General features: G+C 61.7%; 50 protein-coding genes and 1 pseudogene (1 of these 51 running past the window's edge). 31 read left to right on the top strand and 20 right to left on the bottom strand.

Translation table 11 applies throughout. The features are described from left to right. The 4 genes from mdcE to QRN22_RS19085 form a co-directional block, all read left to right on the top strand. A protein-coding gene (gene mdcE, locus QRN22_RS19100; RefSeq protein WP_042552018.1) for a biotin-independent malonate decarboxylase subunit gamma crosses the window boundary here: on the top strand, positions 1-705 show its 3' portion. It extends 102 nt beyond the left edge of the window; the window shows 705 of its 807 coding nt (coding positions 103-807); its start codon lies off the left edge, out of view; it ends in the stop codon at positions 703-705. Positions 706-743: 38 nt separating this feature from the next. After that, positions 744-1,391 (top strand): malonate decarboxylase holo-ACP synthase, encoded by a 648-nt coding sequence (locus tag QRN22_RS19095; RefSeq protein WP_042552017.1) that lies wholly within the window; start codon positions 744-746, stop codon positions 1,389-1,391. Then, on the top strand, positions 1,388-2,323 hold the full coding sequence (gene mdcH, locus QRN22_RS19090) for a malonate decarboxylase subunit epsilon (RefSeq protein WP_042552016.1): 936 nt from the start codon (positions 1,388-1,390) through the stop codon (positions 2,321-2,323). The genes QRN22_RS19095 and mdcH overlap by 4 nt, the downstream gene beginning before the upstream one ends. A gap of 253 nt (positions 2,324-2,576) precedes the next feature. After that, on the top strand, positions 2,577-3,923 hold the full coding sequence (locus tag QRN22_RS19085) for an SLC13 family permease (RefSeq protein WP_042552015.1): 1,347 nt from the start codon (positions 2,577-2,579) through the stop codon (positions 3,921-3,923). A gap of 15 nt (positions 3,924-3,938) precedes the next feature. On the opposite strand, the gene QRN22_RS19080 is transcribed toward QRN22_RS19085, so the two are convergent. After that, complete coding sequence (locus QRN22_RS19080) at positions 3,939-4,856, bottom strand: LysR family transcriptional regulator (protein WP_042552014.1); 918 nt, start codon at positions 4,854-4,856, stop codon at positions 3,939-3,941. Positions 4,857-4,922: 66 nt separating this feature from the next. Further along, positions 4,923-5,234, bottom strand: coding sequence for an I78 family peptidase inhibitor (locus QRN22_RS19075; protein ID WP_042552013.1), 312 nt, complete (start codon positions 5,232-5,234; stop codon positions 4,923-4,925). 224 nt (positions 5,235-5,458) lie between these two features. Between QRN22_RS19075 and QRN22_RS19070 the strand changes: the two genes are divergently transcribed. The 5 genes from QRN22_RS19070 (at position 5,459) to QRN22_RS19050 (ending at position 8,678) form a co-directional block, all read left to right on the top strand. Continuing rightward, the gene (locus tag QRN22_RS19070; protein WP_042552072.1) at positions 5,459-6,385 is read left to right on the top strand and encodes an ABC transporter ATP-binding protein; all 927 of its coding nucleotides are present in this window, start codon (positions 5,459-5,461) and stop codon (positions 6,383-6,385) included. After that, the gene (locus QRN22_RS19065; protein ID WP_042552012.1) at positions 6,382-7,143 is read left to right on the top strand and encodes an ABC transporter permease; all 762 of its coding nucleotides are present in this window, start codon (positions 6,382-6,384) and stop codon (positions 7,141-7,143) included. Before QRN22_RS19070 ends, QRN22_RS19065 begins: the two co-directional genes overlap by 4 nt. A 194-nt stretch (positions 7,144-7,337) precedes the next feature. Beyond that, positions 7,338-7,940 (top strand): CoA pyrophosphatase, encoded by a 603-nt coding sequence (locus tag QRN22_RS19060; protein WP_042552071.1) that lies wholly within the window; start codon positions 7,338-7,340, stop codon positions 7,938-7,940. Positions 7,941-7,962: 22 nt separating this feature from the next. Beyond that, positions 7,963-8,487, top strand: coding sequence for a gamma carbonic anhydrase family protein (locus tag QRN22_RS19055; RefSeq protein WP_042552011.1), 525 nt, complete (start codon positions 7,963-7,965; stop codon positions 8,485-8,487). Beyond that, positions 8,487-8,678, top strand: a complete 192-nt coding sequence (locus QRN22_RS19050) for a DUF1289 domain-containing protein (RefSeq protein ID WP_042552010.1) — start codon at positions 8,487-8,489, stop codon at positions 8,676-8,678. Before QRN22_RS19055 ends, QRN22_RS19050 begins: the two co-directional genes overlap by 1 nt. Positions 8,679-8,728: 50 nt before the next feature. On the opposite strand, the gene QRN22_RS19045 is transcribed toward QRN22_RS19050, so the two are convergent. Beyond that, positions 8,729-9,400, bottom strand: coding sequence for a COG3650 family protein (locus QRN22_RS19045; RefSeq protein ID WP_042552009.1), 672 nt, complete (start codon positions 9,398-9,400; stop codon positions 8,729-8,731). A 65-nt stretch (positions 9,401-9,465) separates the two neighbouring features. Here QRN22_RS19045 and QRN22_RS19040 point away from each other — a divergent pair. Further along, a pseudogene (locus QRN22_RS19040) lies at positions 9,466-9,859 on the top strand (DUF488 domain-containing protein). A 222-nt stretch (positions 9,860-10,081) separates the two neighbouring features. On the opposite strand, the gene QRN22_RS19035 reads toward QRN22_RS19040, so the two are convergent. From QRN22_RS19035 to QRN22_RS19025, 3 genes are read right to left on the bottom strand one after another with little or no spacing between them, the layout of a single operon-like run. Then, entirely contained in the window at positions 10,082-10,396 is a 315-nt protein-coding gene (locus QRN22_RS19035) for an NIPSNAP family protein (RefSeq protein ID WP_042552070.1), read from the bottom strand. A 52-nt stretch (positions 10,397-10,448) separates the two neighbouring features. Continuing rightward, complete coding sequence (locus QRN22_RS19030) at positions 10,449-10,700, bottom strand: hypothetical protein (RefSeq protein ID WP_042552008.1); 252 nt, start codon at positions 10,698-10,700, stop codon at positions 10,449-10,451. Positions 10,701-10,713: 13 nt separating this feature from the next. Beyond that, positions 10,714-11,589 (bottom strand): LysR family transcriptional regulator, encoded by an 876-nt coding sequence (locus tag QRN22_RS19025; RefSeq protein WP_042552007.1) that lies wholly within the window; start codon positions 11,587-11,589, stop codon positions 10,714-10,716. A gap of 88 nt (positions 11,590-11,677) precedes the next feature. Here QRN22_RS19025 and QRN22_RS19020 point away from each other — a divergent pair, with 88 nt between their 5' ends. The 5 genes from QRN22_RS19020 to QRN22_RS19000 all read left to right on the top strand — a co-directional run bounded on the left by QRN22_RS19020 (position 11,678) and on the right by QRN22_RS19000 (position 17,561). Then, positions 11,678-12,142: a multidrug/biocide efflux PACE transporter gene (locus QRN22_RS19020; RefSeq protein ID WP_042552006.1), complete on the top strand. Its 465-nt coding sequence runs from the start codon at positions 11,678-11,680 to the stop codon at positions 12,140-12,142. Between the two features lie 121 nt (positions 12,143-12,263). Continuing rightward, entirely contained in the window at positions 12,264-12,800 is a 537-nt protein-coding gene (locus tag QRN22_RS19015) for a hypothetical protein (RefSeq protein WP_042552005.1), read from the top strand. A 246-nt stretch (positions 12,801-13,046) separates the two neighbouring features. Next, positions 13,047-14,516, top strand: coding sequence for an IMP dehydrogenase (guaB, locus tag QRN22_RS19010; protein ID WP_042552004.1), 1,470 nt, complete (start codon positions 13,047-13,049; stop codon positions 14,514-14,516). Between the two features lie 78 nt (positions 14,517-14,594). Further along, the gene (gene guaA, locus QRN22_RS19005; RefSeq protein WP_042552003.1) at positions 14,595-16,172 is read left to right on the top strand and encodes a glutamine-hydrolyzing GMP synthase; all 1,578 of its coding nucleotides are present in this window, start codon (positions 14,595-14,597) and stop codon (positions 16,170-16,172) included. An 816-nt stretch (positions 16,173-16,988) separates the two neighbouring features. Further along, complete coding sequence (locus tag QRN22_RS19000; protein ID WP_051424572.1) at positions 16,989-17,561, top strand: hypothetical protein; 573 nt, start codon at positions 16,989-16,991, stop codon at positions 17,559-17,561. Positions 17,562-17,613: 52 nt separating this feature from the next. On the opposite strand, the gene QRN22_RS18995 is transcribed toward QRN22_RS19000, so the two are convergent. Continuing rightward, positions 17,614-18,798 carry a hypothetical protein gene (locus tag QRN22_RS18995; RefSeq protein ID WP_156152633.1) on the bottom strand — a complete coding sequence of 395 codons (1,185 nt, stop codon included), beginning with the start codon at positions 18,796-18,798 and terminating at the stop codon, positions 17,614-17,616. Between the two features lie 475 nt (positions 18,799-19,273). Here QRN22_RS18995 and QRN22_RS18990 point away from each other — a divergent pair, with 475 nt between their 5' ends. The 3 genes from QRN22_RS18990 to QRN22_RS18980 are packed head-to-tail and all read left to right on the top strand — an operon-like array spanning position 19,274 to position 21,014. Then, positions 19,274-19,447 carry a hypothetical protein gene (locus tag QRN22_RS18990; RefSeq protein WP_156152632.1) on the top strand — a complete coding sequence of 58 codons (174 nt, stop codon included), beginning with the start codon at positions 19,274-19,276 and terminating at the stop codon, positions 19,445-19,447. 1 nt (position 19,448) lies between these two features. Continuing rightward, a complete protein-coding gene (locus tag QRN22_RS18985; RefSeq protein ID WP_042552001.1) occupies positions 19,449-20,567 on the top strand; it encodes a hypothetical protein in 1,119 nt (372 codons plus the stop codon). 3 nt (positions 20,568-20,570) lie between these two features. Continuing rightward, positions 20,571-21,014 (top strand): hypothetical protein, encoded by a 444-nt coding sequence (locus QRN22_RS18980; protein ID WP_042552000.1) that lies wholly within the window; start codon positions 20,571-20,573, stop codon positions 21,012-21,014. Positions 21,015-21,690: 676 nt separating this feature from the next. Here the strand turns inward: QRN22_RS18980 and QRN22_RS18975 are convergent. Beyond that, positions 21,691-23,637, bottom strand: coding sequence for a putative bifunctional diguanylate cyclase/phosphodiesterase (locus QRN22_RS18975; RefSeq protein ID WP_042552069.1), 1,947 nt, complete (start codon positions 23,635-23,637; stop codon positions 21,691-21,693). A gap of 681 nt (positions 23,638-24,318) precedes the next feature. On the opposite strand from QRN22_RS18975, the gene QRN22_RS18970 reads away from it, so the two are divergent. Together QRN22_RS18970 and QRN22_RS18965 are read left to right on the top strand one after the other, a co-directional pair. Beyond that, positions 24,319-27,351, top strand: a complete 3,033-nt coding sequence (locus QRN22_RS18970; protein ID WP_082045685.1) for an autotransporter outer membrane beta-barrel domain-containing protein — start codon at positions 24,319-24,321, stop codon at positions 27,349-27,351. 647 nt (positions 27,352-27,998) lie between these two features. Beyond that, complete coding sequence (locus QRN22_RS18965) at positions 27,999-30,125, top strand: TonB-dependent siderophore receptor (RefSeq protein ID WP_042551999.1); 2,127 nt, start codon at positions 27,999-28,001, stop codon at positions 30,123-30,125. A gap of 180 nt (positions 30,126-30,305) precedes the next feature. On the opposite strand, the gene QRN22_RS18960 is transcribed toward QRN22_RS18965, so the two are convergent. The 3 genes from QRN22_RS18960 to QRN22_RS18950 all read right to left on the bottom strand — a co-directional run bounded on the left by QRN22_RS18960 (position 30,306) and on the right by QRN22_RS18950 (position 32,027). Beyond that, entirely contained in the window at positions 30,306-30,677 is a 372-nt protein-coding gene (locus tag QRN22_RS18960; protein ID WP_042551998.1) for a PH domain-containing protein, read from the bottom strand. Between the two features lie 136 nt (positions 30,678-30,813). Then, positions 30,814-31,413 carry a TetR/AcrR family transcriptional regulator gene (locus QRN22_RS18955; RefSeq protein ID WP_042551997.1) on the bottom strand — a complete coding sequence of 200 codons (600 nt, stop codon included), beginning with the start codon at positions 31,411-31,413 and terminating at the stop codon, positions 30,814-30,816. Between the two features lie 17 nt (positions 31,414-31,430). Continuing rightward, positions 31,431-32,027, bottom strand: coding sequence for an NAD(P)H-dependent oxidoreductase (locus tag QRN22_RS18950; RefSeq protein ID WP_042551996.1), 597 nt, complete (start codon positions 32,025-32,027; stop codon positions 31,431-31,433). Positions 32,028-32,194: 167 nt separating this feature from the next. Between QRN22_RS18950 and QRN22_RS18945 the strand changes: the two genes are divergently transcribed. From QRN22_RS18945 to QRN22_RS18925, 5 genes are all read left to right on the top strand, one after another. Beyond that, positions 32,195-33,211: an extracellular solute-binding protein gene (locus QRN22_RS18945; RefSeq protein ID WP_042551995.1), complete on the top strand. Its 1,017-nt coding sequence runs from the start codon at positions 32,195-32,197 to the stop codon at positions 33,209-33,211. Positions 33,212-33,213: 2 nt separating this feature from the next. Continuing rightward, on the top strand, positions 33,214-34,788 hold the full coding sequence (locus QRN22_RS18940; protein WP_042551994.1) for an ABC transporter permease: 1,575 nt from the start codon (positions 33,214-33,216) through the stop codon (positions 34,786-34,788). A 160-nt stretch (positions 34,789-34,948) separates the two neighbouring features. Continuing rightward, positions 34,949-36,325, top strand: a complete 1,377-nt coding sequence (locus tag QRN22_RS18935; protein ID WP_042551993.1) for a multicopper oxidase family protein — start codon at positions 34,949-34,951, stop codon at positions 36,323-36,325. Positions 36,326-36,340: 15 nt separating this feature from the next. After that, positions 36,341-36,817 (top strand): tRNA adenosine(34) deaminase TadA, encoded by a 477-nt coding sequence (tadA, locus tag QRN22_RS18930; protein ID WP_042551992.1) that lies wholly within the window; start codon positions 36,341-36,343, stop codon positions 36,815-36,817. 88 nt (positions 36,818-36,905) lie between these two features. Next, positions 36,906-37,367 (top strand): hypothetical protein, encoded by a 462-nt coding sequence (locus QRN22_RS18925; RefSeq protein ID WP_042551991.1) that lies wholly within the window; start codon positions 36,906-36,908, stop codon positions 37,365-37,367. Between the two features lie 63 nt (positions 37,368-37,430). Here QRN22_RS18925 and QRN22_RS18920 read toward each other — a convergent pair whose 3' ends face one another. The 3 genes from QRN22_RS18920 to QRN22_RS18910 all read right to left on the bottom strand — a co-directional run bounded on the left by QRN22_RS18920 (position 37,431) and on the right by QRN22_RS18910 (position 40,540). Continuing rightward, positions 37,431-38,216 (bottom strand): HAD hydrolase-like protein, encoded by a 786-nt coding sequence (locus tag QRN22_RS18920; protein WP_042551990.1) that lies wholly within the window; start codon positions 38,214-38,216, stop codon positions 37,431-37,433. 134 nt (positions 38,217-38,350) lie between these two features. Continuing rightward, complete coding sequence (locus tag QRN22_RS18915; RefSeq protein WP_042551989.1) at positions 38,351-39,934, bottom strand: rhodanese-related sulfurtransferase; 1,584 nt, start codon at positions 39,932-39,934, stop codon at positions 38,351-38,353. A 3-nt stretch (positions 39,935-39,937) separates the two neighbouring features. Continuing rightward, positions 39,938-40,540, bottom strand: coding sequence for a cysteine dioxygenase family protein (locus QRN22_RS18910; protein WP_042551988.1), 603 nt, complete (start codon positions 40,538-40,540; stop codon positions 39,938-39,940). 375 nt (positions 40,541-40,915) lie between these two features. On the opposite strand from QRN22_RS18910, the gene QRN22_RS18905 reads away from it, so the two are divergent. From QRN22_RS18905 to QRN22_RS18895, 3 genes are all read left to right on the top strand, one after another. Next, the gene (locus tag QRN22_RS18905) at positions 40,916-42,010 is read left to right on the top strand and encodes an LLM class flavin-dependent oxidoreductase (RefSeq protein ID WP_042551987.1); all 1,095 of its coding nucleotides are present in this window, start codon (positions 40,916-40,918) and stop codon (positions 42,008-42,010) included. Further along, positions 42,007-42,951, top strand: coding sequence for an ABC transporter substrate-binding protein (locus tag QRN22_RS18900; RefSeq protein WP_042551986.1), 945 nt, complete (start codon positions 42,007-42,009; stop codon positions 42,949-42,951). Before QRN22_RS18905 ends, QRN22_RS18900 begins: the two co-directional genes overlap by 4 nt. A 98-nt stretch (positions 42,952-43,049) precedes the next feature. Next, complete coding sequence (locus tag QRN22_RS18895) at positions 43,050-44,033, top strand: ABC transporter substrate-binding protein (protein WP_042551985.1); 984 nt, start codon at positions 43,050-43,052, stop codon at positions 44,031-44,033. 406 nt (positions 44,034-44,439) lie between these two features. Here QRN22_RS18895 and QRN22_RS18890 read toward each other — a convergent pair whose 3' ends face one another. Together QRN22_RS18890 and mltF are read right to left on the bottom strand one after the other, a co-directional pair. Continuing rightward, a complete protein-coding gene (locus tag QRN22_RS18890) occupies positions 44,440-44,919 on the bottom strand; it encodes an REP-associated tyrosine transposase (protein WP_042551984.1) in 480 nt (159 codons plus the stop codon). A gap of 604 nt (positions 44,920-45,523) precedes the next feature. Further along, positions 45,524-46,987, bottom strand: a complete 1,464-nt coding sequence (gene mltF, locus QRN22_RS18885; RefSeq protein WP_042551983.1) for a membrane-bound lytic murein transglycosylase MltF — start codon at positions 46,985-46,987, stop codon at positions 45,524-45,526. A gap of 199 nt (positions 46,988-47,186) precedes the next feature. On the opposite strand from mltF, the gene purL reads away from it, so the two are divergent. Together purL and QRN22_RS18875 are read left to right on the top strand one after the other, a co-directional pair. Beyond that, the gene (gene purL / locus QRN22_RS18880) at positions 47,187-51,083 is read left to right on the top strand and encodes a phosphoribosylformylglycinamidine synthase (protein WP_042551982.1); all 3,897 of its coding nucleotides are present in this window, start codon (positions 47,187-47,189) and stop codon (positions 51,081-51,083) included. Between the two features lie 349 nt (positions 51,084-51,432). Beyond that, positions 51,433-51,750, top strand: a complete 318-nt coding sequence (locus QRN22_RS18875) for a YqfO family protein (RefSeq protein WP_042551981.1) — start codon at positions 51,433-51,435, stop codon at positions 51,748-51,750. 56 nt (positions 51,751-51,806) lie between these two features. Here the strand turns inward: QRN22_RS18875 and QRN22_RS18870 are convergent, their stop codons facing one another. The 4 genes from QRN22_RS18870 to tatA form a co-directional block, all read right to left on the bottom strand. Then, positions 51,807-52,817, bottom strand: a complete 1,011-nt coding sequence (locus tag QRN22_RS18870) for an alpha/beta hydrolase (protein WP_042551980.1) — start codon at positions 52,815-52,817, stop codon at positions 51,807-51,809. Positions 52,818-53,232: 415 nt separating this feature from the next. Then, on the bottom strand, positions 53,233-53,982 hold the full coding sequence (gene tatC / locus QRN22_RS18865) for a twin-arginine translocase subunit TatC (protein WP_042551979.1): 750 nt from the start codon (positions 53,980-53,982) through the stop codon (positions 53,233-53,235). After that, positions 53,979-54,266, bottom strand: a complete 288-nt coding sequence (gene tatB, locus QRN22_RS18860; RefSeq protein WP_042551978.1) for a Sec-independent protein translocase protein TatB — start codon at positions 54,264-54,266, stop codon at positions 53,979-53,981. Before tatB ends, tatC begins: the two co-directional genes overlap by 4 nt. Then, positions 54,266-54,499, bottom strand: a complete 234-nt coding sequence (gene tatA / locus QRN22_RS18855) for a twin-arginine translocase TatA/TatE family subunit (protein ID WP_042551977.1) — start codon at positions 54,497-54,499, stop codon at positions 54,266-54,268. Before tatA ends, tatB begins: the two co-directional genes overlap by 1 nt. A 149-nt stretch (positions 54,500-54,648) precedes the next feature. On the opposite strand from tatA, the gene gspK reads away from it, so the two are divergent. Further along, entirely contained in the window at positions 54,649-55,620 is a 972-nt protein-coding gene (gene gspK, locus QRN22_RS18850) for a type II secretion system minor pseudopilin GspK (protein WP_042551976.1), read from the top strand. Positions 55,621-56,230: the final 610 nt, after the last annotated feature.

Here is a 56,230-nt window from a genome sequence, read left to right as displayed (position 1 = left end):
GGCATGCTTGGCGAGCAGCCGGTGCGCTACCTGGCGGTGGTAGCCGATGGCAACAATCCGTTTCCCCGTGCCCGCGATGGTGAAGTAGGACTGCTCGAGGGTTGGGGGCTGGCCAAGGCGGTGGATGACGCCATTCAGGCCGATGCCGAGGGGCCGCAAAAGCGGGCGCTGATCGCCATCGTCGACGTGCCGAGCCAGGCTTACGGTCGTCGGGAAGAGGCTTACGGCATTCACCAGGCTCTGGCCGCGGCGGTCGACGGTTATGCCCGTGCCCGTTTGGCCGGGCATGCGGTGATCGGCCTGTTGGTCGGCAAGGCGATGTCCGGTGCCTTTCTGGCTCACGGTTACCAGGCACAGCGGCTGATCGCCCTGCGCGATCCTGGCGTCATGGTGCATGCGATGGGCAAGTCTGCTGCCGCACGGATCACGCTACGCAGCGTCGAGGAACTGGAAAGCCTGGCAGCCAGCATCCCGCCCATGGCGTACGACCTGGACAGTTACGCTTCCCTCGGCCTGCTCTGGGAAACCCTGTCGGTCGAGAACATTGCAGAGCCTACCGGCGGCGATCGCACGCGGGTGCAGGGCTGCCTGGTCCAGGCATTGGCTGATATCGCCGGTGGCAGCAAGGATCTGCGCAGCCGCCTGGGGGCGCCCAATCGGGCGGCGTCTTCCCGCGTACGCGAGCGATTGCGCGCCCAGTGGTAGGGGGGGCGGTCGTCGTTGCCTGGATCGAGGACTCGTTGATGGTCAATGAAAGGTCGCCGGTGCCCATCCCCCATGATCTGCTGTGGGGCTTGGCTGCCGCACAACTGCCGCTGGACGCTCCGGCCTGGGTGCATGGCGCCCTGAGCCGTCACGCCCCGGTGGTGGTGCGCCGTGCCCTGGCCGAGCCAGGTTGGATTGCCGTGGGCGTTCGCGGCCGAGTGCGGGAGGAGCGTTTCGCTACCTGGATGCGCCTTGACCAGGTGCGCCGACGCGTCAGCCCGGAGGGGGTCGCGCGTACCGGGCGCTGGCTGCGCCATGCCAACGGCGCCTGGCCGGCACTGCGTGCGCTGGCCTGGCTCGCGCCACAGCTCGACCGTGCCGGCCTGCGCTGGGGCGTGACGGGAAGCCTTGGTTTCGAGCTGGCCAGCGGGCTGTGCGCCGCACACCCGGCCAGCGACCTGGATCTGCTGATACGCGTCGCCCAGCCAGTACCACGGGCCTGGGCCGGAGAATTGTGCACGTTGATCGATTCGGCACCGGGCAGCATCGACGTGCAGCTGGAAACTCCGCACGGCGCGCTGGCCCTGCGTGAGTGGGCAAGTGGCGCAGCACGGGTTCTGCTCAAGAGCAACGCCGGGCCACTGCTGGTCAGCGACCCCTGGGCTGCAGAGCGATCGGTGGCATGAGCACGCTCTGGGCGTTCCCCGGCCAGGGCGCGCAGCAGCCCGGCATGTTGCATGACTTGCCGGCTGAGCCCGCCGTTGGGGCGTGCCTGGACGAAGCCGCAGCGGTGCTCGGTGAGGCGCTCTGCGATCTGGATTCCGCCGAGGCCTTGCGGGGCACCCGCGCCGTACAACTGTGCTTGCTGATCGCCGGCGTGGCGGGTGCCCGATTGTTGACGGCGCGAGGACTGAAGCCCGACTACGTCGCCGGGCTGTCTATCGGAGCCTACGCCGCTGCGGTAGTCGCCGATGCGCTGAGTTTTGCCGATGCGCTGCGTCTGGTCGCTCTGCGTGGCCAGTTGATGCAGCAAGCCTATCCCCAGGGCTACGGCATGACGGCGATTCTCGGCCTTGATCTGAACCGTATCGAGCGCTTGCTGGCTGAGGTGAACGGCCCGCAATCGCCGGTGTTCCTGGCCAATATCAATGCCGAAAACCAGTTGGTGATCGCCGGCAGCCGCGCCGCCATGCAGGCCGTGGGCGAGCGTGCCCGGGCTGCCGGTGCAGGGGCGGTCAAGCCGCTGGCGGTCAGCGTTCCCTCGCACTGCGCGCTGCTCACCGAACCCGCCGCCAGGTTGAACGAAGCGTTCGCCACGGTCACCCTGCGGCGTCCGGCCGTCCGTTACCTGAGTGGTAGCAGCGCGCGACTGTTGAGCGAACCTGATGCGCTACGCGATGACCTGGCCAACAACATGTGCCGAATCGTGGATTGGTACGGCACCTTGCAGACGGCGTTCGAGCGGGGCGTGCGGCTGCACCTCGAGCTGCCGCCTGGCAGCGTGCTGAGCGGGCTGGCCCGGCGCGTCTTCGAGCCGGGCATGGCCGTCGCCTTTCAGGGCGCGCGTCTGGATACGCTGGACGCCCTGCTGCGTCAGGAGGTGAGCCAGAGCCGATAACAACGCCCGATTGCCGAAGCACAAGAACAATAACTTCGATGCGTCACGAGGATAAAAACAATGATCACCTACCGACGAACTCCACTCGCCATCCTTACTCTGGCCGGCTTCATCACGCCGCAGGCCGTCGTGCAAAGGGCGGTAGCCGCTTGGGTGTGCGCATGAGCAGACGCGCAGCACCGCACGGCCAGGCAGCACCCATGGATGGCGTGTCGCCATCGGATGAAACCAACCAGGTGTCTCGGGAGGGCGTATGAGTCCGGAAATCGCAACGATCATCGGTCTGGTGATCATGTTCATCGTGGCCACGGCCCTGCCCATCAACATGGGCGCCGTCGGCTTCGCATTGGCGTTCATCGTCGGCGGTATCTGGGTCGGCATGGGGGGCAAGGAGGTTCTTGCGGGGTTCCCCGCCGATCTGTTCCTGACCCTGGTCGGCATTACCTATCTGTTCGCCATCGCCCAGAAGAACGGCACCATCGACCTGCTGGTGCATTGGGCGGTGAAGGGCGTGCGCGGCCATATCGTGGCCATTCCGTGGGTGATGTTCATCGTCACCGCTGTGCTCACCGCCTTCGGCGCGCTGGGACCAGCGGCGGTCGCGATCATCGGTCCGGTCGCGCTGCGTTTCGCCAAGCAGTATGAGATCAACCCGTTGATGATGGGCCTGCTGGTGATCCACGGGGCGCAGGCGGGCGGGTTCTCGCCCATCAGCGTGTACGGTGGCATCACCAACCAGGTGGTGCAGAAGGCCGGGCTGGACGTCACGGAAATGGCCGTGTTCCTCACCAGCCTCGGCTTCAACCTGCTGATGGCGTTCATCTGCTTCTTCGCTTTTGGTGGTATCGCACTGCTGCGCCGTGGACGTGCCGTGGCCGATGAGCCGTTGATCGCCGGTGTGCAGGCGTCGTCGCGTCAGTTCGCCATCGAGGGCCATGGCGCGGTGGTCAGTGCCGGTGGCGGCACCTTGTCCAATAACCCGCAGGCGCTGGATGAGGTGCGCATCAACCGCGATCACCTGATCACTCTGGTTGGTCTGCTGGGCCTGGGCATCGCTGCGCTGGTGTATGACCTCAACGTCGGTCTGGTGGCGATCACCGTGGCCGTCGCTATTGCGGTGATCTCGCCGTCCGCGCAGAAGGGCGCCGTGGACGGCATCAGCTGGTCCACGGTGCTGCTGATCAGTGGTGTGGTGACCTACGTCGCCGTGCTGCAGAAGGCCGGTGCAGTCGACTTCGTCGGCCATGGCGTCAGCGCCATCGGTATTCCGCTGCTGGGAGCACTGCTGGTCTGCTATGTCGGTGGCATCGTCTCCGCCTTCGCGTCTTCGGCGGCCGTGCTGGGCGCCACGATTCCGCTGGCGGTACCGTTCCTGATGCAGGGCCAGCTCAGCGCGGCAGGCGTGATCTGTGCGCTGGCGGTGTCCTCCACGGTGGTGGACGTCAGCCCGTTCTCCACCAATGGCGCGTTGGTGGTGGCTTCGGCGGCGAAGGAAGAGCGCGAGGCGTTGTTCCGTCGTTTCCTCGTCTACAGCGGGCTGGTGGTGGCCTTCGGCCCGCTGCTGGCCTGGTTGCTGTTCGTGGTGCCGGGCTGGATGTAACCCACCGGGCTGGCCTCAGGCATTCAGCCCGAGGCTGTACATGCGGCATTCGGCAAGGAGCGCGAGCAGGTTGGGGTCGCGCTCCTTGGCTTTGAGAAACACCACGCCGATGTGCTGCTGCAGGTGGTACTTGGTCTGCAGTGCAATCAGCTTCACGCGGTTCTCGTACACCGCCGCGATGCGCCCCGGCAGCAGGGCGTAACCCACGCCGGAACTGACCATGCTGAGCAGGGTGAAGATGTCGTTCACCTGCATGGCCACATTGGGCTCGAACCCCGCCTGCTGAAATACCCGCACACCGTCCTGGTGGGTGGCGAAGCCCTGGGTCAGGGTGATGAAGGTGGATTCGCGCAGGTCGGCCAGGTCCACTTCGGCCTGCTCGGCGAAGGGCGAGTCCACCGGTACGGCGAGGAAGATGTCATCGGAAAACAGCGGCAGTTGCTCGCAATCGGGATGGGGATCGCAGTCGCTCAGGGCGACCAGAATCGCGTCCAGCTCCATGTTCTTCAGCTTGTACATCAGGTCGATGTTGGAGCCGAGAATCAGGTCGATATTCAACTCGCTGCGCCGTATCTTCAGGCCCATGATCAACTGCGGTACGGTTTTCACCGTCAGTGAATACAGCGAGCCGAGCTTGAAGCGCTCGGCCGAGAATCCGGCTGCTTCGCGGGTCAGGCGTACCGTGTCGACCACGTCCTTCACCAGCTGGCGAGCCTTTTCCTCCAGCACGTAGGCGCTTTCGAGGGGAATCAGATTGCGCCCTTCGTGCTTGAACAGCGGGCAGCGCAGGGCGCTTTCCAGCGAATGAATGGCGCGGTGCACGCTGACGTTGCTGGTGTCCAGCTCGCTCGCGGCTTTGGTCAGGTTGCCGCAGCGCATGAAGGCCAGAAAGATTTCCAGCTTCTTGAGCGTCAGTTCTTCATCTATCTGCATGGGCCAGATCCACTCCTTGGCAGGGGGCTGGCCCGATTGTGACGCAGATCGGCAGGGGCTACCAAATCAACCGCAGGCGATGCGCTCGATCACTTCCGCTTCGCTGATGTCGATGTTCAGGCGTTGGGAGTCGTAATCCAGGGTGACCATGTCGCCAGGCGAGAGTACCCGTGCGGTGCGTGCGCCGGACTGCTGGCGTGCCTGTTCGACGATTTCCGCGGTGGCGACCTGACCGAGCAGGCCCTGGGCGGCTTCGGCACTGCATTTGCCGTTGTTATTGGCGGGTTTCGAGGCCTGGGTGGGCGCTGTGTCGGTCGAACTGCAGCCGGCGAGCACGGCGAGCAGGGCGGCGCCGCCAATCAGGTGTTTGAAAGCCATTGCATGATCCTTGTGTCTGAAGGGTTCACTGTGAAGTACCAGAGTGTGCCGTGTATCGGACTGTCTTGTCGTGCCCGTGTTCCGAATTCGGCCTATCCACAGGCTGTCGAGGTGCGCCTGGTCGCCATCGAACCCCGTGATGGCGCGCGCTCCGCCGAGCGGGGCAGCGTGGCGTGTAGCATTTCTTTACAATGGCCGACTGTTTCCAGGATCAAGGCAATGCCGTGCAATCGGTCATTTCTATTCAGCAGTTGAACAAAACCTATGCGTCCGGGCATCCGGCGCTGAAATCCATCGATCTGGACATCCACAAGGGCGAGATCTTCGCGCTGCTGGGTCCCAACGGCGCCGGCAAGACCACGCTGATCAGCATCATCTGCGGCATCGTCAATCCCGGCAGCGGTTCGGTGACGGTTGGCGGCCACGACATCCTGCGTGATTACCGGGCGGCCCGGTCGAAGATCGGCTTGGTGCCCCAGGAGCTGTTCAACGAAGGTTTCGAAAGCGTGTGGGCAGCGGTGCGCTTCAGCCGTGGCCTGTTCGGCAAGGCGCCGGACAACGCGTATCTGGAGCAATTGCTGCGCGACCTGTCGCTGTGGGACAAGAAGGACGCGCGCATCTTCGAACTGTCCGGCGGCATGAAACGCCGGGTGATGATCGCCAAGGCGCTGTCCCACGAACCGGAGATCCTCTTTCTCGACGAGCCGACCGCCGGAGTCGACGTCGAACTGCGCCGCAACATGTGGGAAATGGTGCGCAAGCTGCGCGAACGCGGCGTGACCATCATCCTGACCACCCACTACATCGAGGAGGCCGAGGAAATGGCCGACCGCATCGGCGTGATCCGCAAGGGCGAGATCATTCTGGTGCAGGACAAGGACACCCTGATGCGTCAGCTCGGCAAGAAACAGCTGACCTTGCACCTGCAGCAGCCGTTGAGCGAACTGCCGCCGGCGCTGCAGCGTGATGACCTGCAATTGCGCGACGACGGCCACGAGCTGGTCTACAGCTTCGACGGCCAGCAGGAGGACACCGGCATCGCCGCATTGCTGCAGGTGCTGGCGCAGCAGGGCATCGCCTTCAAGGATCTGCAGTCGAGCGAGAGTTCGCTGGAGGACATCTTCGTCAGTCTGGTGAGGGATCGGACATGAATTTCTACGCGATCCGCGCCATCTACCTGTTCGAACTGGCCCGCACCTGGCGCACCCTGCTGCAGAGCATCGCCACGCCGGTGATCACCACCTCGCTGTACTTCGTGGTGTTCGGCTCGGCCATCGGTTCGAGCATGACCCAGGTGCATGGCGTCAGCTATGGTGCCTTCATCATCCCCGGCCTGATCATGCTGGCGCTGCTGACCGAGAGCATCTCCAACGCCTCGTTCGGCATCTACATGCCCAAATACTCGGGCACCATCTACGAGGTGCTGTCGGCGCCGATTTCCTACCTGGAAATTCTCCTCGGCTACGTGGGCGCGGCGGCCACCAAGTCCATCGTGCTCGGCCTGATCATCCTCGCCACGGCGCGGCTGTTCGTCGATTTCGAGATTCTCCATCCGTTCTGGATGCTGGCCTTCCTGGTGCTCACGGCGCTGACCTTCAGCCTGTTCGGCTTCATCATCGGCGTGTGGGCCGACGGCTGGGAGAAGCTGCAGATCGTCCCTGCGCTGATCGTTACGCCACTGACCTTTCTCGGCGGCAGCTTCTACTCGATCAGCATGCTGCCACCGGTATGGCAGACGGTGACCCTGTTCAACCCGGTGGTCTACCTGATCAGTGCGTTCCGCTGGAGCTTCTACGGCGTATCCGACGTCAACGTGCTGGTCAGCCTGGGGATGATTCTCGGCTTCCTGCTGGCGTGCATCCTTACCGTTGGCTGGATCTTTAAAACCGGCTATCGCCTGAAAAGCTGAAAAAAACTGCTGCGCGTCGGCCCTGCTGCGTTAAAAACGGGCTCGAAATGCTCATGTACAAAAGTACATTGCGCTTTCTCGCCTGTTTTTGCCTTGCATGATCCTAGCTCGCGAGTTTTTCGCAGGGTGTGAAAGGGTGGGTTCCAGGCTTTTTTCATGCCATTATCCGGCGCAGAAGAATTCCGAGAATGGTCATGCTGGACGAGTTACTCCAACGCGTTCGAGGCTACAGCCCGCACTTCATGGAGGCCCAGGAGGGTTTTCCCGAGGCTGCGGTGCTGGTGCCCATCACCCGCAGCGATGAGCCCGAAGTGGTGCTCACCCTGCGCGCCAGTGGTCTGTCCACCCACGGCGGCGAAGTCGCCTTTCCCGGTGGCCGCCGCGACCCGGAAGACCGCGACCTGATCGACACCGCCCTGCGCGAGGCCGAAGAGGAAATCGGCCTGCCGCCCGGCCTCGTGGAGATCGTCGGGCCGCTCAGCACGCTGGTTTCCAGGCACGGCATTCAGGTAACGCCCTATGTCGGGGTGGTGCCTGACTTCGTCGACTACCAGGCCAACGATGGCGAGATCGCCGCGGTGTTTTCCGTGCCCCTGGCGTTCTTCCGTGATGACCCCCGTGAAGTCACCCACCGCATCGATTACCTCGGCCATAGCTGGTACGTGCCGAGCTACCGCTATGGTGAGTACAAGATCTGGGGGCTGACGGCGATCATGCTGGTGGAGCTGGTCAATCTGGTCTTTGATGCCGGTATCGACATGCAGCGCCCACCCGAGTACTACATTCACCTCACGTGAGCCTGGCTCCGAGACTTTCGCCATGAAATACCGCCTGGGCAATGCCCGTGTCGAACAGCATCCGCAAAGCTGGGTCGCTCCCAGCGCCACCCTGATCGGCAAGGTACGCCTCGAGGCGGGGGCCAGTGTCTGGTTCGGCGCGGTGCTGCGTGGCGACAACGAACTCATCCATATCGGCGAGGACAGCAACGTCCAGGACGGTGCGGTCATGCACACCGACATGGGCTCACCGCTGACCCTGGGCAAGGGCGTCACCGTGGGCCACAACGCCATGTTGCATGGTTGTTCGGTCGGTGATTACAGCCTGGTCGGCATCAACGCCGTGGTGCTCAATGGCGCGCGTATCGGCAAGCACTGCATCATCGGCGCCAACGCGCTGATCGCCGAGGGTAAGGAAATTCCCGATGGTTCGCTGGTGGTGGGCTCGCCGGGCAAGGTGGTGCGTGAGCTCACCGAGCAGCAGAAGAAGCTGCTCGAAGCCAGTGCCGCTCACTATGTACAGAACGCCAGGCGTTATGCCACCGATCTCGCCGAGCAGGAAGACTGATGCAAACCGCCGAACGTCCCGTCGCCTCACCCTGCGTGCACGTCTGTGCACTGGACGAGGAGGACATCTGCATCGGTTGCCAGCGCAACGTCGACGAGATCACTCGCTGGAGCCGCATGGAAAACGCCGAGCGCCGCCAGGTGCTGCAGCTGTGCCATGAACGTGCCCGGGACAAAGGCATCCTGCTCTAGCGGGGCGCGCCGGCCCATTGCGACGCATCCCACGCAGGCAGCGGCTCCGATCAGTCGTTACGCGCTCCGCCGAACGCCGCGCAGCCACGCATCAGCTTGCCATTGAGGCGTAGCTCGGCGCTCAGGTGCTGTACCGCGCCGCTCATGGTGTCGACGCAACGCTGCGGCGCTATCCACAGCTCCACGCGCTGGCCATTGGCTTCGCTGGTCAGGTTGATGCGGCCATCGGGCAGTTGCTCTTCCATGTAGGGCAGCGCCAGGGGCTCGTGCTCCGGACCGCTGAGCACCATGCCCTGATTGCTCACGGTCACGCTCCAGAACGGCTCCTGGCCGCTGGCGCGCACCAGTGTGCGCTTGAAGTTGGGGTCGTCGCAGCCATGGCCTTCACCCTGCAGCCGATACACGCGGCTCAGCTCGAAGCCGCCGTCTGCACCGCTGATCTTGGTCGACCCCATCTGCCCGCGCAGGTCGGCGAACAGAACGGAATGACCATCGCCCAACAGCTCGCTGCTGTCCTGGGTGATACCGGTGCTGCCCTCGCCGATGGCGAAGCGGCGTGGATCGCTACAGGGGGAAAACCATAGCTGGCCGGCTTCGCGAGTCAGCTGGCCCTGCAGGCGTGTCTGCGATTTTTCCGGGTCCACGGGCTTGCCCGTATACACCGCGCAACTGGCGAACAGTGGCAACAGGGTGAACACTAGGAATTTGCGGCTGATAGGCATGTGGCTCTCCGTTTGCGAGCGGCCACGTTACCGAGGCCGCTGGGCAATCTCAAGGGACGCCAACGATGATCCGCTGCAAGCGTGTTTACCAGGCGCAGGAGGAGGGCGACGGCTACCGGGTGCTGGTCGACCGCCTGTGGCCATGAGGTTGTCGCAACGATGCGCTGCACCACGATGAGTGGCTGCCAGCTGCAGCACCTTCCGCCGAACTGCGCCGCCAGTTCTTACCGCGTCGAGGTGTTCGACGCCTTTCGTGAGGGCTGTCGCCGCGAGTTAGCGGCACACCCCGAGTATTGGCAAAGCCTGCTGACGCGCGCCGCAGCAGGCAAGCTGACGCTGTTGTACGCCGCCTGCAACAGGGAGCACAACAACGCCCGGGTACTGCAGGATTTTCTGGAAGATGAGCTGGAGCGGCGTGGCGCGAGTAGCTCGCTGGTGCGTTATGCGGGCGAGCTGTAGGACTTACAAGCTGTTTACGATCATTCGCCGTAACTCCGCACGTAGAGACTGTAACGTGGCGGAAACGGCCGGCTGACCGCCACTTGTGGGAACGGGCCATGCCCGTGATTTCGCGGGCATGGACCAGGTGTCCCCGCCCGTTCCCACAGGTACTGCATCAATGGCTGCTCCTGCCTTATTGCAGTCGATTCCGGATACAAACTCCCAAAAAATCAAAGGTCTTTAACGGGGCTCGACACCTACCGGGCGCATGAAGCTGCGCTCGTAACTGATGATGCAGCGGTTCTGCTGTGCATAGGCGAAGGCCTCCAGGCACTCGGCATCTTGCATCGAGCGCTCACGGTACTCCTCGTAGGTGGCCAGGCTGGGGAAGCTGAACAGTGCCAGGGCCACGTTGTTGGCACCTTCCGATGGCAGGAAGTAGCCGTGATGCTGGCCGCCGAATTTCTCCACCAGGGGTATCCATAATTTTGCGTAGTGCTCGAACTCGGCCAATTGGTACGGGTCGATGATGTAGCGCAGGTAGCAGGTGATCATGAGGGGCTCCTTGACGGCGGGCAGCATAGCTCAGCTCAACAGCGCTTGGCACTTAGCCGAATGTCTGTCCCAACTGCCGCAGTGTCTCGCTGGTCTTTCGTAGCGTTGCATCCTTCGCGAAGACGGCAAGGTAGATCAACAGGCCATTGGGCAGCAGCAGAAAGCCGGCGAGCCAGAGGTTGAAAGCAATGCCGAACAGCGCGTAAAGCGACAGCCCCAGCACCACCGCCAGCAGCAGAAAAAAGCCGAGACGTGTGCCGGTGAAGCTTCTGCGTTCTATATCGAGTGGGGTAAAGCTTTTCATTCATGACACTCCTTCATACAGCCAGCAGCCGCTCCAGCAACCAGGCGGCAGCCGGGCCCAGCGGCCGTTCCCGCGACCAGACCACATCCACCGCAACCTGCTTGGGCCAGCCGTTGATGGCCAGTTCCTGCAGGCGATCCCCGCCATGGCCCATGACCAACTGGCGAGGCAGGGCAGCCCAGCCAAAGCCCAGCGTGGCCATCTCCAGCAGCAGCAGGTAGTCCGGCGCCGACCAGCAGCGCCCGCCACTGCCCGGCAGATCGTCCAGTTCTTCTTCCTGCTTCGCCACAGTGCTCAGGCGCAGTACGCGCCAGTGGGCCAGATCATCCGCAGTGACTCGCGGTAACTGGCTGAGCGGATGCCCTCTGGCGACGAATAGACCGAAATCTGCACAGTCGGCCAGGCTGGCGTGGGCCAGTTCCGGCGGATAACTGGGTTGGGCAGCGAGCAGGCCAAGATTGACCCGGCCCTGGCCGACCAAGTCGAGAACATCAGCGTGTTCGGCGAAAAAACACTCGAATTCCAGATCCGGGTAGCGCTGGTCGAGCTCCACCAGACGAGCCTGATACTGGCTCGCCTGGTAGGCGTCCGACAGCACCAGGGTCAGCTTGGGCTCCAGGCCCGCAGCCAATTGTCCGGCCTGGCGCAGCAGGCGATCGGATGCGGCCAGCACATCCTGTACCCGGCTCAAGAGGCTGCAGCCGGCCTCGGTCAGCGTGAGCTGGCGCGCGCCGCGTACGAACAGGCTGACGTTGAGGTCGATTTCCAGCCGCGCAATGGATTCGCTGACCGTCGACTGGCTTTTGCCCAGGCGCCGGGCCGCGGCACTGAACGAGCCGGTGGCGGCCGCCTGGGCAAACGCCTGGAGAGATTCGGGAGAAAGGTTCATATCGGTTTTTCCGATGGCTGGCAACTTTGCTCTGGCTGTTTTTCCGATGAGGATAGCCCCATCGACGTTACCTTGCGAGTCATCAAAAATGAGTCAGTCCAATCAGATCGCCCGTCGCTCCTTCAAGGAGCGCGTGCTGCATGCAACCCTGTTCGAAGTGATCGCCGTGGTGGTGTGCGCGCCGTTGCTGGCCTGGGCCATGGGTAAATCCCTGGCGCACATGGGCGCCCTGACGCTGATGTTCTCGGCCATCGCCATGTTCTGGAACATGATCTTCAACGTCATGTTCGACGCCGCGCAGCGCCGCATGGGTTTCGAGCGCGGCCTGTGGGCGCGGATCAGCCATGCCCTGCTGTTCGAGGCTGGCCTGATTCTGGTGCTGGTACCGCTGGCGGCCTGGTGGCTGTCGATCAGCCTGGTGGCGGCATTCTTCCTGGATATCGGCCTGATCCTGTTCTTCCTGCCCTACACCCTGGGCTACAACCTGGCTTACGACAGCCTGCGCGAGCGTTACTTCCAGCGCCGCCAGGCCAGCGAACTGGCCTGCCGCTAATCGCCTGGCTTTGGCCACGGCCTGCCACGCTGCAGGCCGTCGGCCGAGCGTCATGCGGCTTGTGATCCGCTGCCGGCAACCCCTAAGCTTCGCGGTTTACGGTTCCCCCGAAGGCAAGGGCATGGCTACTCAGAGTATCGTCGTTCCGCGGATTTCCAGCTTCCCCGGCCACGAGCGCAAGGCGCAGCAGATTCTTCGCTGGTTGGCCAAGCGCGATATCGTCGAGGCGCTGCCGACCACCTGTGGGCGCAATGGCATGGCCTACGCCATCGCGCCTGGAGCGAGCAGGGTGGTCGAGTTCGCCGAGCGGCTGCCGTTCGGCCAGGCTGTCAATGGGCTGGAGGTCATCTACCGGCGCTGCATCTACACGCCCGTCGACGGTTTCCTCGAAGAGGCGGGTTGCCCCGAGTGCCGCAAGGAGATCGGCGAGGCGTTGTTCGAAAGCCTGGACGAGTGGACGCCAGGAGAAACCGACAACTTCACCTGCCCCGAATGCAGGCACGAAGACGACATCAACGGTTTCCTGTTCCTGCAGCCTTGCGGCTTTTCCAACCTGGGCTTCATCTTCAATGGCTGGGCCGATGCGCGGTTCACGCCTGCCTTTCTCGAAGAGTTCGCCGAACGGCTGGGGTATCCCGTCGCGCTGGTAAGCGCCTAGGTTTATTACGCAAGCAACGCCCTGCCTGGTATGGCGATCCGCCAGTGGTGCGGGGTTGCAAGGGGAGGGGGAGCTCTTCCCTGAGCCTGAATAGATCAGGCTGCATGAATGCTCATCGGTTCCCCGCCACCTGAGAATCATTGATATTAATTGCCGAACGGTCGATATCCATTCTTTACATTGAGTGACAGGGGCTGACTCGGTATAATGGCGCGCTTCCAATTTTCCCGTCTGGGAGCCCCCGCCATGCTGCGTATCAGTCAAGAAGCTCTTACCTTCGACGACGTTTTACTTATCCCCGGTTTCTCCGATGTTCTGCCGAAGGACGTCAGCCTCAAGACTCGCCTCACCCGTGGCATCGAGTTGAATATTCCGCTGCTATCCGCAGCCATGGATACCGTGACCGAAGCCCGCCTGGCCATCGCCATGGCGCAGGAAGGCGGCATCGGCATCATCCACAAGAACATGACCATCGAGCAGCAGGCTGCCGAAGTGCGCAAGGTCAAGAAGTTCGAAGCCGGTGTGGTCAAGGACCCGATCACCATCGAGGCCGACGCGACCGTGCGCGACCTGTTCGAACTGACTCGCCAGAACAACATCTCCGGCGTTCCCGTGCTGAGCAATGGTGATCTGGTCGGTATCGTCACCTCCCGTGACGTGCGCTTCGAGAACCGCCTGGACGCTACCGTCCGTGAAGTGATGACCCCCAAAGAGCGTCTCGTCACGGTCAAGGAAGGCGCTGCCAAGGACGTCGTTCGCGATCTGCTGCACAAGCACCGTATCGAGAAAGTCCTGATCGTCGACGATGCCTTCACCCTCAAGGGCATGATGACCGTCAAGGACATCGAGAAGGCCAAGGCCTACCCGCTGGCCAGCAAGGACGATCAGGGTCGTCTGCGCGTGGGTGCTGCTGTCGGTACTGGCGCCGACACCGGTGACCGCGTTGCCGCGTTGGCCAATGCCGGTGTTGACGTGATCATCGTCGACACCGCCCATGGCCACTCCAAGGGCGTGATCGAGCGCGTGCGCTGGGTCAAGCAGAACTTCCCGGACATCCAGGTGATCGGCGGCAACATCGCCACCGGCGCTGCCGCATTGGCCCTGGCCGAAGCGGGCGCCGATGCGGTCAAGGTCGGCATCGGCCCTGGCTCGATCTGCACCACCCGTATCGTCGCCGGTGTCGGCGTGCCGCAGATCTCCGCAGTGGCCAATGTCGCCGCCGCGCTGGAAGGCAGCGGTATTCCGTTGATCGCCGATGGTGGCATCCGTTTCTCCGGTGACCTGTCCAAGGCCATCGTTGCCGGTGCTTCCTGCGTGATGATCGGCTCCATGCTGGCCGGTACCGAAGAAGCTCCAGGCGAGATCGAGCTGTTCCAGGGCCGCTCCTACAAAGCCTACCGTGGCATGGGCTCGCTGGGCGCCATGTCCCAGGCTCAGGGTTCCTCGGATCGCTACTTCCAGGACTCCGCTGCCGGTGCCGAGAAGCTGGTGCCTGAAGGCATCGAAGGCCGTGTGGCCTACAAGGGCGCCATGGGTTCCATCGTCCATCAACTGATGGGCGGTCTGCGGGCCTCCATGGGTTACACCGGCTGCGGGACCATCGAAGAGATGCGCACCAAGCCCGAGTTCGTCCGCATCACCGGTGCCGGCATGGCCGAATCTCACGTCCACGACGTGCAGATCACCAAAGAAGCGCCGAACTACCGGGTAGGTTGATGCTTCGGTAATACCTGTAAGCGGGGCTGTTATCGACAGCCCCGCGTTGTTTCTGCTTACCACTGACGAGAACTAGTCATGGCCCTCGACATTCACGCTCACCGCATCCTGATCCTCGATTTCGGTTCCCAGTACACCCAGCTGATCGCCCGCCGCGTGCGCGAGATCGGCGTGTATTGCGAACTGCACCCGTTCGACATGGACGATGACGCGATTCGCGAATTCGCACCGCGCGGCGTCATCCTCGCCGGTGGCCCGGAGTCGGTACACGAAGCCAACAGCCCGCGTTGCCCGCAAGCGGTATTCGACCTCGGCGTGCCGGTATTCGGCATCTGCTACGGCATGCAGACCATGGCCGAGCAGCTCGGTGGCCGAGTGGCCGGTTCCGACCTGCGCGAATTCGGTTACGCCCGCGTCGATGTGGTCGGCAAGAGCCGTATCCTCGATGGCATCGAAGACCATGTCGATGCCGACGGCGTATTCGGCCTGGACGTCTGGATGAGCCACGGCGACAAGGTTACCGAGATCCCGGCTGGCTTCCATGTGCTGGCCAGCACGCCAAGCTGCCCGATTGCCGGCATGTTCGACGACGACCGTAACTATTACGGCGTGCAGTTCCACCCGGAAGTGACCCACACCAAGCAGGGCGAACGCATCCTGTCGCGCTTCATTCTCGACATCTGCGGCTGTGAAGCCCTGTGGACGCCGTCGAAAATCGCCGAAGATGCCATCGCCCAGGTGCGCGCCCAGGTCGGCGATGCCAACGTACTGCTCGGCCTGTCCGGCGGTGTAGACTCCTCGGTGGTCGCGGCGCTGCTGCACAAGGCCATCGGCGATCAGCTGACCTGCGTATTCGTCGACAACGGCCTGCTGCGCCTGCACGAAGGCGAGCAGGTGATGGCCATGTTCGCCGAGAACATGGGCGTCAAGGTGATCCGCGCCAACGCCGAGGCGCAGTTCCTCGACAACCTGGCCGGCGAAGCCGACCCGGAGAAGAAGCGCAAGATCATCGGCCGCACCTTCATCGACGTGTTCGATGCCCAGGCCAGCCAACTCGACAACATCCAGTTCCTGGCCCAAGGCACCATCTACCCGGACGTGATCGAGTCCGCTGGCGCCAAGAGCGGCAAGGCGCACGTGATCAAGTCGCACCACAACGTCGGCGGCCTGCCCGAGGAAATGAACCTCAAGCTGGTCGAGCCATTGCGCGAGCTGTTCAAGGACGAAGTGCGTCGCCTCGGCCTCGAGCTGGGCCTGCCCTACGACATGGTCTACCGCCACCCATTCCCGGGCCCGGGCCTGGGCGTGCGCATCCTCGGTGAAGTGAAGAAGGAATACGCCGACCTGCTGCGTCGTGCCGACCACATCTTCATCGAAGAACTGCGCAAGGCCGACTGGTACCACAAGGTCAGCCAGGCGTTCGTGGTGTTCCAGCCGGTGAAATCGGTTGGCGTGGTCGGTGACGGCCGCCGTTACGCCTGGGTCGTGGCCCTGCGTGCCGTGGAAACCATCGACTTCATGACCGCCCGCTGGGCACACCTGCCGTACGAACTGCTGGAAACCGTCAGCGGCCGCATCATCAACGAAATCGACGGCATCTCCCGCGTCACCTACGACGTATCGAGCAAGCCGCCAGCGACCATTGAGTGGGAGTAGGATTTTTTCTTAATATTTTGATTTTTAAAGATAAAATCTGATTCTAGACTGATGTGCTCTGTATTGTTAATGGTCTTTCGCATGGCTCGAAAAGGCTAAGTCATAAGATTTATCTCGGTACCATGCTTGGTGGAGCGTCTAGGCATGGTATCCGAGCCAGCTAAGTTCCAGGCAGGAGCTTGTGCCGGGGGTAGTGGCCGACTGCTGTCTTTGGTATCCGGCAGCTAACAGGGCTAAGCCAACGCGCGGGCGATGCACCCATTTCCAGCTTGGGCGGTTCTCGTCCATATCAATTAAAAAGACCTGAAAAAACAAAGGCCCTCGTTAGCAGGCCTTGTTCGGTGTTGCTTGTAAACATCGTTTTGGAACTGCGCTGGAGGCTTTACGAATGCGCCCCTCTACCAACTGAGCTATTCCGGCGGAGCCGCGAGTAGGGCGGGTCAATGCGCGGGTGTTCGGGATGGGGTGGTAAGCCGCTGGGAAGCCGGGGTGCTCCCTACTCTGGCCCCTGCTTTGGAGAGCCAGTGATCGCAGCACACCAGTAGTAGCGAACAGCAACCCTCGTTGGTCACGTCAAGCGGGGACATATCCATCACATCCCCAGTCCATTACTTCAGCCACGTTACGGGTACTCCCATGGGGCACCGCCGCGCGCACAAGCTCGGCTGTGTGCACTGCCCACTACACTGGCTACGCTGCTGATCGCCGGCCACCCGTGCTTGCCGCTAATAGGGCATTCCAGCAGAATGTACCGAAGCCACACGACGGCCAGCAGGTCGTTCCCAGATGTGCAGACCGCCCCGAGAGAACGCCGACATGAAACTCCGCCCCCGCATCGCCGCATGCATGCTTGCACTGCTTCCTACGGCCTTGATGGCGCAGGTACCAACGGAACTGTTGGGTGGTGGCAACTCGGCGAATGACGGGAAAATGGCAAACACGCCGTTCTACAAAGGCAAGGAAGGCATTTGGGTGCTGTCGCACAAGGCGGTGAACGATGGCTACCAGTGCTCCGTAGGTTTCATCACCGAGACGGCCTCGCTGAAAATTGCAGGTCCATGGGATGCCGACATGGCCAAAAAAGGCGACGGGATGCTTTGGTTCAACAGCAAGGACATTCCCCAGGTAAATGCCCCTAAGACCGTAAGAGTCACATTCGGCAATGGGCTGGGCAATGCTGATGTCGGGGCCTACCAGATACCCGGCAGTGACGGCCAGGGAGGGGGGTTCATCCTGTCGCTCAAGTTTGACTCGGTTCTGAAGGATAAAAGCGACACTGCCCACTACACCATCGGCATGGATGGCAAGTCCATGGTCGATATAAAACCCATTGCCGTGCAGGCCGCCTATAGGCGTTTGAAGGAATGCATGGCGGTGCGGGTAAAGTAAGCCCCCGGACGACAGCTCCGGGGCAGTACGTTACACCGCCTTACCGTGCCGTCTATTGGCCGGGCGCGTTCATGATGTCGGCGCAGGCATGCATGCCGCGGGTATCCCCTGCAGAGTCAGCCGTCACCCGGACATCGGCAACCTTGTATACGTTGTCCGACTCGTCCGGCATCAGGACATAGCGCACGTTGCAATACTGCCAACCGCCCGCCGTGCCCATTGGGGCGCCATTGAAAGCATTCACCCACTGCACCTGGTTGTCGTACGAACTGCCGTAGGAAAGAAAGCGCATCCCACCGGCATCATTGATTGCCGGCGGCCCGTTCGCCACGACCACATCGTGTTCTGTCTTCCCCACCCACAGCTGGACCAGCGTTGACTCGGCCCGCGACAGCTTGCGCTTGCCGCGCAATTGCGCAGCCTTGGTGGTAAAGGAAAGTTCTCCGCCAAGCTTCTTGAGCGTTGCATTGGTCTCATCTGCTTCACGGTCAACTCTCGACTTGAGCTCGGCCATGTTTCGTTTGAGTCCGGCGATTTCATCCGGCGTCATTTCCCGCGCGGCTACCGAGGGTGGACGTACCGCGTCCTTCCAGATGTGCTTCCAGGTGAAATCCGCCGCATCCTCACCAGCACCTATCGGAACCGCGCCCAAAACATGGATGCCCAGCCCTTCCATATTTTTTGCAAGCAGTTCGTTATTGATGGAGCGGTCCGGGTTACCCGACGCCTGCAGTGCGCTCGAGAAAGCATCCGGCTGACAGGCAATGCGATAGGCCTGCAGCAAGGTGTAGCTCGAGGTCGTCTGCCAATCCGTGGGTTGTGTTGCATCGTACCTGTCCTTCTTCCGGGACCAGGTTCCACCTCCATTGGAACGGAACCTGATGGTGTCTACCTCCGGCAAGGATGCAAGTTTGATCTCGACATCTTTCGGAACCCGCACATTGCTTCCGTTCAAGTCCGGCATGATCATGCGATTCATGTTGGGGCATTCGAATTGCGCCGCCATGACCGTCCAATGAGGCTTGTCCGCCGCCTCGTAGACCAGTTCCAGCTCCATCCCTCGGATCAGCGTTTGGGAGAATGCACTGCCACCCAGTCTGGCGATATCCTCCGCATTGGCATACACGATCACGCGGTTGGGCGATTCACCCTGCATGTCGATGATGTACTTGTTCGCCAGTACCGGGCTGGCCATCGCCAATATGGCCAGCCCGCAAAACATTTCTCGAATTTTCACTGAAGGATCCTTTGTTGCCATCCACAGCGCAGCGCATGGCCGGCTATGACCTTGAGATGGTTCGATCTTAGAGCCGCTCGGTTCGGCTAACAAGCCGAGGTATAACCGGACCCAACGTGGTGCAGAGCGTGCGCTGCGACGGATGTTCGTTTTGGGTCGATAGCAGTCGCCGGTGACGAGGGGCAACTACCGGCCAAGAGCAGATGTAGATGACAGGCCGCTATCGGCCAAAAGCTGCCGGTCGCCAATAGGCCGGTTTCCGCCTGTGGCCAGCGGGTCGGGGTTGGTCTATAGCGGTCAATGCTAGCCGCAGCCCCCATTTTGCTCGCAGTATGCTCTGTACCTTGTAAGGGCGGTCAATTCCATTTGTTGTCGGACGGATCCGCTGCCCTTTTTCAGCTAGATTCACGAAGCTAATAACTGCCTGCCACATCAGCTTGCCCTAGATGACGAATGTCTATCTACAGCTGAGTGGATGAAGGATGCGTTCGACACACCGGCTAAGGTTAACCAGCGCAAGACGTGGGTTATTGAGGCTTGCCTGCAGGCGATCAAGCCGTTCCCGAGCGCGGGTTTTGATTGCAAGAAAGATATTTCCTTTAAAGTGCTTTCCGAGGTCATTGACCCGTTGACGACTAAGGGCAAATAAAATGGCAGTAGGTATCCCCGCGAAAAAAGCGACCTTTCGCTTTGCGCAGAAATTCAACGGTGTGGTATCCACCGCTATTGGTGGTGATCAACTGTATGTGCTGTACAGCAGTAAAGACGCCGAGGGTGAGCGTTACTTCAAGGCTTTTGACCTGCCTCGGTACAACGGCCTAGAGGACGATGTGCCGGCACGTCTGAGCCGCAAGTCGGAGCCACGCTGGCGCCCGATGTTTCTGAAGAGTGGCTTGTTGTATGTCTATGGGGAATCCCCCGAACTGATCGATGTGACTGACTGGCAGCCGCGTTACAGCGAGCATGAAGCGGTCGCCAACCCTGAATGGGCAATCGACGGCCGCTTTGTCTACGACGGCAAACGGATTTACCGCGCTTTTGGCTGGAATGACTACAGCCGTGGCCTGGATATCGTCGAGAACGGCAAGGTGGTCGATCATGTTGACATCGATATCCAGTATTTCATGCCGGCCGCTGACGGCCTGATTTACGGAGTACGACTGTCTGCTCCGGTTTTCTGTGTGTACTCACTCACTGAAAAAACCGTGAAGCTCGAAATTCCTCTGGACCGTTTCGAGTTTGCGCCTGGCGTTACCCTGGCTCCGACTTCGCGTGACGGCGACACGCTCTACGTGCTGGCAGGTGATCATGTACTGGTCATTGATTTGACCTCTTTCACCCTCGTCGGCGAGTTTGCTTACTTCAATACCGCGTTCATGCAAACGCTACTGGCTGGCATGAAGTACAAAAATCAGGCATTTCCGCGCTACATCAGCGCCCGTGGCGGCACCGTCCTCTTGAGTAACGTCAACAGCAGCGGCTTCGTACTCTGCTTATCCACGGTTGATGGAGTCCAGCTTTGGGCACGCAAAAGCAACGATGAAATGCTCGCCGCGAATACCGATGGCGACCTTGTGTTCGGTCTGGAGGAGCGCCGACCCCGCGCCTGGGACAAGTACACCGGCGCGGAGGTTTGGCAGGCATCGGCCGGGACCATTGCCAATACCATCGAGGTGAGTGGCGACTGGGTGGTCTACCACCAGCCTGCCGGCGATATTCAGTGCTTCACCTGGAAAAAGCCCTATTCGTCACCTCATCGTCGGGGTTGAGGGATGTCCAACGTCGTCACGCCGTTGTTGAAAGCCGCCACCTGGCAAGAGCAGGCCAATGAGCATGGTCTGCTTCTTTCGCCGTTGTCTGTGTCGGTATCGCCCGCCCAGGCGCCGTTGCTGGCGTATGCCATCGATCAGGGCGAAACCGTGGCGTATGTGTCGGCCAGTGAGGTGGATGTCGCGCAGCGGGCAGACTTTCATCAGTCTGCGCTGGCGGCTTTACGCCAGCGCCTGAGCCAGCTGGATTGGGTGCCTGTCGCCGAGCATGAGCACACGCTGATACTGGCGGGCGATTTCAATGCCGCCGAAGGCCTGCTGCTGCCAGAGCGCCTGCAGGAAGCACAAGCCTTGCTTGGCGCCACGGCGTTGCTGGCGTGTACGCCCAAGCGCGGTGTGTTGCTGGTGGGCGCTTATGAGACCGACAATAAAGCGGGTGTCGTGTAGAGGCTAAAAGGATTATGTCGCTGGGTTTGAAAGTTGCAGCGACTGGCCAGCCGTTTATATCCATTGGAATTGACCAGCACGCTTTGCTCCCTCGACAGGCAGGAGTCGGCCAGAAGCGGCCCTTCGCTGTGGCTTGAAACTGGCGAAAAGAGGACGGTCTCACCGCCGTTGGGGGACCATCTTGAGGCTTGAGGATCTCTGGAAATGGGGGGCGATTCATTCAGATGATATGCCAGAGATAAGAACGTGAGAGATCTTGGTCACGATGAGGCAGTGGCAGAGGCTTTTCAGGCTGGTCCGTCGATGCCATCGTATTGCTTGCCGAAGTCTGCGCTGAGGGAGCAGCTTTTGAGCTTGGCGTGCTGATGCGTCTCCTTTCTGCTGCATGTATCTTGGCGACGTTAGCCCTCAGAAGTGATTTTTATCCTTCAGGGTATTTTTCATGGTTTTGAAAAAATTAGTTCCTTGAAAGCCACTAAATACATGCTTTCATGGCGTCTGTTGATAATAGAGTGGGAATGATCCAGCGTCCGGCACTGCCCGGCACGATCTAGCAAAAAATGCCCTGAAGCCCGCGTAATTGCGGGCTTCTTGCATTTTGAGCCTGGCATTTTCTGGCAGAGTTTGTGTAGCTCTCAGGGCATGAGCGCGAGCGGCGCCTTGCCCTATCGGCGGATCAAACCGCCTGCACCTTGGCCAACTGCTCGCCGCCAAGCCAGGCGCTGATGTCGCTGGCTTGCATGGGTTTTGAGAACAGGTAGCCCTGGGCCCAGACGCAGCCGAGGTTTTTCAGGGCGCCGAGTTCGGCGGCGGTTTCCACGCCTTCCACGATGCATTCCAGTTGCATGTCCTGGCACAGGGCAATCAGCGATTTGACGATCTTGAAGCTGGCCGGGTCGAGGTGGATGTTGGTGACGAAGGTGCGGTCCACCTTTAGTTTGGTCAGCGACAGCGCGTGGATCTGGCTCAGGCTGGAATAGCCGGCGCCGAAGTCGTCGAGGGATATGCCGCAGCCCAACTCGCGAAACCGGCTGATCGCTCGCTGGGTCTGCGGCAGGTCCTGGATGGCCGCGGTTTCGGTGATTTCCAGATCGAGGCAGGCCGGGTCGAAACGGCTGCTCTTGATCAGCTCGACGATCTGCTGGGCCGCGTCCTGCGAACCACAGTCGTGGACGGACAGGTTGAATGACAGGCGGATACCCGCAGGCCAACTCGCGGCCGCGTCCAGCGCCGCTCTGAGCAACGGCACCGTGAGGCGATTGACCATGCCGACACGCTCGGCAATCGGAATGAAATCACAGGGCGGCACGCTGCCCAACTCTGGACTTTCCCAGCGAGCCAGTGCTTCGAACGCGACGGTTTGCTCACTGTGAATATCCACGATGGGCTGGAACACCACGTGAAACTCACGCTCCAGATCGGCCCGGCGCAGGGCCTGCTCGGTCAGCCCTTCGCGGTTGAGCTGCTGGCGGTGGGCTGCGCTGAACAGGCAGACCGTGCCGGGGCGGTGGCGCTTGCTCTGATACAGGGCGTAGTCGGCATATTCATACACGTGCGTGGCGCAGGATGCCTGATCCGGGAAGGTCGCGATGCCCAGCGATGCACTGATCTGGATAGGAATGTCCACCAGCAGAAACGGCTCGCGCATGCTGGCGCAGATTTTCTCGCCAAACGCCCGCAGTTGGTCGTCGCTCATGGCCTGAGTGATGATCAGGGCGAACTCGTCGCCGCCCAGCCGGGCCAGGTGCACGTTTTCGTCGAGCAGCCCGGTCAGGCGCTGGCCAACTTGATAGAGCAGCTTGTCACCAATGCTATGGCCATACAGATCGTTGACCGGCTTGAAGCCATCCAGGTCGATCAGCCCTACGGCCAGGCGAATATCCTGCTCGCGGGCGCGGGACAGTTGCGTATCGAGGCGGGAAAAGAACTGCCGTCGGTTGGCCAGCCCGGTCAGGCTGTCCTGATTGGCCAGGTGGAGGTTTTCCTCACTGAGTTTTGCCGTGTGCGCCTGCATGTTCACCAACCGGGTGAAGTCGGCGTACTGCGCCTTGAGAATGATCAGCATGGCGATGGACACCAGCAGCACGTCAATTGCAGTGGCAACGAAGGTAATGATATTGGTGGATGCGAAGAACACCACGAACGCCGTGTTGACCACTGCTGTGGTAGCCAGGGCGGCTGGTAGCAGGTGCATCATGCAGAAAATGCAGCCGATGACGGTGATCGCCATATAAAAGGCGACATGCGCCTGGGCATAGCCGTCGCCATAGGGAAACAACGCCAGCGACCAAGCGGTGAACGCCACGGCCACAAACGGCGCGAGCATATTGGTGCGCTTCAGCGCCGTCAGCATCTGCGCCGGGCTGCGTGTCTGCCCTCGCGTGCGCATCCATTCCACCGCACGAATCACGCCGAACACCGTCATGATCAAGGGGCAGTACACCACCAGCCAGCGCGGCGCGACCGCGAAGTGGGTGCCCGCCAGCATCAGGGTGTTGATCAGCAGGATGAAATACATCATCGGCAATTGGCGAGACAGCGCGAGGTATTGCGCCTTGACCAGACCAGGATTGTCCTCAGGAACGGACATCAACGCTCGTACGCCCAGCAGTATTTTTTTCATCAGGCGACGCTCTGAAAATAAGACCAGATAAATAACCGAGCGGATCATCCTTTCCAGCCTGGAGAGAGCAGGGCTAAACGCTGCGCTCATGGGATCGTGTCGGCCGATCTTCAGGTTTCTGCAATCTTTACGACTAGTGGCACTTTGATTTCGTTCCGTCAGCCGGTCGTGACGGTGCTAAGCGGAGGCGAGCGCCGATGGCGAATTGAAAGACGAATTGGGCGTTGTATTCGGGTCTGTCTGCGGGATCCGCGTCTGCCGCTTATGGGCAGCGAACGAGCGTGAGCTCAGGTTCATGCCGCAGTCCGCTAATCAGAAACGAGTGGAATCAAGCATGAGGGTTCGTGAAGGTTGACCGATGCGGCCTCGGAGCGAGTAGCGCCGGCAGTGGTCGGCGTTCTCGCAAGAGTGTGACGGTGATGTTCCATTGGCCGATCGAGCATGCTCAGCGCATGCCTTTGGCTGAAGCGCTCCGGCAGGTCGCTCCCCGGCTGCACTCCAACCTGTCACGGCGCCACACAACTGTTCGAGCTTATGCACGGAAGCTAGTGCATGCGTGCTATATCCATTGCAACTGCGCCTCCTGATACTCCCCCCCGTTAGCAACCTGCCTAACGGAACGCTTGGCCCACGCGGCTGGGCAGCCACCTTCGTGGCCTTTATGGAGTATCTGGAGTCGCTATGAACCCCTTGTTCAGAATATCCCCTCTTGCTTTTGCGATTACTCTTGCACTGCTCTCGGAGGCTCAGGCAGCGGACTACACCCTCACCGATGGTCAGGAAACCTTCAGCAGCGACCGCGTAATCGATGGCTCGATCAACGTTCGGTCAACTGACGGCAACACCTCCAGTCTGACTATCAACAGCGGCGCAACCGTGACCAGCGAAGGCGGCAGCATTATTGGCCAAGCCAGCAGTACGGGCGTCAATCAGGCTCAGGCCAGCGTGCTGGTCGAAGGAACGGGGTCGCGCTGGGTGGTGCCCCGCACTTCATTTGTGTTGGGTAACACGATCGTTGTCGGTGGTGTCGGTCAAGGCGACCTGACCGTGCGCAACGGCGGCCAGGTGTCGGTGCGGGATCTGGATCTGGGGGAGGTCAACGGTTCGCGCTCCAACGCATTTTCGAACGCCCAGCTGCTCGTGAGTGGCCAGAACTCCCTGGTCGACGCGGTCAACATCGAGGCCGGTGGGGTATTTGTCTACAGGTCGGGCATCACGGCCAATGATGGCGGGAAAATCAACAGCCAGCAGGTCGATATCGATTCCGTCGTCAGGCTTTCCGATGCCGGAACCCGCTGGGACAACAGCGGTGTGTTCAGAAACAGAAACGATCTTACGCTCGAGAATGGCGCCGTACTGGCGACCGACTCACTGTTGCTGGGCTCGGCCATTAGCAGCCGCAGTAATCAGGTGAGTGTTTCCGGACAAGGCACACGCCTGGAAACGCAGAGCATGACACTCGGCACCGGCGACACCCGCACTTACCTGACGCTGTCCAACGGTGCCGAACTGAGGGCTACCAACGGGATCCTCATCAGCACGATCAGCAGCATCAACAATCCGACCCGGGGCACGCTTGCTGTGGGCGGTTCGGTCGTGACCGATCCTAACCGTACCGATATCGATTCGGTAACTGCCGGAGCCGCTCAGGCGGCCGGCCGGTTGGACCCGCAAACCGCCATTCGCTTTGGCACGGGCAACGGGCACCTGGCGTTCAACCACACGGACACCGATCTGCAAGTCGCCAACACGTTGAGCGGAACGGGCCGAGTGTATGCGTTCAACGGGAATACCACCCTGAGCGGCGACCTTAGCGGACTGGCCGGTAGCGTCGTAGTACGCGGCGGGCGACTCGTGCTGTCGGGTGATGTCGACCAGGTCAATCAGCGCGGCAATACGGCCACCACCCAAAGCCTTTCGCGGTTGAACGTCGGCAACGGTACCCTCGTAGTCAACGGCACTGTGGGGCGCAATGAATTCGGGGTCTACACCAACAGTACCCAAGTATTGGATGGCGGCGTTCTGGCCGGCGTCGGTCAAGTGGGCACTACCGACGTAGCCGCCGGAGGTACGTTATCGCCCGGTGAAAGTGCCATAGGTGCGCTGGCCATACAAGGCAACCTCGACATGGCCGCTGGCTCACGTTACGCAGCGGATATTGCCGGCGACGGCGGCGCAGATCGGGTCAACGTGAGCGGCACGGCCACCCTGCGCGGTACGCAGGTCAACGTGACGGCACTGGATCCAGCGCAGAGTTATCAGAGCGGCAGAACCTACACCTTGCTCTCTGCCCAAGGCGGCTTGATTGACGGCGCCGCTGCAGGAACCGCCTATGCCCAGGCGTTTACCAACTCGGCATTCCTCAATGTCGGCCTGCAGCGCACTGCCAATGATTTGAACCTTACCATCGAGCAAAAAAACACAGCACCGACGCCGACTCCAACGCCGACGCCGACGCCGACGCCAACACCGACACCGACACCGACACCGACGCCAACGCCGACACCGACGCCGACTCCAACGCCGACGCCAACTCCGACGCCGACGCCAACCCCAACCCCAACCCCAACCCCAGAACCTACCCTGGGCATCTTCCAGACGGTCATGTTGACCGAGAACCAGTTCAATACAGCTGGCGCGCTGAGCGTACTGGAGCAAAGCGGCGATTCCCTGAGTCTCTACAACAACCTGCTGATTCTGGATGCCGAAAGTGCTCGTGACGCTGTTGATCAGCTAGCCGGTGACTATCACGGCAGTACCTCAACCGCGCTGATCGCCAATAGCCAAGTGGTGTCCGGAGTGGTGGGGACTCGTGTGCGCAGTCTTCTGGATAGCGGGACATTGCGCATGCCAGCCATGGCAATGAGCCTGATGCCCAGCACGCCACCCACCGAAAATGGCGCCTGGGTGCAGCCATTCGGCAACTGGACCAAGGTAGGCGGCGGCAACGGCGCCGGTGGCCTGCACCAAAGCACGGGCGGCCTGCTGTTCGGTGCCGATGGTAGTTTCACCCCGGATTGGCGCGGTGGCGTCTATGGCGGCTACAGCCGTTCGAAGTTCGATGCCGATGACAGTGATGCTGAGGGTCACAGCGACAACTATCATCTCGGTCTCTATACCGGTGGCGAGATCGATGCTCTGCGCCTCAGCGCAGACGTTGGTTACACCTGGCACCGTCTGGAGAGCGAGCGCAACGTTGCTTTTGCCGGGTTCAGTGATCGCCTGACCGGCAAGCGCGATGCCCAATCGTTGCAGGCAAGTGGTGAAGTGGCCTACCGCATACCCGTCGACCGCGTGGTACTGGAGCCTTTCGCCGGCCTTTCCTACGTACGCTACGACGCCAAGGATATGCATGAAAAAGGCGGGGCGGCTGCTCTGGACGTGTCCAGCGACAAGCAGGACACCGTCTTCTCGACGCTGGGCCTGCGCGCGTCGACGAACGCCCGTGTAGCGAACCTCGATACGCAACTCTACGGCTCATTGGGATGGCGACGTGCCTACGGTGATCTGGACCCGCGAAACGTTCAGTCCTTTGCAGGCGGTCCGAACTTCGAAGTGCAAGGTGTCGCCCAGGCCCGCGACACGGCTCTGACTGAAGTGGGTGCGAAACTGCGCTTGAATCGACAGACCGATCTGGGCCTGTCCTATCAAGGGCAGTTCGGTTCCGACACTCGTTTCCACTCGGTTAACGCGGGGGTGACAGTCCGCTTCTGACCGAAACTGCGGCGTCGGGCTGGATGATCATTCGGGTAGTTTCGCCCCGAGTGGTATCCAGCCCGAGCTCATTGAATAGCTTTTTCGACACGAAGTTTTGGCGATGTCCCGCTGGGGCAACGCGCCGATTCTGTGCGCAGGGCGGCGGACTTCCCCGCCTAGTGCATCGCTGGTTCAGCCACGCTGAGCGAACTCACCCACATCCTCCCGATTGCTGCAGCGTGATCCGAGCACAGCCTGCGCCATCGTCACCATTAGCGCACTGCCTTCGACCAGCGCGGCGTTCGATCACCAGGGGTGACGGCTGTGAGTGGTCCTTTCTGTGAGCTGTTGGCAGTCACTGTTAGCCATAACCAGAAGCCCGCTCGATTGCGGGCTTTTTCTATTCTGCGCTCGGTCTTTTCCAGCTGCGCTGCGTACCGCGAGGCAACGCTCTCCTTGATCAAACCGGCGAGCTGCGTTCCTGTCCGGATCTTTTTAAAAAAAGAGTGGCGGGATTCACCGGCGAATCCGGCCTGTATGTGAATGACTATCGTTGTGATAGATATTTTCGAATATCATCAGTTGTACGATCTCTGCCGAGTTGTCGCGACAACGCTGAACGGGGCTAACGGCGGAAGCCCGCAAACAATCCAAGGATCTTGAGCATGACCGATAGTAAAAACGGGGTTATCAACGCGCACGCCTCCTGGCAGCGTGTCGCGACGGCAGCCATGTTCTGCGCCCCGCTGGTGGCTGTTCCCTTCGGTGTGAATGCCCAGGAGGCGATCACCATCGGGGAGGAGGAGAGCTATCGCCTCGCACCGATCATCGTGAACTCTCAGGCTGCGGCAAGTGATGACGCCAGCACGGTGGTCGCTCAGGAGCTTTGGGTCGGCGGCAAGGTCGCTACCAGCATCCTCAATACCCCAGCTTCGGTTTCCGTTGTGACCCAGAAGGAAGTCGAGCAGCGCAGCGCAAGCACCACTGAGGAAGTTCTGCAATACACGCCAGGCATCCTTACTGACTTCTATGGTACGGATGATCGTAACGACTATTTCAAGATCCGTGGCTTTCAGGCCACTACCTACCGTGATGGGCTGACTCTGGGCTCAATGCGTGGCGTTCGTGAAGAGCCTTTTGCCTATGAGCGTATCGAGATCCTGCGTGGGGCAAACTCCACGCTGTTTGGCGCAGCTGACCCAGGGGGCTCGGTGAACTTCGTGACCAAGAAGCCACGATTCGAGAAGTTCGGCCAGGTCTATGCAACCTATGGTTCCTTCAACCACAAGGAGACTGGCATCGACGTTGGTGATTCTTTGAATACGGATCAGACCGTTGCATACCGTTTTACCGGCAAGCTTCAGGACAGCGACCGTGAGTACGATCACTCCCGCGACGATAACGGCTTTGTCATGGGTAGCTTGACTTGGGCCCCTACGGCTTATACCTCAGGTACCCTGACTCTTGACCACCTCAAAACCAAGAGCTCTCCCAACAGCGGTGGCTATCCGCTGGATCGAGAGTACAGTCGTAGCAAGTTCTACGGTGAACCCGACTACAACTTCCATGATGTTGAACGGACCAGTATCAGCGGTAACTTCACCCACGATTTTGATAATGGTTTCGTCCTGCGTAGCAACCTACGGTACAGCGAGCTGACCGATGACTTTGCTTATCTCTACCTGAGTGGTACAGGAACTGGGACATTGCGTGATCGAGATGTTTTCGGTACAGACACCGAATCCGATCAGATCAACGGCAATCTGATGCTGCAGTACGACGCCCGTTTTGAAAATATCGACAGTAGTACCATGGTGGGCGTGGAGTACGGCGACTCATCGTCCGACGCGGTTTCCATATATCAACAAGGGGTTTCCGCGATTGATATTGCCAATCCGGTCTACAGTGGCGCCCCGAACGGATTGGTACCCTATCTTCACACCAAGCGGGACTACACCACTAAATCTGTATTCCTGCAGCAGAACTTTTCTTTCTACGAGCGCTTTATCGTCACGGCGGGCGTGCGTAATGACTCCATGGACCTTGCTGAAACCAACAAGCTCAACCAGGCGAGAACGTCGGATAGTTTTTCTGAAACATCGCTGCGAGGTGCGCTGACCTACATCGTTACCGATGAGGTTTCCACCTACGTCAGCATGGTGGAGTCCGTCTCACCACCCGAGATTGGTACTACTCCGAAGCGCGGTAAACAGTATGAGGTTGGTGTGAAATATTCCCCTCTGGGAATGAATGCATTGTTCTCTGCAGCTATTTACGACCTGACTCAGGAAGATGTCACTATCGCTGTAGTTGTGCCAGGCGGCGGTATTCAGCAGCAAAATGTTGGTGAGACAAATGTTCAGGGCCTCGATCTGGAGGCCAAGGCCGAATTGACCGATAACCTGAGCCTAGTCGGCGGCTATTCCTACATGAAGTCGGATGTCGTTCGTGGCACGCTGTGGGACGGTACGTCCCTCAAAGGCAATGCGTTCGAGGTAACACCTCAGCATTCCGCATCACTTTGGACCTACTACGATCTGCCAGGAACAGCCATGAGTGTTGGGCTTGGGGCTCGTTATGTCGGCTCCTACTACTTTGACCCGGCGAATACCGGCAAAAGCGAAGCAACCACGCTGTACGACGCCGCGTTCAACTACAACATCGCCAAAGGCACCGACCTGGCGCTTAACGTCAGCAACCTACTCGACGAGCAGCATGTGGTCGGCTCCGGTACCGCCAACTACTACAACCCTGGCCGCGAAGTCACTGCGAAGCTGAGCTACAACTGGTAAGCAGGTCGATCGTCGCCCGAGCGGTTTCGTGCCGCGCTGGCGATGCTCCGTGATTGCGCTCGGTCTCCTTTGAGATCGGGCAGCAAAGGGGAATGCCGCTAATGAAAAAGGCGCGAATCGCCAATCGATTCGCGCCTTTTTCAGTTTTCCGGGTACCGCAAACGGTGTGGTTTGCCAGCGTCAGCCAAAAACATGCACCGAGATAAGCTTGGAAATTTCCACGATCGCCGTCTTGCCGGTGAACTCGAACTTCACCTTGCCGAGTGACGAGAAGTGGATTTCCAGCTCCGAGTCCAGATCGAAGGTGCCGGAGGTTTCGATCGAATAGGCGACGATGTTCTTGTAGGGCAGCGAGGTGAAATCCTTCTTGCTGCCGGTAAGGCCCTGCACGTTTACCGCGATGATGCGCTTGTTGGTGAACACCACGCCGTCGCGCATGGACTTGTAAGAGTCGATGACCTGCTCATTTTCAAGCAGCAGGTCGCTGACGCGCTGGGCGTATTCGTCGTTCTGCTTGAGTTTGAAAAAGCCTTTGTTGTTGAAGTCGATCATCCGCGCATTTCTCCATGGGGGGCAGGTTCAAGTGGTTCCGCTTAGAAGACGGCCGCGGGGCGTTTTTGGCAAGCTGCAAGTGGGATCAATAACCCGTCGATCCAGGTCGGCTGGCGGCTGGTTGGTCGAGATCGCTTTATCGGCTTCGCTCGACCAGCCCGAGAATGATCGCCTGCAGCTCATCCTGGGCCTGCTCTTCGCTGATGTCGCCAGCGACGGCTGCATCCGAGAGCGAGTCGGCGGCGCCGAGCATGGCCCACATGCCGGCTGAGGACGTGCCTCTGGGGGCGCAGAAGGGCGCCAGAATCGCTGCACATTTTTCGATGAAGGCATGCTGGTACTGCTTCTTCACCGCTGCCAGCTCCGGGGAGCCGTTGAGTGCCGCCACCACATCGGATATCTCGCGCCCCTGGGTCAGTACGCAATTGACGTAGCTGGCGGCGATGACGCCACTCTTGTCCTGCAGGTTCGCGGCAGCGGCTTCGATGGCGGCATCGAAGATCCTGGTCTGGCGCTCGTCATAATCCTGATAGAGCGCCGCCAACAGCCCGTTGCGGGTGCCGAAGTGGTCGTACACCACCGGTTTGGTCACGCCAGCTGCTTCGGCCAGATTACCCAGCGTCAGGGCATCCGTGCCTTCATCCCCGATCAACTGCCAGGCCACTTGCAGAAGCTGGCGCGTGCGCTCCTCCCGTGGCAAGCGGCGACGTGGCGATACGGGGGGCTGGGAACTCATCGATACTCCGGGGCATTTCAGGATTGCTCGGCGAACAGCTTACGGCCAATCGCCTGCGCCGTCTCCAGATGCGCTTGCGGGAAACCGGGATCCGAGGCCAGCAGAAACTGCGATGAGGCGACCGGTGCGCCGCAGTAATCGAAGATGCCATGGTCGATCTGGGTTTGCATCGCCTGGTCATAGCCGTGACGGGTGAAGGTGCCTGCGTCGGCACCACCAATGGCCACCAGATGGACCTGCAGGCGCTGCAGCTTTTTCACCACCTTGCCGTTGTCGGCCTCTTCATAGGCCCAGCCGTTGGTGAACACGCGGTCGATCCAGCCCTTGAGAAGGGCAGGGAAGGACCACCAGTAAATCGGGTAGACCAGCACCAGCGCGTCGGCCCGCTCGAGCCGAGCATGTTCGGCGGCGACGTCTGCCGGTGCTGGCGCGTTTTTCTGGAACAGGGCGATATCCGCTTCGTTGAAGCGTGGGTCGAACCCTTCGGCTGCCAGATCGGCCAGTTCGGCCGAGTGCCTGGCTTCCATGCTGGCAAGCCCATCGGCGATACCGTTAGCGATCGCGTGGGTCAGGGAGTGGTTGTCCGGGTGTGCAACGACGATAAGGGCATGCATGGGTTAGCTCCAATAATGACTTCCTACTATTGGTAACTTACTTTTAGTAGGATGTCGAGAGGCGATGACTCTTGACGTGGTTAGCGCCGATGCACGCATTGCTTGAGAATCAGCTGCAGTTGGCCCGTATAATCGCCAGTAACTTTTTGTTTCAGAGGACGTGGTCAATGTCAGCTCATCGAGTAACCGGTCTGGCGCGTGCGATTGCCGCGGGTGTTCTGTCTTCCCTGCTGTTCGCCGGTGCTGTGCATGCTGACGATGCCGTGACCCTGACGCTGTACAACGGCCAGCACGAGGCCACCGGCAAAGCGGTGGCGGCTGCCTTCGAGAAAAAGACCGGCATCAAGGTGCTGATCCGCAAGGGCGGTGGCGGCCAGTTGGCCAACCAGATCGCCGAAGAGGGCGAGCGTTCGCCGGCAGATATCATCTACACCGAAGAAGCACCGCCGCTGATCAAGCTCGGCAGCCAGGGCCTGCTGGCCAAGGTGGATGACAGCACCCTGTCGCAGATCGACTCCAAGTTCTCCGATGACAACGGCAACTGGATCGGCATCACTTCGCGCGTGCGCGTGCTGGCCTATAACCCGGATCTGGTCACCGAGGCCGAACTGCCGAAAAGCGTGCTGGAAGTGGCCGACCCCGCGTGGGCCGGCAAGATCGCTTTCGTGCCGAGCAGCGGCGAGTTCCTTGGCCAGACGGCAGCGGTCATCCGCCTCGATGGTCGCGAGGCCGCCGAAGAGTGGCTGACCGGCCTCAAGGCCTTCGGCAGCACCTACACCAACAACGTCATCGCCATGAAGGCGGTGGAAAACGGTGAGGTCGGTGCTGCGCTGGTCAACAGCTACTACTGGACCGCATTGAAGAAAGAGAAGGGCGAGCTGAAATCCAGGCTGCACTATTTCGCCGATGGCGATGCCGGCGGCCTGTCGAGCGTGTCCGGCGCGGCCGTGGTCAAGGCCAGCAAGCACCCGAAAGAGGCCCAGCAGTTTCTCGCCTTCATGATCAGTGAGGAAGGCCAGCAGGCCGTGCTCACCCAGTCTGCCGAGTATCCGGTCAACCCCAAGGTGCAGGCCGATCCGCTGCTCAAGCCCTATGACCAGCTCAAGCCGCCGGCCATCACCGCCGCGCAGATCGGCCTGGCCGAGGACGCGCTGGAGCTGCAACGCGAAGTGGGAATGAACTGACCATGCAGCCCCAGGCGGTAACCCCCGAATTGCCGCTGCCCCCGGTAAACGTCACCACGCGGCGCCGCAAGGCACCACCGATCTGGCTGCAGCTTCCGATCCTGGCCTTGCTGTTGCTCGCCGCATTGCCGCTGTTCTTCGTGGTCGCCCGCGCCACGCAGGTCGGGCCGCACGAAGCCTTCGCGCTGCTCTGGCGGCCGTTCGTATTCGGCCTGCTGGCCAATACCCTGAAGCTGATGGTACTGGTGACCCTGGGCTGTGCGCTGCTTGGCCTGGCGCTGGCCTGGCTGGTGGAACGCAGCGATCTGCGCTGGCGTCAGCACTGGAACGTGCTGCTATGCCTGCCATTCGCCATTCCCTCGTTCGTCAGCGGCTTCACCTGGGTGTCTATCAGCCCCATGTTCGAAGGCCTGGGCGGCACGGTGCTGGTCATGGTGCTGTCGAAGTACCCGCTGATCTACTTGCCGGTGGTCGCGGTGCTGCGCAATCTCGACCCGGCCCTCGAAGAATCGGCGCGGATGCTCGGTTGCAGTCGCCGCCAGGTGTTCTGGCGGGTCACGCTGCCGCTGCTGCGCCCCGTGCTGATGGCCACCAGCCTGCTGGTCGCCGTGCATATGCTGGTCGAGTTCGGCGCGCCGTCGATCATGCGTTACCAGACCTTCACCACCGCCATCTATCAGCAGTTCGAACTGGAGTTCAGCGGCAGCAACGCGGCCATGTTGTCCGCGCTGCTGCTGGCGCTGTGCATGCTGTTGTTGTGGGGCGAGTTTCGCCTGCGCGGGCGCGGCTACGCGCGCACCGGCCAGGGCGTGGCACGCAGCGCCGCACGGCTGCGCCTGGGTCGCTGGAGTGTGCTGGCTCAGACGCTGCTGCTGGCGCTGGTAGCCATCGGCTGCGGTGTGCCGCTGGTGATGCTGGGGTTCTGGATCGTCGAGGGCAGCTCGGCCAGCTTCCCGGTGCTGGAAATCGCCGAGACGCTGTGGTCGTCGCTGACCTATTCCTTTGGTGGTGCCTTGCTCAGTTGCCTGCTGGCACTGCCGGTATGCCTGGTGGTCGTGCGCTACTACGGTCGCATGGCGACGCTGGCGGATCGTTTGCCGTACCTGCTGCACGCCTTGCCGGGCCTGGTGATCGCCTTGTCGCTGGTGTTCTTCGCCCTTGGCTACGTGCCTGCGCTTTATCAGACCAGCATCCTGCTGCTGGTGGCCTATGCGTTGTTGTTCATGCCCATGGCTCAGGGGCCGATCCGCGTGGCATTGGAAAAGGCTTCACCGCAGCTGGAAGAAGCCGCGCGCACCCTGGGGCATACGCCGATCGCCACCTTTCTGAGGGTCACCTTGCCAATCATCTCGCCCGCTATCGGCGCCGGGTTCGTACTGGTATTTCTCGACTGCATGAAAGAGCTGACCGCCACCCTGATCCTCGGCCCGACCGGTCTGGAGACCCTGGCGACCAAGGTCTGGTCGCACACCGGCAACCTGGAGTACGCCGGCGCCGCGCCTTATGCGGCGCTGATCGTGCTGGTGTCGGGGTTGCCGGTGTATCTGCTGACCACGCGGGCCTATCGGCGTACGTAGATATGGCGTGTAGGGGGCTGGGCGCCTAACCCGTCCACCGCAGCGACCCTTAACGCCCTCGCTTGCAAGGTGTATCGTGCGCAGCTCTCCAGCGTCCGCAGAGACGTATCCGATCAGACCTGATTAGCGTTATCGCAGTCCCGCTTCAGGAGCAGGCTTCATGAGTTTCACCCGTAGACAGGTGTTGGGCGGTTTGGTCGGTCTTGGCGTCGTTGGCCTGGGCGCTGGCGGCGCACGTTACTGGTTGGGGCGCCCGTTCGACCGCAAGACCCACGACTACGAGCTGATCGCCGCGCCCCACGATATCGAGCTGGTGCCCGGTCATGTCACGCCTGCCTGGACGTTCGGCGGCCAGGCACCCGGCGTCGAGTTGCGCTGCCGTCAGGGTGATGAGCTGCGTGTGCGCTTCATCAATCACCTGCCCGAGGCCACCACCATTCACTGGCACGGCATACGCCTGCCGCTGGAGATGGACGGTGTGCCCTATGTCTCTCAATTGCCTGTGCTGCCGGGCGAATACTTCGATTACCGTTTCGTTACCCCGGATGCCGGCAGCTACTGGTATCACCCTCACGAGTCGAGCGCCAAACAGCTGGGGCGCGGCCTGGTTGGCCCGCTGATCATCGAGGAGCGTGAGCCCACCGGTTTCCAGCACGAACGCACGTTGTGCCTGAAGAGCTGGCACGTGGACGAGCAGGGAGCATTCACCGAGTTCAGCGTACCCCGGGAGGCTGCCCGCGAGGGCACCCGTGGGCGCCTGTCGACCATCAATGGCACCTCGCTGCCCACCCTGGAGCTGCCGGCTGGACAGGTTGTACGCCTGCGGCTGATCAACGTCGACAGCACCGTCACCTACCGCCTCAACCTGCCCAAGGGCGAGGCTCGCATCTACGCACTGGACGGCAACCCCATCCAGCCGCGCCCGCTGGGCAAGGAATACTGGCTGGGGCCGGGCATGCGCATCGACCTGGCGCTCAAGGTGCCCGAAGTCGGCAGCGAAGAACTGTCGTTGCGCAACGGGCCGCTGCGCCTGGCCACCATCAAGTCCGTCGCCAGCAGTGAGCCCGCCGCCGAGTGGCCGCCCGCGCTGCCGCCAAATCCGGTGGCCGAACCGGATCTGCAGCGCGCCGAAACCCTGCGCTTCAACTTCGAGTGGGCAGCGTCACTGGCATCCCCGGCCGATGAAGCCGCAGGCCGCTACAAGTACTGGCAGATCAACGGCCAGGCCTGGGACATCAACGACAAGACCTGCGCCGATCGCCCCATCGCCAGCCTGAAGAAGGACGGTCACTACATTTTCGTGCTGCGCAACATGGCCCAGTACCAGCACCCGATCCACCTGCACGGGCTGATCTTCAAGGTGCTGGACTCCAATCGCCGCAAGATCGAGCCGTACTACACCGACACCTTCCTGCTCGGCAAGAACGAGACCGCGCGCATCGCCTTCGTGGCCGATAATCCTGGTGTATGGATGTTCCATTGCCACGTCATCGACCATATGGAAACCGGCCTGATGGCCGCCATCGAGATCGCCTGACGTGAGTGCCCTGACTTGAGAGCCCCGCTGATCATCGACCGCAGCCACGACGAGCGCTTCATGCGTGAAGCGCTGGAGCTGGCAGGAAAAGGCGCCGAGCTCGGCGAGGTGCCGGTCGGCGCTGTGCTGGTGCAGGATGGCGAGGTGATCGGCCGCGGCTTCAATTGCCCGATCTCCACCAACGACCCCAGCGCCCACGCCGAAATGGTCGCCATCCGCGCCGCCTCCCAGGCCGTCAGCAACTACCGTCTGCCTGGCAGCACCCTGTACGTGACCCTGGAGCCCTGCGCCATGTGCGCCGGCCTGATCGTCCACTCGCGGGTACAGCGCGTGGTGTTCGGGGCCAGCGAACCCCGCGCCGGCATGGCCGTGAGTCGCGGGCAGTTCTTCGACCAGGGCTTCCTCAACCACCGCGTGCTGGTCGAGGGCGGGGTGCTGGCGGAGGAGTGTGGGGCGGTGCTGAAGGCGTTTTTCAAGGCGCGGCGGGGATAGTCTGTTTAACGACGCTGGGCTATGTGGGCAGAGCTTCCTACACGCCGGTGACAATACTTCAGGAGCATTGAGATTGATCAAAGCAGGGATGTTTGTAGTAGCGGCACTGCTGGGCGCAACTGCCCAGGCGGCCGAGCGGCAGGTTTATCTGGTTGCGACGGTGCATCTGGACGGGTCCAACCTGGCCCAGAGCATCTTTCTGCACGAGCCGAAAATTACCGAGTTACAGGGCTGCCTCGATGCCGTGCGCAAGGGCCAGCGCGAGCGTGACTGGCAGCAGTATCACCATATCTTCCGGCGCGATGCGTTCAAGGGTTTCACCGGGCATATGCGTTATCGCTGCGCCTATAGCGATCTGCAGATCAGCGGTTGGTACGACGGGCCGCGCTACAACCAGCCCTACCTGATCACCGTCGATGATGATTCCGTGCTTGGCGTGACCCGGGCACCGAGTCAGGCGCAATGCTCCACGCAATTGCGGGCACTACCGGCGAAGAAGCAGGCGCAGAGTTTCTGTGCGATGGGTAACCAGAGCGTTACCTCGCGTTAGTGTGTGGCGTACCCGTAACTCAAGGTGGGTCGGGCTCCAAGTGTTCGGGCTATGGCAATGCCGTCAGGCCTCGGGTTGGCCGCGAATGATTGAGTTAACAAGTGCCGGAAGAGCGGCCACGCTAGGGATTTTGTGGTCTGCCTGAAGCTCGTGTTCGATGGCATCCCGGCCTTTTCCGGTTTCTACCTGTACGGTACTGATGCCAGCGGCCTGGCCACCAGCAATGTCGGTCAAACGATCGTCCCCGACGATAATTGTACTTGCCGCTGAAGACCCGAGATCGGAAAGAACGGAGGAAAAAAATGAAGCCGAGGGCTTGCCGCAAATAGTCGCTTTCGTGCCCGTCGCATATTCAAGTGCTGCAATATAAGCGCCGCTGTCCAGTTCGGGCCCATGCGGGGTAAGACTGTATGCATTCTTGTGCATCGCAATAAGCGTTGCGCCTGACCTTATGAGCTGGAATGCTCGGTTAATGGTGGTGATGTCAAAGCCGTCGGATACCCCGCCAACAATGATGTAGTCGGGGTTTTCTCTGTTCAACTGCGAGGAGGGGAAAAGCGGCCTGACAGCGCCCGGTATCAGCAGGTCTGTGTAGCTTGCTGCGGATGTAGATACCCACTGTGCTGCCGCTAGAGAGGATGTGTAGATATGGCTTGCTGTGATGTTGGTGAAGCCAAGACTCTGTAGTTCCTGTGCGATTACCTCGGGAGAACGTTCGCTAATGTTACTCAGTAGCTTGAATTTGAGGCCAAGTCTTTCTATGGCCAGCAGGGCTTCTTCGGCGCCTTCAATCGCTGTTCCTTGAAACGTAAGTGTTCCGTCTATATCGAGTAGAACGGCATCCAGCATGATTGATGTCGCCTTGACTACCAGGGGGATCTCCTCCCCCCAGCCCTGCACTGAGTTTTAGTCGTATCGCTTTCAGGCTCTGCTGGTCATGGGGCAGCGGAAAACGTCTTACGGTTTTCCACCGCGCATGAACGTCAGATCACCCTGAACCCATGGGTGCCATCCCGGCCGAGTTGTTCGACCAGGCCGAACTCCCAGTCCAGATAGCCCTGCATCGCCTCGCGCGGATTGTCCGTGCCCTCGTACGGGCGGCGATAGCGGTCGCTGCGCGGCACGGCCAGGTGCTGTTCGCCGGATTCGTCCGGCAGGCCGGCGGCGAACCAGGCAGCATTGCCGCCAGCCAGCAGGAACACCGGTTTGCCGGTCAGGGCCTGCAGTTCATCCACCACGAAGCGCGCCAGCAGGCTGCTGCCACAGGTGACTACGTAGCGTTCGGCCACCGGCAGGTTCTCCAGGGCCTGTGGCAGTTGTGCGCGGATGGCCCAGTGAGCCCCGGCGATGTGGCGTTTGACGTGGTTGGCGCTGGTGGTGAAGTCGATCACCACCGTATCGCCTGCTGCCAGCCAGCTTTGCAAAGTGTGCGGGCTTATTTCCTCCGGCTGCGGCAGAGCGGGCAGGGGGGCGATCCAGGCGCCGGTTTCGCTGAAGGCGCTCTGTGGCAGGTTGTCCAGCACGTGCACGTCCCAGCCCAACTGAGCCAGCCAGGAGGCGCTCATGTTGGCGCGCACGCCATCGTCGTCAGCGAGCACGATGCGCGCGCCACGTACGCTGGCGAAATGATCGGTTTCCTGAACCAGTTGGCCGCCCGGCGTGGAGCGCGCGCCGGGCAGGTGACCGGCTTCGTACTCTTCCGGCGTGCGCACGTCGAACAGATAGGTGGTACGCGCCGGTTGCGCCTGCCAGGCGCTCAGGTGCTCGAGTGTGGCGCGGCCGACGCCGGCCTTGTCGGCCACGACGCGGGCCGATCGTGCGGCCTGTTCATGGTTGTTGGTGCTGACCCCGCCGAAGCGCCGGCTCTGGCCATGCTCCAGTTGCTGGCCGGCCAGGGTCCAGCCGATGGTGCCGTTGCGTAGCGCGGCGACCGGGTTGGGCACGCCGGCATTCACCAGCGACTGGGTGCCGATGATGCTGCGGGTGCGCCCCGCGCAGTTGACGATGATTTGCGTGGCCGGATCAGGCGCCAGCTCGCGGGCGCGCAGCACCAGTTCGGCGCCCGGGACGCTGATCCCGGTAGGGATGCTCATGGTCTGGTATTCGTCGAAACGGCGGGCGTCGAGCACCACCACGTCGGCCTTGGCATCGAGCAGGGCCTGTACTTCTTCGGCCGCCAGCGAGGGCGTGTGGCGCTGGCTTTCCACCAGTTCGCCGAAGGCCTTGCTCGGTACGTTGACGTCACGGAACAGCTCGCCACCGGCGTTGCGCCAGCCGGCCAGCTGGCCTTCCAGCAGGGCCACGTCGCTGTAACCGAGTTGCAGCAGGCGCTCGGCGGCGACCCGGGCCAGGCCTTCGCCGTCGTCGTAGACGGTGATCGTGGTGTCGCGGCGCGGCACCCGGGCATGGATTTCCAGTTCGAGTTTGGAAAGCGGAATGTTGGCGGCGAACAGTGGGTGGTCTTCGGCGAAGGGCGCCTCTTCGCGCACGTCGATGAGGGCGACTTCCTGCTGTTGCAGCAGGGCGGTGCAGATATCGGCGAAAGAGCGGGTTACGACTTGGCTCATGGTTCAGGACTCGTGTTGGGCGGGCTGCCGTTGGGCAATGGAAGGCGGCGTGGAGTAGCCGGAGATGAACAGTTTTTCGCTGCCGTCCTCGCGGTACACGGCGCGATGCACCGCACCTATGTCGGCACCGTAGACGTGGATGCTGATCGACACGCGATCGTCGAACGCATTGCTGACCTGATGGATGTCGCCAATGCGCGGCGATACCGCTTCCACCTGGCCAGGCTCCAGGCGCACGGCATCACCATCGGCATGCAGGCTGCCGTCGGCCTGACGGCTGAAGCCCTGGGAAGCCTCGGCGCCGCGCAGCATGCCGATCAGCCCCCATACACGATGGTCGTGCACGGGCGTGCTTTGTCCCGGGCCCCAGACGAAGCTGACCACCGAGAAGCGTCGCGCCGGGTCGAGGTGCAGCAGGTACTGCTGGTAGCGCTCGCTGCTTGGCTGGGCCAGTTCGTTGGGCAGCCAGTCGTCATGACTGACCAATTGCTGCAGCAGCTCGCCACCGCGTTCGATCAGGGTGCCCTCGTCGGGCTCGCGGTTCAGCAGGTCCGAAAGGCTGGCAACGAAGACATTCAGGCGTTGTGGCGTTGCGGGATGACTCATGGCGGGAATCCGTAGCGGTTTGAAGCCTAAGGTAGCAATCCGCTATTGATTATAAAAATTCAATTTATTCATAAGCTAATATGCGTATTGAGTAATTTCAGGCGCGTCGTTCGGCTCGCTTCGCTCCGCTGCTCGCTTCACTCTTCGGGCATGCCGGGGCGATTTCCATGCTCATCGCCTGGCCAAAGCCCACGCTTGAGCCTGTTTCCTTGGTTTTGATTATTTTGCATATTAGGTTATTCCTAAAATGAATTTCATTTCCTGTTCGGCTATCTATAAATTTTATAAGAAATAGCCAGTAAAGACGTTTTAATTATAAGTGGGCGTTTGCAGCACCTTGGCTCCCGGACATGACTACGTGACAGGAATCGCGACATGAGCATTGAAATCATCGGCATGATCACCGCGGCGCCAGCGTCGGAAGTGGATCAGCCTCTGGGCGATGCGGTGGATCCGGCGTTCGTCGCCAGGTTCGCCCAGGCTCATGAAGCGGCGGGCTTCGACCGGGTGCTGGTTGGTTACTTTTCCAACGGCCCGGAGGGGGCGGTGGTCAGTTCCTTCGTGGCTGCCGCGACGCACAAGCTGGGCATCCTGCTGGCATACCGGCCCGGGATGATCGCACCGCCCCTGGCCGCGCGGCAGCTCGCCACGCTGGATCAGTTCAGCGCTGGTCGCCTGGCACTCAATGTGGTCAGCGGCGGTAATGACGAGGACCTGCAGCGAGACGGCGACTACCTCGATCATGCCCAGCGTTATGCCCGCACCAACGAATACCTGCGCGCGCTGAAGGCCGTCTGGACGGCCGATCAGCCGGTGGATTTCAGCGGCGACTTCTACCGCTTCCAGGGCGCCTCGCCCGCGGTGCGCTGTACGCAGCGGCCGCACATCCCGATCTATTTCAGCGGTGCGTCTGCTGCGGCAGTGCAGGTCGCGGCGCAGCATGCGGATACCTACATGTTGTGGGGCGAACCTCTGGCTTCGGTGGCCGAGCAGGTCGCCTGCGTCAGGACGGCAGCTACTGCATATGGCCGCACGCCGCGATTCTCGGTGTCGTTCCGGCCGATCGTCGCGGACACCGAGGAGGCTGCCTGGAAGCGTGCCGCCGAGATACTCGAGCAGGTTCGCGAGAACCGCGTTCGTCTGGGCTTGCCGCTTACCGAACACGCTCCCGAGAACGTCGGCTCCCAGCGTCTGCTGGCGGCGGCGGGGCAGGGGGAGGTGCTGGACAGTCGCTTGTGGATGGGCGTCGCGCGGCTGACCGGCGCGCGCTGGAACTCCACGTCGCTGGTCGGCACGCCGGAGCAGGTCGCCGCGGCGCTGGGCGAGTACTACAAGCTTGGCGTGTCCACGTTTCTGATTCGCGGTTTCGACCCGCTGGGCGATGCCATCACCTACGGGCAGGGGCTGATTCCCGCCATCCATGAACATATCGCCCGTCTGGGCAACCCAGCAGAGGAAACCTTGCAATGAAACTGTCCGCATTGTTGCGTACCGCGTTGGCTGGCGCGCTCCTGGCCGCGCCGGTGGTCCAGGCTGCCGAGCAGATCACCCTGCGCGTGGGAGACCAGAACTACTACAACGTCCGCGCTTCGGTGGAGGCGTCCGGGGTGCTCGAAGGCGCTCCCTACAAGGTCGACTGGAAACACTTCCAGTCCGCCGCGCCGGTCGCCGAAGGCCTGGATGCCGGTGCCCTGGACCTGGGGTTTCTTGGCGATTCGGGGTTTATCTTCCTGGCCGCCAAGGGCGCGCCGGTAAAGCTCATCGGCGTATCGCGGCAGAACCCGGATACCATCGCCCTGCTGGTACCCAAGGATTCGCCGGCCAAGACCATCGCTGACCTGAAAGGCAAGAAGGTCGCCTACTGGCCGGGAGCCTGGAGCCAGCAACTGACGTTGCGTGCGCTGGAGAAGGCCGGGCTGCCCCGCGACTACGTGCAGTTCGTCAAACTGATGCCCATCGACGCCGCCGCGGCACTGCCACAGGGCAGCATCGACGCCTTCCCGGTGTGGGAGCCCTACATTTCCCAGCAGATCGTGTTTTCCGGCGCCAAACCGATCATCACCGCCCGCGACCTGATGCCGGGGCTGTCGAGCATCGCTGCCAATGCCGCTACCCTGGATGAGAAACGCGCGGCCATCAGCGACTTCCTCGGCCGTCTGCAGAAGGCCCGCGCCTGGGTCGATGCGAACAAGGAAACCTACGCCGACCTGTGGGCGAAGAAAGCCAATCTCGATCAGGCGGTATCGCGCCACTGGATCGGCCAGGCCAACATGAGCGTCGGGCCGGTGGATGAACAGGCTGCCCGTGACTATCAGGACACCGCCGACTTCCTCGTCGAAACCGGCGCGCTGCCAGAGGCATTCGACACCAGAGCGGTCATCGACACCTCGTTCGGCAACGCCTTCAAGTAAGACGGGTCTGTCCCCGTACCACGCAACGACTGTCTTTCGAGCCTGTGAGCGTTCCAACGCAGCAGCTCCCGCGCATCACCGCCACTGGAGCTTTCTGCATGTCCCGTTTTCGTTTTACCACCGTTTCTCTGCTGGCCGCACTGTCGTTCAGCAGCCTGTTGCAGGCCGCCGAGCCCGTCACTATCCGCCTGGGCGACGTGAAGGGCGATCGCTACGCCTCGCTGCGTGCCTCGGGTGAGCTGGAAAACCTCGCTTACAAGGTCGAGCTGACGCCGTTCGCCGCAGGCGCTCCGGTGCTGGAGGCGCTGAATGCCAATGCCCTGGATGTCGGCTTTACCGGCGATATCCCGTTCCTCTTCGTGCATGCTGCCGGCGCCCAGTTGAAGGCCGTTGGCGCCTGGCGTTACAACACCGAGACCGTGGCGCTGGTAGTGCCGAAGGACTCGGGCGCGCAAGGCGTGGCGGATCTCAAGGGCAAGCGCATTGCCGTCAATCGCGGCGGCTGGGGGCATTTTCTGGCGCTCGGCCTGCTGGAGAAGAACGGCCTGACCGACAAGGACGTGACCTTCTCCTTCCTCGGCCCGGTCGATGGTCGTGCCGCCCTGGTGCGTGGTTCGGTTGACGCCTGGGTGCCGTGGGAGCCCTACACCTCCAATGCCATCCTCATCGATGGTGCGCGAGTGATCGCTGACGGGCGTGGCATCATGAGTGGCTACTCCTATGCCCTGGCCAGCGACAAGGCCCTGGCCGACGCCGACAAGAAAGTCGCCATCGGCGATCTGCTGGTTCGCCTGGCCAAGGCTCAGCAGTGGGCGCTCGCCCATCCACAGCAGATGGCCGACGCCCTCTCCGAAGACCTCAACATTCCCCAGAACGTCGCCCGTCGCTGGGTTGAGGAAGCACGCATCCAGCCCGCGGCATTGGACGAGGAAGTTGCCACCAGCCTGCAGAACGCCGCGGACTTCTTCCACCGCCACGGCGTGTTACCGAAAAAGCTCGATGTACAGCAGGCGTTCGATTTCAGCCTGGCAGGAGACGTGCGCAAGGCGATTGCGGAGGATCAGTCGCAGGCCGCACGCTGACAGCGATATCGCCCGCAAGCGGGCGGGGCTAATCCAGTGATCCCAATCGTAGGAGCTGGCTTGCCAGCGATGCGATCCGGCAGGCGATATTGTCCGCAAGCGGGCTCCTACGGACTGGTGGTGATCCGGTGATGCCAATTGTAGGAGCTGGCTTGCCAGCGATGCGATCCGGCAGGCGCTATCGCCCGCGAGCGGGCTCCCACGGACCGTGGCTAATCCGGTGATCCCAATCGTAGGAGCTGGCTTGCCAGCGATGCGATCCGGCAGGCGATATTGTCCGCAAGCGGGCTCCTACGGACTGGTGGTGATCCGGTGATGCCAATTGTAGGAGCTGGCTTGCCAGCGATGCGATCCGGCAGGCGCTATCGCCCGCGAGCGGGCTCCTACAACCAGAGTTTGCTGGCGATCAGCGCTGGTCTTCGAGCCAGACGGCGTCCCAGAGGGGGTAGTCGGCTAGATGGCGAACCAGTCCTGCGCGCAAGGGGTTGGCGACTATGTAGCGGGCTGTTGGCAACAGCGCATCCGCGTGGCGCAGGGCATGGTCGTGGAAGCCTTTCTGCCAGAGCCGGCCGCTACGGCCACGGTAGTTATTGATGCTGATGGCGCTACGCGACTTCAATTGCCGCATCAGCTTTTCCAGTGGCATGTTTTCCAGTTGAATCAGCCAGTGCAGGTGGTCGGGCATGATCACCCAGGCCAACGAGCGCAGATGCATGCCATCGTGTAGTCGACGCATCTCCGCCACGAGGAGGCGAGCGAGTTGCCAGTCACGGAAGATGGGTAGTCGATTCAAGGTGACTGCAGTCAGCAGATAAATACGCCCGTGCTCGGAAACGCGCCCCGAACGCAAAGCATGCCCTCGGCGGGCAAAGTGGCTGGAATCCATTCCCGTGCCTCTCCGTATCTAAAACAATCTTCATCATCACACCGCGGGAGCGGGCTCCTACGGACCGTGGCTAATCCAGTGATGCCAATTGTAGGAGCTGGCTTGCCAGCGATGCGATCCAGCAGGCGATATCGCCCGCGAGCGGGCTCCTACGGACTGGAGCTGATCCAGTGGTTCCCATTGTAGGAGCTGGCTTGCCAGCGATGCGATTCGGCAGACGCTATCGCCCGCAAGCGGGCTCCTACGGACTGGAGCTGATCCAGTGGTTCCCATTGTAGGAGCTGGCTTGCCAGCGATGCGATTCGGCAGACGCTATCGCCCGCAAGCGGGCTCCTACGGACCGTGGCTAATCCAGTGATGCCAACTGTAGGAGCTGGCTTGCCAGCGATGCGATCTGGCAAACGCTATCGCCCGCAAGCGGGCTCCTACGGACTGGTGGTGATCTGGCGATCCCAATTGTAGGAGCTGACTTGCCAGCGATGCGATCCGGCAAACGCTATCGCCCGCGAGCATTTCTCTACGGACAATGGATCACCTTGCTCCGGCCGGCGAACCGATCTGACGACTGCAGTGGTCTGGAGGAGGAACCCTTCACGACAGCGCGCTAAAGCGGCGTCTTGTCCTGCTGTTCGGGGTGGTCCTTGGAGACGCCGGGGACGTGCAGGCCGCTTTCGGCGACCTGGCTGCCTTCCAGTTGCGGCTGGGTCACCCAGGTGAGGATGTCGTAGTAGCGGCGGATGTTGCGCACGAAATGCACCGGCTCACCGCCGCGGGCGTAGCCGTAGCGGGTCTTGCTGTACCACTGCTTCTGCGACAGGCGCGGCAGGATCTTCTGTACGTCGAGCCACTTGTTGGGGTCCATGCCCTCGGCTTCGGTCAGCTTGCGGGCGTCTTCCAGATGGCCACCGCCGATGTTGTAGGAGGCGAGGGCGAACCAGGTGCGATCCGGTTCGGGGATGCTGTCCGGCAACTGTTCCTTGACGTGCACCAGGTACTTGGCGCCGCCCTGAATGCTCTGCTGCGGGTTGAGACGGTCGGACACACCCATCGCCTGGGCGGTGCGCAGGGTCAGCATCATCAGCCCGCGCACGCCCGTCTTGGAGGTGGCGCCGGGCTGCCAGAGCGATTCCTGATAGCCCACGGCGGCGAGCATGCGCCAGTCCAGGCCGTTTTCCTGGGCGGCTTTGCGGAAGTGTTTCTCATAACGCGGCAGGCGTTGCTGCAGATGCTGGGCGAAGGTGTAGGCGCCGACGTAGCCGAGTACATCGACGTGGCCGTAGTAGCGCTCCTTCAGACGTTGCAGGCTGCCGTTGTCCTGAGAGCGGCGCAGAAAACCGTCGACCTGATCGAGCAGGCTGGTGTCTTCGCCCTGGGCCACGGCCCAGCCCAGATTGCGCGAGTCGCCGAGGTCGAAGCCAACGCGTACGTTGGGGAAATACACCTGGTTCATGGCCAGCTCGTTGGAGTCGACCAGGGTCAGGTCGATCTGCCCTTCATCGACCATACGCAGCAGGTCGACCACTTCCACATCGGCCGACTCCTCGTACTGCAGGTCCGGCTCCTCGATCTTCAATGCAGCCAGCTGTTCGGCATGACTGCTGCCCTTGAGCACCAGGATTTTCTTGCCGAGCAGATCCGCAGGGCGGCTCGGGCGGCGTTGGCCGTTGCGGTAGACGATCTGCGGAGTCACTTCCAGATAGGGCACGGAGAAGCGTGCGCTTTGCTGGCGCCCCTGGCTTTCCACCAGACCGGCGGCCGCGAGCACCGGCCCGTTGGGCTGGCCGAGGCGGGAAAACAGGTCATCGAGGTTGTCGGCGGTCTGGATTTCCAGCTTCACGTCGAGATCGTCGGCGAAGCGCTTGACCAGTTCGTACTCGAAGCCGGTTTCACCGTTGCGATCCTGGAAGTAGGTAGCCGGGCTGTTGCGGGTTATCACGCGCAGCACGCCTTCCTCCTTGATACGCTCAAGGCTGCTGGGAGGTTCCGCGCAGCCGCTGAGCATCAGGAGTAATCCGATCGCCGAGAGCCAACCGGCGTAGCGCTTGCCAATCAGGTAGGAGGAGGGCATCGGGGCAGTATACGCCAACGTCGTGCCGTTCCATATCTGGACAGCACCGCTTCGCTCTGCTAGGCAAATGCGCTTTTTTCGGCTTATGTGGCTCGCCACGTGCCGATGACCGCAGGGCGCGAGCGGGCGTGCCGCAGACGACGCTTTAGGCTAGAATATGCGGCCTCAAAGTACACCCCCTTCCCAGAGGCTGTCCCCGATGTTGATCCTGCGCGGCGCTCCCGCCCTTTCTGCTTTTCGTCACGGTAAATTGCTCGAGCAACTGACCGGCAAGGTTCCTGCTGTGACCGGCCTTTACGCCGAGTTCGCACACTTTGCCGATGTCGACGGTGCGTTGAGTGCCGATGAAGAGCAAGTGCTGGCCCGTTTGCTGAAGTACGGCCCGAGTGTGCCGGTGCAGGAGCCCAGTGGTCGTCTGCTGCTGACCATCCCGCGTTTCGGCACCATTTCGCCCTGGTCGAGCAAGGCCAGCGACATCGCCCGCAACTGCGGCCTTGGCAAGATTCGCCGCCTGGAGCGGGGCATCGCCTATTACGTGTCGGGTGAGTTGAGCGAAGCCGATGTGCAGCAGGCGGCCGCCCTCCTGCATGACCGCATGACCCAACTGGTGCTGAGCAACCTGCAGGACGCCGCCAAGCTGTTCAGCCATGCCGAGCCCAAGCCGCTGACCGCCGTGGATATCCTCGGTGGCGGCCGCGCCGCACTGGAAAAGGCCAACACCGACCTGGGCCTGGCCCTGGCCGAAGACGAGATCGATTATCTGGTCAGCGCCTTCCAGGGCCTGAAGCGCAACCCGCACGACATCGAACTGATGATGTTCGCCCAGGCCAACTCCGAGCACTGCCGCCACAAGATCTTCAATGCCAGTTGGGACATCGACGGCGAAAGCCAGGAGAAATCCCTGTTCGGCATGATCAAGAACACCTACCAGATGCACAGCGAAAACGTGCTGTCCGCTTACAAGGACAACGCATCGGTCATCGTCGGCCACACCGCCGGGCGTTTCTTCCCCAATCCTGAAACCCGCCAGTACGGCGCGGTGCAGGAGCCGGTGCATATCCTGATGAAGGTGGAAACCCACAACCACCCGACGGCCATCTCGCCGTTCTCGGGGGCTTCCACCGGTTCCGGCGGCGAGATTCGCGACGAGGGCGCCACCGGCCGCGGCGCCAAGCCGAAAGCCGGTCTGACCGGTTTCACCGTCTCCAACCTGAATATCCCCGGCTTCGAGCAGCCGTGGGAGCAGGCCTACGGCAAGCCCGAGCGCATCGTCACGCCGCTGGACATCATGATCGAAGGCCCACTGGGTGGCGCCGCGTTCAACAACGAATTCGGTCGTCCGGCGCTGACTGGCTATTTCCGTACCTTCGAACAGTCGATCAGCACTCCCCATGGCGACGAAGTGCGCGGTTATCACAAGCCGATCATGCTTGCCGGTGGCATGGGCAACATCCGTGAAGATCACGTGCAGAAAGCCGAGATCACCGTTGGCGCCAAGCTGATCGTGCTCGGCGGCCCGGCAATGCTGATCGGTCTGGGCGGCGGCGCCGCTTCGTCGGTCGCCACCGGCGCCAGCTCGGCCGATCTGGATTTCGCCTCGGTACAGCGCGAGAACCCGGAAATGGAACGCCGCTGCCAGGAGGTCATCGACCGCTGCTGGCAACTGGGCGACCAGAACCCCATCGCCTTCATCCATGACGTTGGCGCCGGTGGTATCTCCAACGCCTTCCCGGAGCTGGTCAACGATGGTGGCCGCGGTGGCCGCTTCGAACTGCGCAACGTGCCCAACGACGAGCCGGGCATGGCCCCGCACGAGATCTGGAGCAACGAGTCCCAGGAACGTTATGTACTGGCCGTCAGCGCCGTCGATTTCGAGCGTTTCCAGGCCATCTGCGAGCGCGAGCGCTGCCCGTTCGCGGTAGTCGGTGAAGCGACCGAAGAGCCGCAACTGACCGTAACCGACAGCCATTTCGGCAACACGCCGGTGGACATGCCGCTGGAAGTGCTGCTCGGCAAGCCGCCGCGCATGCACCGTTCGGTAACCCGTGAGGCCGAGCTGGGCGATGACTTCGATCCTAGCACCCTGGACATCACCGAAGCCGCCGAGCGCGTATTGCGCCACCCGGCCGTGGCCAGCAAGAGCTTCCTGATCACCATCGGCGACCGCACCATCACTGGCCTGGTCGCCCGAGATCAGATGGTCGGTCCGTGGCAGGTTCCGGTGGCCGACGTCGCCGTCACCGCTACCAGTTTCGACGTCTATACCGGTGAAGCCATGGCCATGGGCGAGCGCACCCCGCTGGCACTGCTCGACGCCCCGGCGTCCGGGCGCATGGCGATCGGTGAGACCCTGACCAACATCGCCGCTTCGCGCATCGAGAAACTCTCGGACATCAAACTGTCGGCCAACTGGATGTCCGCCGCGGGTCACCCGGGCGAAGACGCACGTCTGTACGACACGGTGAAAGCCGTCGGTATGGAGCTGTGCCCGGAGCTGGGCCTGACCATTCCGGTGGGCAAGGACTCGATGTCGATGAAGACCAAGTGGAGCGAGGAGGGCGCGGAGAAGAGCGTGACCTCGCCACTGTCGCTGATCGTTACCGGTTTCGCGCCGGTCGCCGATGTGCGCAAGACCCTGACTCCCGAGCTGCGCATGGACAAGGGCGAGACCGATCTGATCCTGATCGACCTTGGCCGTGGTCAGAACCGCATGGGCGCTTCGATCCTCGCCCAGGTGTACAGCAAGCTGGGCCGTCAGGCGCCGGACGTCGACGACGCCGAAGACCTCAAGGCGTTCTTCGCGGTGATCCAGGGCCTCAACGCCGACGGTCACCTGCTGGCCTACCATGACCGTTCCGACGGCGGCCTGCTGGTCAGTGCGCTGGAAATGGCCTTCGCCGGTCACTGCGGCCTGAACCTGCAGCTCGACGGCCTTGCCGAGGGCAGCGAGGAACTGGCGGCCATCCTGTTCAACGAAGAACTCGGTGCGCTGATCCAGGTTCGCCAGGACGCTACCCCGGACGTGCTGGCGCAGTTCAGCGCTGCCGGCCTTGGCGACTGCGTCGCGGTGATCGGCCAGCCGGTCAACAACGGCGATGTGGCCATCAGTTTCAACGACCAGCCGGTGTTCACCGGCCAGCGTCGCCTGCTGCAGCGTCAGTGGGCCGAGACCAGCCATCGCATTCAGCGTCTGCGTGACAACGTCGACTGCGCGGATCAGGAGTTCGATGCGCTGCTGGAAGAAGACAACCCTGGGCTGAGCGTCAAGCTCGGCTTCGACGTCAACGACAACATCGCTGCGCCTTACATCAAGAAGGACGTACGTCCGCAGGTTGCCGTGCTGCGTGAGCAGGGTGTCAACGGTCAGGTGGAAATGGCCGCGGCCTTCGACCGCGCCGGTTTCGCCGCGTTGGACGTGCACATGAGCGATATCCTCGCCGGGCGTGTCGACCTGAACGACTTCAAGGGCCTGGTCGCCTGTGGTGGTTTCTCCTACGGCGACGTACTCGGCGCCGGTGAAGGCTGGGCCAAGTCGGCACTGTTCAACGCCCGTGCCCGCGATGCCTTCCAGGGCTTCTTCGAGCGCAAGGACAGCTTCACCCTTGGTGTGTGCAACGGTTGCCAGATGCTCTCCAACCTGCACGAGCTGATCCCGGGTAGCGAGTTCTGGCCGCACTTCGTGCGTAACCGCTCCGAGCAGTTCGAAGCCCGCGTGGCCATGGTTCAGGTGCAGGAGTCGGCGTCGATCTTCCTGCGTGGTATGGCCGGTTCGCGCATGCCGATCGCCATCGCCCACGGTGAAGGTCATGCCGAGTTCGAAAGCGAAGAGGCACTGCTGGAGGCCGACCTGTCCGGCACCATCGCACTGCGTTTCGTCGACAACCACGGCAAGGTCACCGAGAGCTACCCGGCCAACCCCAACGGTTCGCCGCGCGGGATTACCGGCCTGACCAGCCGCGATGGCCGCGTGACCATCATGATGCCGCACCCGGAGCGCGTGTTCCGCGCCGTGCAGAACTCCTGGCGCCCGGACGAGTGGCAGGAAGATGGCGGCTGGCTGCGCATGTTCCGCAATGCGCGGGTGTGGGTCGACTGATCCGCAGTCGGTGACAAGAAAAACGCCAGGCATTGCCTGGCGTTTTTCGTTTCAACGTTACGGCTAAGGCTGCACCTGCAGGGTGGGGAGGCCGTTCCGGCTTGGGCAATCACAAGGTTTTCGTCGCGCCGTAACCCATCATCGCTGCAACGCACAATGTCGTCAGGTGAAGTGTGCGACGCATAGCCCAATCCCATTACAACGTCTTTCCGGTCGGGAACGGCGCCTTGTGGGGCGAGTCTGAATATATCAGCAGTGTCGGCTACGTCACGAACCCGGTACGGCAATGTGCCATCATTCTGTGGCATGATTAGCTCATTGTTTTCAGCGACTTGCAGCGGAGTAGTTGATGTACAAATTTTGTTTCTACGTTCCGGAAAGTCATCTGGAAAGCGTCAAGTCCGCCGTATTCTCGGCTGGCGGTGGGCGTGTCGGCGACTATGAACAGTGCTGTTGGCAAACCCTGGGCCGCGGGCAGTTTCGTCCGCTGGAAGGCAGCGCGCCGTTCATTGGCCAAAGCGGTGAGCTGGCAACCCTCGCCGAATGGAAGGTCGAGCTGGTGGTGGCCGATGAGCTGATCCACAACGCAGTCAAGGCCATGAAGAAAAGCCATCCCTACGAAATGCCCGCCTTCGAAGTGTGGCGTCTCTCTGATTTGACGTTCTAGATTCCATAAAAAAGGCCCCGCAACACCAGATGTTGCGGGGCCTTTTCCGTTTTCGCTTACTTCAGGTTCTGCTTGAGCGCTTCGCCGGCCTGCTGTACTGCCAGGCGCACGGTCGGCACCTGGCTCAGTGCATTGAGCAGGCCATAGTCATGGATCATGCCGTTGTAGCGAACGGCGGTGACGGTGACGCCGGCAGCGTTGAGGTTGCGAGCGTAGGCTTCACCCTCGTCACGCAGCACATCGAGCTCGGCTGTCTGCACCAGAGCTGGCGGCAGGCCTTGCAGTTGCTGCCTGGTCGCGCGCAGAGGCGAGGCGTAGATTTCCGCGCGCTGCTTGGCATCGGTTGTGTAGTTGTCCCAGAACCACTTCATCATGTTGCGGGTCAGGAAGTGCCCCTCGGCGAATTGCCGATAGGACGGCGTATCGAAATTCGCATCGGTGACCGGCCACAGCAGAGCCTGGAATTTCAGCTTCGGTGTGCCCTTGTCCTTGGCCATCAGCGCAACCACGGCTGCCATGTTGCCGCCCACGCTATTGCCGGCCACGGCCAGCCGCTTGCCATCCACCTCGATCTGCTGACCATGCTCGGCTACCCAGCGTGTCGCGGCATACGCCTGATTGATCGCTGTCGGGTAATGCGCTTCGGGAGACGGCGTGTAGTCAACGTAGATCGCAGCGGCGCCGGAGTGGTTGACCAGGTCGCGGATCAACCGCTCATGGGTTGGGTAATCGCCCAGCACCCAGCCGCCACCATGTAAGAACATGAAGCCGGGCAACGTGCCTTTGACACCCGCCGGACGAACCACCGTGAGGTTGATGGTCTGGCCGTCGACAGTGATCGCCTTGTGGCTGACGTCCGCTGCCGGCAGCTTGGCGCCAGCCTGCGCGCCGCTTAGCACGGCGCGAGCATCCTTGGGCGCAAGGGTTTCAAGTGGTTGTCCGCCGCCTGCGGCGAGAGCGTTGAGGAACCCCTGCGTTTGCTGCTCGACGGCGGGGCTTTCTGCAGCGAATGCATGGCCGATGGACAGAGCGAGTGCGGCACTGGCGAAGACTTTGGTGAGTGTCATGAGCGCGTTCCTTTGAGGCGAGTGAGTTCAGGTGAGGGTCAAGCGCACGGCGATGTGACGACGGGTGAAGCTTTGGGCTGCATGGCTGTGATGCTGTCTTGGTAAAATGCTTTGCGCGCAAAGTAATTTGCTGGCAGTGAATTTAGTGCTATTTAATTTTGTGCGCAATATAAATTTTGATGGTCGTGTCGCCGAGCGTCATAGCCGACGTGGGAGGCCGCTAGACAGGTGCGAGTGGCGAAGTGCTCATGGCAGGAGCAGCCCTTCTTGCAGGGCGCAGTAGCGAGGATGGACGAGGGTGAAGCGGCGAGTTCGCTCGCCGCACATGCCAGGGGTTGGCAAGCGGTTTCGATGAGTCAGAAGGCCCTGTAGAGCGCGCTGGTCACTTCACCGCGCTCCAGGGCTGGCTGCAACGCTACTCCGTCGCGACCAATTCCTGCGCAGGTTCCCGCTCCGGCCGACGCTGGATGCTGCCGCAGGCGATCAGGCCGACTTCGAACAGTAGCCACATCGGCACCGCCAGCATGGTTTGCGAGAATACGTCTGGCGGGGTCAGCAGCATGCCGACCACGAAGCAGCCGACGATCACGTAGGGTCGGCTACGGCGCAGCGTGTCGACATCCGTCAGCCCGGCCCAGACGATGATGAAGGTTGCCACGGGAATTTCGAAGGCCAGCCCGAATGCCAGAAACAGGGCGAGGATGAAATCCAGATACAGGGCGATGTCGGTCATCATCTCCACGCCATCCGGCGTGACGCTGGCGAAGAAGCCGAACATCATCGGGAACACCGCGAAGAACGCGAAGGCCATGCCTGCATAGAACAACAGAATGCTCGAGACCAGCAGGGGCACTGCGATGCGCCGCTCGCGGCGATACAGCCCCGGTGCCACGAACCCCCACGCCTGATGCAGCAGTACCGGCATGGAGAGGAACACGGCGACCATCATGGTCAGCTTGAATGGCGCCAGGAAAGGCGACGTCACGCTGGTTGCGATCATGCTCGCGCCTTCGGGCAGGTAGCGGCGCAGCGGTTCGGATATCAGTGTGTAAAGGGTCTGCGCGAAGGGGAACAGGCCGAGGAAGGCCAGCAGAATCACCAGCAGGCAGCGCACCAGCCGCTTGCGCAGTTCGCCTAGGTGAGCGGTCAATGGCATGCTGCTCATGCGCTGCCCTCCGATTTGCCTACGGCTGGTTGCGGCTCCTGCAGGTTGATGCCGCGACGCAGTTCCTGCTCCAGTTGCCGCAACGGCGCGGCGTCCAGCTCCTTGCTCACGGCCTGGGCATCGAGTTCACGTTCTACCTGATCACGCAGCATGCCCATCGCCCGTTTTGCCTGGCCAAGGCCGCGCCCCAGGGTGCGGGCTGCGACCGGCAGGCGTTCCGGGCCGAGCACCAGCAGTGCCACCACGCTAACCAGCAGCAGTTCGGTGAAGCCTATTTCGAACATCAGGCCTGGCGATCCGTGTGGGTGTGGGACTGTTGAGCGGTTCCCGACAGCGGTGCCTGCTGCTGGACCTGTGCCGGCGACTCGTCCGCTTCGCTGTTGCTGGCCATGGATTTGCGGAAACCCTGGATGGTTTCACCGAGATCGCCACCCAGCGTCTTGAGGCGTTTGCTGCCGAACAACAGAAACACGATCAACAGCACGATGACCAGTTGCCAGATACCGATGCCGCCCATGAAAACTCTCCAACGCTATGAAATTGAAGGGCTAATCTGCCTGGGCTTTGTGACGCTACGGTGACGCGTCGATGACGAAAAAAGGTGGCTGCCACCTCTCTGCAACATTCAGCCTGTTGACTGTCGGCTCTTGGTTCGAGGGGTGAGCGATGGGTGGCAGGCGGCAGCACGGAGCAGCGTTATTGATGGTGCTGGTGGCCTTGGCCATGCTCGCCGGTGGGCTGGCGTGGATGGTGCAGCAAGGGCGGCAACAGGTCGATGCGGTGCGCCTGCAACAGCAGCGAATCCAGGCGCGAGCCATGGAGGTCGCCGGCCTGGCGTTCGCCGAACAGGCACTCAGGGATCCTGCCTGGCGGCAGAGCCCGTTGTTCTGGCAAGCCCTGCGCGGGCAGCCGTTGCGTTACGACTTCGCCGGCGGTGCGGCGACCTTGCGCATTCGTGATCTGCACAGCTGCTTCAACGTCAATGCGCTGGCCGGACAGGAGGCCGAACGGGCCGAGCGTCAGCTGCAATACCTGCTCGGTGACGACCTGGCCGCCGAACAACTGGTGCATGCCCTGGCGGACTGGATCGACAGCGACGGCCAGAGCCGCCTGCACGGTGCCGAAAGCGATCAGTACCTGCGCCAGACGCCGCCGCGGCTCGCTGCCAATCAGCCCATGGTGGACATGAGCGAACTGAACCTGCTGCTCACGCCGCAACCTGGTCGACAACTGCGTTATCCGCAACTCTGTGCGCTGCCGCAGACATCGGGCTGGCGCTTGAATGCCAATGCCCTGAGCCTGGAGCATTTGCCCCTGCTCGATGCGCTCTACGAGGGTGAGTTCGCACGTTCGCTGCTGACCCGCATCATCACCGGCCGACCAGCCAACGGTTACCCGGATGTGGCCGCCTTGCGCGAGGCATTGGGAGCCGTGGACGACCTGGCGTTCGAGCGCCTCAGTGAGGGCTTGCTGCTCAACAGCGGTGATTTCATGCTGCAGCTAGAGTTCGAGCAGGATGACCGGCTGATCAGCAGCCAGTTTCAGGTGCAGGCTCAGGGTGTGGTGCGCTGGCATGCGCAGGTGCCGGTGCAGCGGGTGCAGGTGATCAGCCGCGAACCCTTGCCATTTGCCTTGTAGCGCAAGTCGCCTAGCCGTGCAGGAGCCCGCTTGCGGGCGATGCGGTCGTGCTCATCCTGCGGATGGGCATGCCGTTGCCATCGATCGCGGCCTGCGCACCGGGTATTCAGATGAATTGACGGCACGTCCGCGGATCGCCGGCAAGCCGGCTCCTACAAGATCGGTGTGCCTGCAAGCTGGGCGCCCGGCACTGCATTCGTAGGAGCCCGCTTGCGGGCGATGCGATCTTGCTCATCCAGCGGATGGCATGCCGTTGTCAGCAATCGCAGGCTACGAAGTGGTTATTCAGATGAATTGACGGTACGTCCGCGGATCGCCGGCAAGCCGGCTCCTACAGGATCGGTGTGCCTGCAAGCTGGTCGTCCGGCACTGCATCCGTAGGAGCGTCGCCCCCGGCGCGAATGCGCTGGTAGCCAGCTCTGACGATACGTGGTGATCTAATCCGTAGGAGCCCGCTTGCGGGCGATGCGGTCTTGCTCATCCAGCGGATGGCATGCCGTTGTCAGCAATCGCAGGCTACAAAGTGGCTGTTCAGATGAATTGACGGTACGCCCGCGGATCGCCGGCAAGCCGGCTCCTACAGGATCGGTGTGCCTGCAAGCTGGTCTTC

The sequence above is a fragment of the Pseudomonas sp. MEJ086 genome (assembly GCF_030209025.1).
GTDB classification, from domain to species: domain Bacteria; phylum Pseudomonadota; class Gammaproteobacteria; order Pseudomonadales; family Pseudomonadaceae; genus Aquipseudomonas; species Aquipseudomonas fulva_A.
This window is presented reverse-complemented; position numbering and strand designations above follow the sequence as displayed.

Excerpts from the sequence above, each read along its gene's own strand:
- QRN22_RS19035 (WP_042552070.1), bottom strand. The coding sequence starts at position 10,396 with ATGATCACCTGCTACCTGCGCTACATCATCGACCCGTACCAATTGGCC.
- QRN22_RS18925 (WP_042551991.1), top strand. The coding sequence starts at position 36,906 with ATGTTTGTAGTAGCGGCACTGCTGGGCGCAACTGCCCAGGCGGCCGAG.
- QRN22_RS19020 (WP_042552006.1), top strand. The coding sequence starts at position 11,678 with ATGAGTCAGTCCAATCAGATCGCCCGTCGCTCCTTCAAGGAGCGCGTG.
- gspK (WP_042551976.1), top strand. The coding sequence starts at position 54,649 with ATGGGTGGCAGGCGGCAGCACGGAGCAGCGTTATTGATGGTGCTGGTG.
- QRN22_RS18915 (WP_042551989.1), bottom strand. The coding sequence starts at position 39,934 with ATGAGCCAAGTCGTAACCCGCTCTTTCGCCGATATCTGCACCGCCCTG.
- QRN22_RS18870 (WP_042551980.1), bottom strand. The coding sequence starts at position 52,817 with ATGACACTCACCAAAGTCTTCGCCAGTGCCGCACTCGCTCTGTCCATC.
- guaB (WP_042552004.1), top strand. The coding sequence starts at position 13,047 with ATGCTGCGTATCAGTCAAGAAGCTCTTACCTTCGACGACGTTTTACTT.
- QRN22_RS18890 (WP_042551984.1), bottom strand. The coding sequence starts at position 44,919 with ATGGATTCCAGCCACTTTGCCCGCCGAGGGCATGCTTTGCGTTCGGGG.
- QRN22_RS18950 (WP_042551996.1), bottom strand. The coding sequence starts at position 32,027 with ATGCATGCCCTTATCGTCGTTGCACACCCGGACAACCACTCCCTGACC.
- QRN22_RS18945 (WP_042551995.1), top strand. The coding sequence starts at position 32,195 with ATGTCAGCTCATCGAGTAACCGGTCTGGCGCGTGCGATTGCCGCGGGT.
- QRN22_RS18980 (WP_042552000.1), top strand. The coding sequence starts at position 20,571 with ATGTCCAACGTCGTCACGCCGTTGTTGAAAGCCGCCACCTGGCAAGAG.
- QRN22_RS18970 (WP_082045685.1), top strand. The coding sequence starts at position 24,319 with ATGAACCCCTTGTTCAGAATATCCCCTCTTGCTTTTGCGATTACTCTT.
- QRN22_RS18955 (WP_042551997.1), bottom strand. The coding sequence starts at position 31,413 with ATGAGTTCCCAGCCCCCCGTATCGCCACGTCGCCGCTTGCCACGGGAG.
- QRN22_RS18990 (WP_156152632.1), top strand. The coding sequence starts at position 19,274 with ATGAAGGATGCGTTCGACACACCGGCTAAGGTTAACCAGCGCAAGACG.
- purL (WP_042551982.1), top strand. The coding sequence starts at position 47,187 with ATGTTGATCCTGCGCGGCGCTCCCGCCCTTTCTGCTTTTCGTCACGGT.
- QRN22_RS18935 (WP_042551993.1), top strand. The coding sequence starts at position 34,949 with ATGAGTTTCACCCGTAGACAGGTGTTGGGCGGTTTGGTCGGTCTTGGC.
- QRN22_RS19045 (WP_042552009.1), bottom strand. The coding sequence starts at position 9,400 with ATGCCTATCAGCCGCAAATTCCTAGTGTTCACCCTGTTGCCACTGTTC.
- QRN22_RS19065 (WP_042552012.1), top strand. The coding sequence starts at position 6,382 with ATGAATTTCTACGCGATCCGCGCCATCTACCTGTTCGAACTGGCCCGC.
- QRN22_RS19080 (WP_042552014.1), bottom strand. The coding sequence starts at position 4,856 with ATGCAGATAGATGAAGAACTGACGCTCAAGAAGCTGGAAATCTTTCTG.
- QRN22_RS19055 (WP_042552011.1), top strand. The coding sequence starts at position 7,963 with ATGAAATACCGCCTGGGCAATGCCCGTGTCGAACAGCATCCGCAAAGC.
- tatA (WP_042551977.1), bottom strand. The coding sequence starts at position 54,499 with ATGGGCGGCATCGGTATCTGGCAACTGGTCATCGTGCTGTTGATCGTG.
- QRN22_RS19015 (WP_042552005.1), top strand. The coding sequence starts at position 12,264 with ATGGCTACTCAGAGTATCGTCGTTCCGCGGATTTCCAGCTTCCCCGGC.
- QRN22_RS18920 (WP_042551990.1), bottom strand. The coding sequence starts at position 38,216 with ATGCTGGATGCCGTTCTACTCGATATAGACGGAACACTTACGTTTCAA.
- QRN22_RS19000 (WP_051424572.1), top strand. The coding sequence starts at position 16,989 with ATGAAACTCCGCCCCCGCATCGCCGCATGCATGCTTGCACTGCTTCCT.
- QRN22_RS18940 (WP_042551994.1), top strand. The coding sequence starts at position 33,214 with ATGCAGCCCCAGGCGGTAACCCCCGAATTGCCGCTGCCCCCGGTAAAC.
- QRN22_RS18985 (WP_042552001.1), top strand. The coding sequence starts at position 19,449 with ATGGCAGTAGGTATCCCCGCGAAAAAAGCGACCTTTCGCTTTGCGCAG.
- QRN22_RS19025 (WP_042552007.1), bottom strand. The coding sequence starts at position 11,589 with ATGAACCTTTCTCCCGAATCTCTCCAGGCGTTTGCCCAGGCGGCCGCC.
- QRN22_RS18875 (WP_042551981.1), top strand. The coding sequence starts at position 51,433 with ATGTACAAATTTTGTTTCTACGTTCCGGAAAGTCATCTGGAAAGCGTC.
- QRN22_RS19060 (WP_042552071.1), top strand. The coding sequence starts at position 7,338 with ATGCTGGACGAGTTACTCCAACGCGTTCGAGGCTACAGCCCGCACTTC.
- QRN22_RS18960 (WP_042551998.1), bottom strand. The coding sequence starts at position 30,677 with ATGATCGACTTCAACAACAAAGGCTTTTTCAAACTCAAGCAGAACGAC.
- QRN22_RS18975 (WP_042552069.1), bottom strand. The coding sequence starts at position 23,637 with ATGAAAAAAATACTGCTGGGCGTACGAGCGTTGATGTCCGTTCCTGAG.
- QRN22_RS18905 (WP_042551987.1), top strand. The coding sequence starts at position 40,916 with ATGAGCATTGAAATCATCGGCATGATCACCGCGGCGCCAGCGTCGGAA.
- QRN22_RS19050 (WP_042552010.1), top strand. The coding sequence starts at position 8,487 with ATGCAAACCGCCGAACGTCCCGTCGCCTCACCCTGCGTGCACGTCTGT.
- guaA (WP_042552003.1), top strand. The coding sequence starts at position 14,595 with ATGGCCCTCGACATTCACGCTCACCGCATCCTGATCCTCGATTTCGGT.
- QRN22_RS19085 (WP_042552015.1), top strand. The coding sequence starts at position 2,577 with ATGAGTCCGGAAATCGCAACGATCATCGGTCTGGTGATCATGTTCATC.
- QRN22_RS19030 (WP_042552008.1), bottom strand. The coding sequence starts at position 10,700 with ATGAAAAGCTTTACCCCACTCGATATAGAACGCAGAAGCTTCACCGGC.
- tatC (WP_042551979.1), bottom strand. The coding sequence starts at position 53,982 with ATGAGCAGCATGCCATTGACCGCTCACCTAGGCGAACTGCGCAAGCGG.
- QRN22_RS18910 (WP_042551988.1), bottom strand. The coding sequence starts at position 40,540 with ATGAGTCATCCCGCAACGCCACAACGCCTGAATGTCTTCGTTGCCAGC.
- QRN22_RS19075 (WP_042552013.1), bottom strand. The coding sequence starts at position 5,234 with ATGGCTTTCAAACACCTGATTGGCGGCGCCGCCCTGCTCGCCGTGCTC.
- QRN22_RS18895 (WP_042551985.1), top strand. The coding sequence starts at position 43,050 with ATGTCCCGTTTTCGTTTTACCACCGTTTCTCTGCTGGCCGCACTGTCG.
- tatB (WP_042551978.1), bottom strand. The coding sequence starts at position 54,266 with ATGTTCGAAATAGGCTTCACCGAACTGCTGCTGGTTAGCGTGGTGGCA.
- QRN22_RS18900 (WP_042551986.1), top strand. The coding sequence starts at position 42,007 with ATGAAACTGTCCGCATTGTTGCGTACCGCGTTGGCTGGCGCGCTCCTG.
- mltF (WP_042551983.1), bottom strand. The coding sequence starts at position 46,987 with ATGCCCTCCTCCTACCTGATTGGCAAGCGCTACGCCGGTTGGCTCTCG.
- mdcH (WP_042552016.1), top strand. The coding sequence starts at position 1,388 with ATGAGCACGCTCTGGGCGTTCCCCGGCCAGGGCGCGCAGCAGCCCGGC.
- QRN22_RS18965 (WP_042551999.1), top strand. The coding sequence starts at position 27,999 with ATGACCGATAGTAAAAACGGGGTTATCAACGCGCACGCCTCCTGGCAG.
- QRN22_RS19095 (WP_042552017.1), top strand. The coding sequence starts at position 744 with ATGGTCAATGAAAGGTCGCCGGTGCCCATCCCCCATGATCTGCTGTGG.